The 46,299-nt window shown below is 67.6% G+C and carries 45 protein-coding genes and 2 tRNA genes (1 of these 47 running past the window's edge); 31 read left to right on the top strand and 16 right to left on the bottom strand.

Going from position 1 to position 46,299, the window contains the following annotated elements:
- Nucleotides 1–75 precede the first annotated feature (75 nt).
- Together A5758_RS22825 and gatB are read left to right on the top strand one after the other, a co-directional pair.
- Nucleotides 76–945 carry a MinD/ParA family protein gene (locus A5758_RS22825; RefSeq protein WP_231987377.1) on the top strand — a complete coding sequence of 290 codons (870 nt, stop codon included), beginning with the start codon at nt 76–78 and terminating at the stop codon, nt 943–945.
- Between the two features lie 205 nt (nt 946–1,150).
- Complete coding sequence (gene gatB / locus A5758_RS22820; protein ID WP_067744673.1) at nt 1,151–2,662, top strand: Asp-tRNA(Asn)/Glu-tRNA(Gln) amidotransferase subunit GatB; 1,512 nt, start codon at nt 1,151–1,153, stop codon at nt 2,660–2,662.
- A 20-nt stretch (nt 2,663–2,682) separates the two neighbouring features.
- Here the strand turns inward: gatB and A5758_RS22815 are convergent, their stop codons facing one another.
- On the bottom strand, nt 2,683–3,804 hold the full coding sequence (locus A5758_RS22815; RefSeq protein WP_067744670.1) for a sorbosone dehydrogenase family protein: 1,122 nt from the start codon (nt 3,802–3,804) through the stop codon (nt 2,683–2,685).
- A 260-nt stretch (nt 3,805–4,064) separates the two neighbouring features.
- On the opposite strand from A5758_RS22815, the gene A5758_RS22810 reads away from it, so the two are divergent.
- On the top strand, nt 4,065–4,925 hold the full coding sequence (locus A5758_RS22810; protein ID WP_067744667.1) for a DoxX family protein: 861 nt from the start codon (nt 4,065–4,067) through the stop codon (nt 4,923–4,925).
- A gap of 4 nt (nt 4,926–4,929) precedes the next feature.
- Here the strand turns inward: A5758_RS22810 and A5758_RS22805 are convergent, their stop codons facing one another.
- On the bottom strand, nt 4,930–5,289 hold the full coding sequence (locus A5758_RS22805; protein ID WP_197504028.1) for a PH domain-containing protein: 360 nt from the start codon (nt 5,287–5,289) through the stop codon (nt 4,930–4,932).
- Nucleotides 5,290–5,599: 310 nt separating this feature from the next.
- Between A5758_RS22805 and A5758_RS22800 the strand changes: the two genes are divergently transcribed.
- The 3 genes from A5758_RS22800 to ilvC are packed head-to-tail and all read left to right on the top strand — an operon-like array spanning nt 5,600 to nt 9,003.
- Nucleotides 5,600–7,468 (top strand): acetolactate synthase large subunit, encoded by a 1,869-nt coding sequence (locus A5758_RS22800; RefSeq protein ID WP_067199846.1) that lies wholly within the window; start codon nt 5,600–5,602, stop codon nt 7,466–7,468.
- The gene (gene ilvN, locus A5758_RS22795) at nt 7,468–7,968 is read left to right on the top strand and encodes an acetolactate synthase small subunit (protein WP_067199843.1); all 501 of its coding nucleotides are present in this window, start codon (nt 7,468–7,470) and stop codon (nt 7,966–7,968) included. Before A5758_RS22800 ends, ilvN begins: the two co-directional genes overlap by 1 nt.
- Before the next feature lie 33 nt (nt 7,969–8,001).
- Nucleotides 8,002–9,003 (top strand): ketol-acid reductoisomerase, encoded by a 1,002-nt coding sequence (gene ilvC, locus A5758_RS22790; protein ID WP_082939807.1) that lies wholly within the window; start codon nt 8,002–8,004, stop codon nt 9,001–9,003.
- 76 nt (nt 9,004–9,079) lie between these two features.
- On the opposite strand, the gene wrbA is transcribed toward ilvC, so the two are convergent.
- Entirely contained in the window at nt 9,080–9,679 is a 600-nt protein-coding gene (gene wrbA / locus A5758_RS22785) for an NAD(P)H:quinone oxidoreductase (protein WP_067744664.1), read from the bottom strand.
- 109 nt (nt 9,680–9,788) lie between these two features.
- On the opposite strand from wrbA, the gene serA reads away from it, so the two are divergent.
- Together serA and A5758_RS22775 are read left to right on the top strand one after the other, a co-directional pair.
- Complete coding sequence (gene serA / locus A5758_RS22780) at nt 9,789–11,375, top strand: phosphoglycerate dehydrogenase (RefSeq protein ID WP_067744659.1); 1,587 nt, start codon at nt 9,789–9,791, stop codon at nt 11,373–11,375.
- Between the two features lie 49 nt (nt 11,376–11,424).
- Entirely contained in the window at nt 11,425–12,435 is a 1,011-nt protein-coding gene (locus tag A5758_RS22775; protein WP_067744658.1) for a 3-isopropylmalate dehydrogenase, read from the top strand.
- Here the strand turns inward: A5758_RS22775 and A5758_RS22770 are convergent.
- Entirely contained in the window at nt 12,335–13,639 is a 1,305-nt protein-coding gene (locus A5758_RS22770) for an MFS transporter (protein WP_067199827.1), read from the bottom strand. The genes A5758_RS22775 and A5758_RS22770 overlap by 101 nt on opposite strands.
- 109 nt (nt 13,640–13,748) lie before the next feature.
- Here A5758_RS22770 and A5758_RS22765 point away from each other — a divergent pair, with 109 nt between their 5' ends.
- The 4 genes from A5758_RS22765 (at nt 13,749) to A5758_RS22750 (ending at nt 16,376) form a co-directional block, all read left to right on the top strand.
- A complete protein-coding gene (locus tag A5758_RS22765; protein WP_067744654.1) occupies nt 13,749–14,546 on the top strand; it encodes a fumarylacetoacetate hydrolase family protein in 798 nt (265 codons plus the stop codon).
- Nucleotides 14,543–16,012 (top strand): glutamate--tRNA ligase, encoded by a 1,470-nt coding sequence (gene gltX / locus A5758_RS22760; RefSeq protein ID WP_082939806.1) that lies wholly within the window; start codon nt 14,543–14,545, stop codon nt 16,010–16,012. Before A5758_RS22765 ends, gltX begins: the two co-directional genes overlap by 4 nt.
- 147 nt (nt 16,013–16,159) lie before the next feature.
- Nucleotides 16,160–16,231, top strand: a tRNA-Gln gene (locus tag A5758_RS22755).
- Nucleotides 16,232–16,303: 72 nt separating this feature from the next.
- Nucleotides 16,304–16,376: transfer RNA gene (locus A5758_RS22750), tRNA-Glu, on the top strand.
- A 7-nt stretch (nt 16,377–16,383) separates the two neighbouring features.
- Here A5758_RS22750 and A5758_RS22745 read toward each other — a convergent pair.
- Both A5758_RS22745 and A5758_RS22740 read right to left on the bottom strand, forming a co-directional pair.
- Nucleotides 16,384–16,896, bottom strand: a complete 513-nt coding sequence (locus A5758_RS22745; RefSeq protein ID WP_067199817.1) for a pyridoxamine 5'-phosphate oxidase family protein — start codon at nt 16,894–16,896, stop codon at nt 16,384–16,386.
- A 69-nt stretch (nt 16,897–16,965) separates the two neighbouring features.
- On the bottom strand, nt 16,966–17,667 hold the full coding sequence (locus tag A5758_RS22740; protein ID WP_067744648.1) for an IclR family transcriptional regulator: 702 nt from the start codon (nt 17,665–17,667) through the stop codon (nt 16,966–16,968).
- Nucleotides 17,668–17,754: 87 nt separating this feature from the next.
- Between A5758_RS22740 and leuC the strand changes: the two genes are divergently transcribed.
- From leuC to A5758_RS22725, 3 genes are all read left to right on the top strand, one after another.
- Nucleotides 17,755–19,170 (top strand): 3-isopropylmalate dehydratase large subunit, encoded by a 1,416-nt coding sequence (gene leuC, locus A5758_RS22735; RefSeq protein WP_067199862.1) that lies wholly within the window; start codon nt 17,755–17,757, stop codon nt 19,168–19,170.
- Nucleotides 19,171–19,194: 24 nt separating this feature from the next.
- Complete coding sequence (gene leuD, locus A5758_RS22730; RefSeq protein WP_067744645.1) at nt 19,195–19,791, top strand: 3-isopropylmalate dehydratase small subunit; 597 nt, start codon at nt 19,195–19,197, stop codon at nt 19,789–19,791.
- Between the two features lie 212 nt (nt 19,792–20,003).
- Nucleotides 20,004–20,639 (top strand): HU family DNA-binding protein, encoded by a 636-nt coding sequence (locus A5758_RS22725; protein ID WP_067199808.1) that lies wholly within the window; start codon nt 20,004–20,006, stop codon nt 20,637–20,639.
- 69 nt (nt 20,640–20,708) lie between these two features.
- Here the strand turns inward: A5758_RS22725 and A5758_RS22720 are convergent, their stop codons facing one another.
- The 3 genes from A5758_RS22720 to cofC form a co-directional block, all read right to left on the bottom strand.
- Nucleotides 20,709–21,650 (bottom strand): NUDIX hydrolase, encoded by a 942-nt coding sequence (locus tag A5758_RS22720; RefSeq protein WP_067199805.1) that lies wholly within the window; start codon nt 21,648–21,650, stop codon nt 20,709–20,711.
- 85 nt (nt 21,651–21,735) lie between these two features.
- Nucleotides 21,736–23,925: an RNA degradosome polyphosphate kinase gene (locus A5758_RS22715; RefSeq protein WP_067199803.1), complete on the bottom strand. Its 2,190-nt coding sequence runs from the start codon at nt 23,923–23,925 to the stop codon at nt 21,736–21,738.
- Between the two features lie 89 nt (nt 23,926–24,014).
- On the bottom strand, nt 24,015–24,668 hold the full coding sequence (gene cofC / locus A5758_RS22710; RefSeq protein ID WP_067744641.1) for a 2-phospho-L-lactate guanylyltransferase: 654 nt from the start codon (nt 24,666–24,668) through the stop codon (nt 24,015–24,017).
- A gap of 112 nt (nt 24,669–24,780) precedes the next feature.
- Between cofC and A5758_RS22705 the strand changes: the two genes are divergently transcribed.
- A complete protein-coding gene (locus A5758_RS22705) occupies nt 24,781–25,800 on the top strand; it encodes an NAD(P)H-dependent glycerol-3-phosphate dehydrogenase (protein ID WP_067199796.1) in 1,020 nt (339 codons plus the stop codon).
- An 80-nt stretch (nt 25,801–25,880) separates the two neighbouring features.
- Entirely contained in the window at nt 25,881–26,993 is a 1,113-nt protein-coding gene (locus tag A5758_RS22700; protein ID WP_067744638.1) for a D-alanine--D-alanine ligase family protein, read from the top strand.
- Here the strand turns inward: A5758_RS22700 and A5758_RS22695 are convergent.
- Nucleotides 26,990–27,565, bottom strand: a complete 576-nt coding sequence (locus A5758_RS22695) for a DUF3515 domain-containing protein (protein WP_067199788.1) — start codon at nt 27,563–27,565, stop codon at nt 26,990–26,992. The genes A5758_RS22700 and A5758_RS22695 overlap by 4 nt on opposite strands.
- A 143-nt stretch (nt 27,566–27,708) precedes the next feature.
- On the opposite strand from A5758_RS22695, the gene A5758_RS22690 reads away from it, so the two are divergent.
- Genes A5758_RS22690 through A5758_RS22675 form a run of 4 tightly spaced genes read left to right on the top strand, consistent with a single transcriptional unit; the run spans nt 27,709 to nt 30,993 of the window.
- The gene (locus A5758_RS22690; RefSeq protein WP_067744635.1) at nt 27,709–28,671 is read left to right on the top strand and encodes a thiamine-phosphate kinase; all 963 of its coding nucleotides are present in this window, start codon (nt 27,709–27,711) and stop codon (nt 28,669–28,671) included.
- A gap of 9 nt (nt 28,672–28,680) precedes the next feature.
- Entirely contained in the window at nt 28,681–29,394 is a 714-nt protein-coding gene (locus A5758_RS22685; RefSeq protein WP_067744633.1) for a uracil-DNA glycosylase, read from the top strand.
- A gap of 5 nt (nt 29,395–29,399) precedes the next feature.
- A complete protein-coding gene (locus A5758_RS22680) occupies nt 29,400–30,326 on the top strand; it encodes an NADP-dependent oxidoreductase (RefSeq protein WP_067744630.1) in 927 nt (308 codons plus the stop codon).
- 16 nt (nt 30,327–30,342) lie between these two features.
- Entirely contained in the window at nt 30,343–30,993 is a 651-nt protein-coding gene (locus A5758_RS22675) for a nitroreductase (RefSeq protein ID WP_067744627.1), read from the top strand.
- Between the two features lies 1 nt (nt 30,994).
- On the opposite strand, the gene A5758_RS22670 is transcribed toward A5758_RS22675, so the two are convergent.
- The 3 genes from A5758_RS22670 to A5758_RS22660 are packed head-to-tail and all read right to left on the bottom strand — an operon-like array spanning nt 30,995 to nt 33,564.
- A complete protein-coding gene (locus tag A5758_RS22670) occupies nt 30,995–31,825 on the bottom strand; it encodes an oxidoreductase (RefSeq protein ID WP_067744624.1) in 831 nt (276 codons plus the stop codon).
- A gap of 2 nt (nt 31,826–31,827) precedes the next feature.
- On the bottom strand, nt 31,828–33,072 hold the full coding sequence (locus A5758_RS22665; protein ID WP_067744621.1) for a hypothetical protein: 1,245 nt from the start codon (nt 33,070–33,072) through the stop codon (nt 31,828–31,830).
- A gap of 48 nt (nt 33,073–33,120) precedes the next feature.
- Complete coding sequence (locus A5758_RS22660) at nt 33,121–33,564, bottom strand: nuclear transport factor 2 family protein (RefSeq protein WP_067199768.1); 444 nt, start codon at nt 33,562–33,564, stop codon at nt 33,121–33,123.
- 96 nt (nt 33,565–33,660) lie between these two features.
- Here A5758_RS22660 and A5758_RS22655 point away from each other — a divergent pair, with 96 nt between their 5' ends.
- Both A5758_RS22655 and A5758_RS22650 read left to right on the top strand, forming a co-directional pair.
- Nucleotides 33,661–34,551, top strand: a complete 891-nt coding sequence (locus tag A5758_RS22655) for an SDR family NAD(P)-dependent oxidoreductase (protein ID WP_067744753.1) — start codon at nt 33,661–33,663, stop codon at nt 34,549–34,551.
- Between the two features lie 2 nt (nt 34,552–34,553).
- Entirely contained in the window at nt 34,554–35,375 is an 822-nt protein-coding gene (locus tag A5758_RS22650) for a mycofactocin-coupled SDR family oxidoreductase (protein ID WP_067744620.1), read from the top strand.
- A gap of 7 nt (nt 35,376–35,382) precedes the next feature.
- Here the strand turns inward: A5758_RS22650 and rpmB are convergent, their stop codons facing one another.
- Complete coding sequence (rpmB, locus tag A5758_RS22645; RefSeq protein ID WP_046185726.1) at nt 35,383–35,577, bottom strand: 50S ribosomal protein L28; 195 nt, start codon at nt 35,575–35,577, stop codon at nt 35,383–35,385.
- A gap of 259 nt (nt 35,578–35,836) precedes the next feature.
- Here rpmB and A5758_RS22640 point away from each other — a divergent pair, with 259 nt between their 5' ends.
- From A5758_RS22640 to A5758_RS22630, 3 genes are read left to right on the top strand one after another with little or no spacing between them, the layout of a single operon-like run.
- Nucleotides 35,837–37,522: a DAK2 domain-containing protein gene (locus tag A5758_RS22640; RefSeq protein ID WP_067199856.1), complete on the top strand. Its 1,686-nt coding sequence runs from the start codon at nt 35,837–35,839 to the stop codon at nt 37,520–37,522.
- A gap of 2 nt (nt 37,523–37,524) precedes the next feature.
- The gene (gene recG / locus A5758_RS22635) at nt 37,525–39,744 is read left to right on the top strand and encodes an ATP-dependent DNA helicase RecG (RefSeq protein WP_067744617.1); all 2,220 of its coding nucleotides are present in this window, start codon (nt 37,525–37,527) and stop codon (nt 39,742–39,744) included.
- Entirely contained in the window at nt 39,741–40,454 is a 714-nt protein-coding gene (locus A5758_RS22630; protein ID WP_067199759.1) for an HNH endonuclease family protein, read from the top strand. Before recG ends, A5758_RS22630 begins: the two co-directional genes overlap by 4 nt.
- Before the next feature lies 1 nt (nt 40,455).
- Here the strand turns inward: A5758_RS22630 and A5758_RS22625 are convergent, their stop codons facing one another.
- Nucleotides 40,456–41,301 (bottom strand): aldo/keto reductase, encoded by an 846-nt coding sequence (locus A5758_RS22625; RefSeq protein WP_156622753.1) that lies wholly within the window; start codon nt 41,299–41,301, stop codon nt 40,456–40,458.
- Nucleotides 41,302–41,647: 346 nt separating this feature from the next.
- Here A5758_RS22625 and A5758_RS22620 point away from each other — a divergent pair, with 346 nt between their 5' ends.
- The 5 genes from A5758_RS22620 to coaD all read left to right on the top strand — a co-directional run bounded on the left by A5758_RS22620 (nt 41,648) and on the right by coaD (nt 45,328).
- Entirely contained in the window at nt 41,648–42,763 is a 1,116-nt protein-coding gene (locus A5758_RS22620; RefSeq protein WP_067744611.1) for an alpha/beta hydrolase, read from the top strand.
- Nucleotides 42,764–42,859: 96 nt separating this feature from the next.
- Complete coding sequence (locus A5758_RS22615) at nt 42,860–43,624, top strand: DsbA family protein (RefSeq protein ID WP_067199749.1); 765 nt, start codon at nt 42,860–42,862, stop codon at nt 43,622–43,624.
- Between the two features lie 8 nt (nt 43,625–43,632).
- The gene (locus A5758_RS22610) at nt 43,633–44,256 is read left to right on the top strand and encodes a vitamin K epoxide reductase family protein (protein ID WP_197503642.1); all 624 of its coding nucleotides are present in this window, start codon (nt 43,633–43,635) and stop codon (nt 44,254–44,256) included.
- A 10-nt stretch (nt 44,257–44,266) separates the two neighbouring features.
- A complete protein-coding gene (rsmD, locus tag A5758_RS22605) occupies nt 44,267–44,821 on the top strand; it encodes a 16S rRNA (guanine(966)-N(2))-methyltransferase RsmD (RefSeq protein ID WP_067744608.1) in 555 nt (184 codons plus the stop codon).
- Between the two features lie 24 nt (nt 44,822–44,845).
- Complete coding sequence (coaD, locus tag A5758_RS22600) at nt 44,846–45,328, top strand: pantetheine-phosphate adenylyltransferase (RefSeq protein WP_066952547.1); 483 nt, start codon at nt 44,846–44,848, stop codon at nt 45,326–45,328.
- A gap of 48 nt (nt 45,329–45,376) precedes the next feature.
- On the opposite strand, the gene A5758_RS22595 is transcribed toward coaD, so the two are convergent.
- Nucleotides 45,377–46,299, bottom strand: the 3' portion of a protein-coding gene (locus tag A5758_RS22595) for a permease (RefSeq protein WP_067744605.1). Its footprint extends 295 nt past the window's final position; the window shows 923 of its 1,218 coding nt (coding positions 296–1,218); its start codon lies beyond the right edge, outside the window; the stop codon is at nt 45,377–45,379.

Genomic DNA, 46,299 nt, shown 5'->3' with positions numbered 1-46,299 from the left:
AGATGTGTATAAGACTCCGACCAGCAGGGGCGCGAGGGCTCCGCGAGGTTCAACTGGCGCGAAGTGGTCCATCGCGTGACCGGCATTGATCTGGGCCCCGGCAAGGACTCACAGTACAAAGAGGAACTGCGCAACCGCGTTCGCGCGGTCGTGGGCGGCGCATTTCCCATCGCCGTCCTCAACCTCAAAGGCGGCGTCGGCAAGACCGCGGTGGTGGAGGCGCTGGGATCCACGTTCGCCGATGTGCGCCACGACCGGATCGTCGCCGTCGACATCGACGCCGGGGATTTGGTGGACCGGCATGGCCGTCCTAACTCACTGAACATGACCGACCTGCTCGCCGACAGGGCGATCACGAATTATGCGGACGTCCGGGCGCATACCTACATGAACAATTTCGGCCTGGAAGTGCTCGGATTGCCGGACTATGCGCACACCGACTGGCGACTCGAGCGTCACGACGTGGTGAAAGCGTTTTCGCTGCTGCGAAATCACTATTCGGTGGTGCTGGTGGACTGCGCCAAGGCTCTCAATTCCGGTGTGATGGACGCGGTCCTGCCCGAGGCGCGGGCGCTGGTCGTGGTGACAAGCACCTCCATCGATGCGATACGAAAGACGGCCACCACGCTGGATTGGTTGGGCAACAACGGATATCAAGCGCTGGTGCGGTCGACGATACTGGCGATCAACCACGTCGAGCCGGCCAGGGTAGAGCTGCTGGCCGCCAAGGAACTCGAGCGATTGTCCGCACGCGTCGCCGCGACGGTGGTGCTGCCGTTCGATCGCCACATACACGAGGGCAAGCAGATCGAGCTGGATCGGCTGAGCAAGGAGAGTCGGCGCAGTTACCTCGAGATGGCCGCCGTGCTGGCCGACATGTTTCCCGGCAGAGGTGAGGAACGCAACCGATTCCCGGTGCCGCGCTCGCCGCACTGGCCCTCATAGCTCCTGAGTCCGCCTTCTACGCGGTCCCCACTACGGTGGTGACCCGCTTCGCCCGCCTCAGCCGCGCTCGCGGTCACCACTACGCGTGATGGTGGTGACCCGCTTCGCCCGGCTCAGCCGCGCTCGCGGTCACCACTACGCGTGATGGTGGTGACCCGCTTCGCCCGGCTCCGCCGCGCTCGCGGTCACCACTACGATCGACGGCATGAGTGTTGCTGCCAGCGCCGATCTCATGGACTACGACGACGTCATCGCGCGCTTCGACCCGGTACTCGGCCTCGAGGTGCACGTCGAGCTGTCGACCGTCACCAAGATGTTCTGCGGCTGCTCCACCGCCTTCGGCGCCGAACCCAACACCCAGGTGTGCCCCGTATGCCTCGGCCTGCCCGGATCGCTGCCGGTGCTCAACCGCACGGCAGTGGAATCGGCCATCCGGATCGGGCTGGCGCTGAACTGCGAGATCGTGCCATGGTGCCGCTTCGCCCGGAAGAACTACTTCTACCCGGACATGCCGAAGAACTACCAGATCTCCCAGTACGACGAGCCGATCGCCATCAACGGATACCTCGAAGCGCCGTTGGACGACGGCACCACCTGGCGGGTCGAGATCGAGCGCGCGCACATGGAGGAAGACACCGGCAAGCTGACCCACCTGGGTAGTGAGACTGGCCGTATCCACGGCGCCACCACGTCGCTGCTCGACTACAACCGCGCCGGCGTGCCGCTGATCGAGATCGTGACCAAGCCCATCGTCGGTGCCGGCGCCCGGGCGCCGCAGATCGCCCGCGCCTATGTCACGGCCTTGCGAGACCTGTTGCGCGCCTTGGACGTATCCGATGTTCGGATGGACCAGGGTTCGATGCGTTGCGATTCCAACGTGTCGCTGATGCCGACCGGAACTACCGAGTTCGGCACACGCACCGAGACCAAGAACGTCAACTCGCTGAAAAGCGTTGAGGTGGCGGTGCGTTACGAGATGCAACGGCAGGCCGCCGTCCTCGCATCCGGCGGCCAGATCATCCAGGAGACCAGGCACTTTCACGAGGCGGGGTACACCAGCCCGGGCCGCGCCAAGGAGACGGCCCAGGACTACCGCTATTTCCCCGAGCCCGACCTGGAACCGGTTGCGCCCAGCCGCGAGTTGGTCGAGCAGCTGCGCCAGACGATCCCGGAGCTTCCGTGGCTGACCCGCAATAGGATTCAGCAGGAGTGGGGCGTTTCCGACGAGGTGATGCGCGATCTGGTCAACGCCGGCGCCGTGGAACTGGTCATCGAGACCGTCAAGCACGGCGCGGCCAGCGAGCAGGCGCGCGCCTGGTGGGGAAACTTCCTGGTGCAGAAGGCCAACGAAGCGAACATCGGCCTGGACGAACTGGCCATCACCCCAGCCCAGGTCGCCGCGGTGATCGCACTCGTCGACGAGGGCAAGCTGTCCAACAAGCTGGCCCGCCAGGTCGTGGAGGGGGTCTTGGCCGGCGAAGGCGAACCCGAGCAGGTGATGACATCCCGCGGCCTCGAGCTGGTGCGCGACGATTCGGTGACCCAGGCCGCGGTCGACGAGGCGCTGGCCGCCAATCCCGATGTGGCGGAGAAGATCCGCGGCGGCAAGGTGGCGGCGGCGGGCGCGATCGTCGGGGCGGTGATGAAGGCCACGCGGGGGCAGGCCGACGCGGCCCGGGTGCGCGAACTGGTGCTGGCCGCCTGCGGGCAGAGCTGACGAGAACTCTCCAGCGTCCGCTAGGTCTTGTCGTCGTTGTTGCGGGGGAATCCGCCGCCCTGCGGGAACAACGGGAACACCACGTCGTCGAGCTTCTCGGCATCCCCGGCGGTCTTGTTGACCGTTGCGCCCCAGACGTTTCCGTCCGGTGACATCCGCAGCGCCCAAGCGTGGGCATGGGTGTCCTTGCGCACCACGTCGGGTTCCCCGGTGACCGCACCCGTCGCCGGTGCCAGCCGCACGGCCACCGTCAGTTTGGTGTTGATCAGGTTGACCAGCACGGTCCCGTCCATCGCCGCGCAGCCGGCCACGCCGGGTTTGTCCGGCCACGTCCACACCGTGGAGACCTCGGAAGCCTTGGTGATGCGCTGCAACCGATCCGCCGTCGGCGTGCGGTCGGCCACGTACAACGAGCCGTCCACTGGGTCGACGCACAGGCCGCCACCGGAGCCGACGCCCGACAGCGCCGTCGTGGGCGGCGCCTGACCGATGGTGGTCGGCTGCTCGATGCGAAGGACCTTGCCCGCCAGCGATTTGGGGTCAGATGCGGCGGCGGGGTTACCCGCGTCGCCCGTCAGCACCACCAACGTGGTGGGGCTGGTGAAGATCAGCGCTCCGGTATTGCCGTTGGCCCCCTTGGGGATTCCGGTGAGGATGTCCTTGGGGATGTCGCCATCGGCCACCCGGATCACCCGATTGTCCGTGGGCGTGCTGATGTAGGCGTACATCAGCCGGTCTTGCGCATAGGTCGGGGACAGCACGATGTCCATCAAGCCGCCGTCGCCGGACGGGTCGACCGGGATGACCATCTTCACCTTCGGCTCGGCGCTGACCGAGATCTCCTTGACGGCGCCGGTGGTCCGCTCGGCGACCAGCGCGGTTTTGCTGTCGGGCCCCATGATCAGTCCGCTGGTGCTCTCCAGGCAGCCCTGCATCACGCCGGGAGCCGGGCACGCCTTGGGGAATGGCGTGGGCGGCAGCGGCGGCGGTGGGGGAGGCGTCGAGCTGGGTTGCGGCTTGAGTTCCGGGTTGGTGGTGAAAGGCTGCGACTGGGCGTCGTTGAACCGCGCGCAGCCGCTCGCGACCAGCACCACCGCGCAAAGCGCGGCAAACCCGCACCGAACCGAGCGCCGTAGTCGCATGACCGACAGGCTACGGATAGTGCGCCCGCCGCCGCCACACCCATGGGCCTGCCCGCCCGGCGCCACACGATCACACCACTTTTGGCGCCGGCCAACGGCCGCCTCCGGGCCCCGAAATGTGCCGTCTGGCACCCGCTGGAGCCGCGAGCGGGCTAATTTCGGCCCAATCCGCGCCGCTTTGGCGGGCAAACCACCGATTGCCTGGCGAAAGCGCCGCTCAAATCCCCAATTCAGCGACAAATGCCCTTACCCTGTCACGCGTGACCAGTCAACCGAATGACGGACATTGGCAGCGGCCCGGCGAATCCCCGGAGCCAACACCGGGACGCCCCGCGACGGCGCGTGTGGTTGACCCCGAAGATGATTTGACGCCCGTCGGCTACCCCGGCGACTTCAACCCCTCCACCGGAACCACCACCGTCATCCCCTACATGGGCGACCACGCCGGCGTGGGCGGCCCCAAGGCGACGGGTTACAACGTGCTCGACCAGCAGGAACCCCTGCCCTACGTCCAGCCGCAGTCCGCCCGGCACGCTGCCGCCGAGCCCGCCGACATCGACGGGGACGAACACCACGACCGGCTGCACGACGTCGGTCGGCGCGGCACCCAGCATCTGGGTTTGCTGATACTGCGGGTCGGCCTCGGAGTCGTGCTGGCCGCCCACGGGTTGCAGAAGCTGTTCGGCTGGTGGGGCGGCTCCGGGGTGGGCGGGTTCAAGAACTCGCTGTCCGACGTCGGCTACCAGCACGCCGACATCCTCGCCTACGTCAGCGCGGGCGGTGAGCTGGTCGCCGGTGTACTGCTGGTGCTGGGGCTGTTCACCCCGCTGGCCGCGGCCGGTGCGCTGGCCTTCCTGATCAACGGCTTGCTGGCCACCATCACGGCGCGCCCGCATCCGCACACCTTCACGTACTTCCTGCCGGACGGGCACGAATACCAGATCACCCTGATCGTCCTGGCCGTCGCGGTCATCCTGTGCGGACCCGGCCGTTACGGGCTCGACGCGCGGCGGGGCTGGGCCCATCGCCCGTTCATCGGGTCGTTCGTCGCGCTGCTGGTGGGCATCGCGGCCGGCATCGCGGTGTGGGTGCTGCTCAACGGGGTCAACCCGATCGCCTGACCCCTTACTGATAGGGGTTGGGCACGCGCCCGGAGCTGGCCTCGGTCAGCTGAGGCAGGGTCGCGAACGTTACCGCGGGCAACCGCAAATCCGCGCCGCTCTTGAGGTGCGCGCGTGCCCAGGAGCCCCGATGGAACCGCAGCCCGTCGATGTCACCCCACTGCACCGTCTGGCTGCCCAGCAGCGTGCGGACCGTCACGCCTCGGTCGTCGGCGACGGTACGCAGCCGGACGATCATTGCCGACAGCAGCACGGGGATCGCGAGCAGCGGCACGGACAGCGGCCACAGCATCACCGGTATCAGCAACCCCAGGGTCAAGAATCCGACGGCCAGGTGCGCGATGGGGGAGACCTTGATCACCACGGGCGTGTGGGAAGACGAACCGGTAGCCACTCGACCATCATTTCACCCGGCAAGGGGCACCGGATCTCCGCGCGGGCCGACAGTAGCGGATTTGACGGCTGAGCTGTGCGAAGGCTACCGTCGGACGTTATGGATACCGCCGGACAGCCCGGGATGCTCGTAGTAATTAGTCGGCGCGTTGGTGCCTGACTAGCCTCTTCGGCATTTGAAGCTATCCAGACCAACGCGCAACCCTCGTGCAGCAGATGAGCTGTCGGGGGTTTTTTGTTGCTCCCAGCGAAACTCCCAGACTGAATAAGGACGAAAGACAGTGAGCGCACCCACCAGGCAGCACGCCACACAGCCAGAGCGTGCCGCCGACGTCGCCTCCGACGCGGCGGAAACCCCTGCCGCCGCCCCCACCAAAAAGCCGAAACGTGTTGGGCCCGAGAAACTTACCGGCGCCCAGTCGGTGATCCGGTCGCTGGAGGAGCTCGGCGTCGAGGTCATCTTCGGGATTCCCGGTGGCGCCGTATTGCCGGTTTACGACCCGCTGTTCGACTCGAAAAAGCTTCGGCACGTGCTGGTTCGCCACGAGCAGGGCGCCGGCCACGCCGCCAGCGGCTATGCGCACGCCACCGGCAAGGTCGGCGTCATGATGGCCACGTCGGGCCCCGGCGCCACCAATCTCGTCACGCCGCTGGCCGACGCCCAAATGGACTCGGTGCCCGTGGTCGCGATTACCGGCCAGGTCGGTCGCACCCTGATCGGCACCGACGCCTTCCAGGAAGCCGACATCTCGGGCATCACGATGCCGATCACCAAGCACAACTTCCTGGTCCGCTCGGGCGACGAGATCCCCCAGGTGATGGCCGAGGCCTTCCACATCGCGGCCTCGGGCCGTCCGGGCGCGGTGCTCGTCGACATCCCCAAAGACGTGCTGCAGGGGCAGTGCACCTTCAGCTGGCCGCCGCGCATGGACCTGCCCGGCTACAAGCCGAACACCAAGCCACACAACCGGCAGATTCGCGAGGCCGCCAAGCTGATCGCGGACGCCCGCAAGCCCGTGCTCTACGTCGGCGGTGGCGTCATCCGCGGCGAGGCGACCGAGCAGCTGCGCGAGCTGGCCGAGCTCACCGGCATCCCGGTGGTCACCACGCTGATGGCGCGGGGCGCGTTCCCCGACAGCCATCGCCAGCACATGGGCATGCCCGGCATGCACGGCAGCGTCGCCGCGGTGGCGGCCCTGCAGCGCAGCGACCTGCTGATCGCCCTGGGCACCCGCTTCGACGACCGGGTGACCGGCAAGCTCGACACCTTCGCGCCGGAGGCCAAGGTCATTCACGCCGACATCGACCCGGCCGAGATCGGCAAGAACCGCCATGCCGACGTTCCGATCGTCGGCGACGTCAAAGCGGTCATCACCGACCTGATCGCGATGCTGCGGCACTACGACATTCCGGGCAACGTCGACATGACCGACTGGTGGGCCTACCTGGACAGCGTTCAGTCCACCTACCCGCTGAGCTACGACCCGCAGAGCGACGGCAGTCTCGGTCCGGAATACGTCATCGAGAAGCTGGGTCAGATCGCCGGCCCGGACGCGGTGTACGTCGCCGGGGTGGGCCAGCACCAGATGTGGGCGGCGCAGTTCATCTCGTACGAGAACCCGCGCACCTGGATCAACTCCGGCGGACTGGGCACCATGGGGTTCGCCATCCCGGCGGCCATGGGGGCCAAGATGGCTCGCCCGGAGGCCGAGGTGTGGGCCATCGACGGCGACGGCTGCTTCCAGATGACTAATCAGGAGTTGGCCACCTGCGCGATCGAAGGCGTGCCCATCAAGGTGGCACTGATCAACAACGGCAACCTGGGCATGGTGCGCCAGTGGCAGACGCTGTTCTACCAGGAGCGGTATTCGCAGACGGACCTGGCCACGCATTCGCATCGCATCCCGGACTTCGTCAAGCTGGCGGAGGCGTTGGGTTGTGTCGGATTGCGTTGCGAGCGTGAGGAAGACGTCGAAGACGTGATCAAGGCGGCCCGGGCGATCACCGACCGTCCGGTGGTGATCGACTTCATCGTCGGCGCGGACGCGCAGGTGTGGCCGATGGTGGCCGCCGGCACCAGCAACGACGAGATTCAGGCCGCCCGCGGCATTCGCCCGCTGTTCGACGACGAGAGCGAAGGGCACGCCTGATGCACACGCACACGCTGTCGGTGTTGGTGGAGGACAAGCCCGGTGTGCTCGCGCGCGTGGCGGCGCTGTTCTCCCGGCGCGGTTTCAACATCGAGTCGCTGGCCGTCGGCGCCACCGAGCAAAAGGACATGTCGCGCATGACGATTGTGGTCAGCGCCGAGGAGACACCGCTCGAGCAGATCACCAAGCAGCTCAATAAGCTGATCAACGTCATCAAGATCGTCGAGCTCGACGAGGGTGGCGCGGTGTCGCGCGAGCTGGCGCTGATCAAGGTGCGCGCCGACGCGGGCACCCGCAGTCAGGTGATCGAAGCGGTGAACCTGTTCCGCGCCAAGGTGATTGACGTATCGACCGAGGCGCTGACCATCGAGGCGACCGGTGATCGCGGCAAGATCGAGGCGCTGCTGCGGGTGCTGGAACCGTTCGGTATACGCGAGATAGTCCAATCGGGAGTGGTGTCGTTGTCTCGCGGTCCGCGCGGCATCGCCACGGCCAAGTAACACACAAGGAGATATTCAACAGTGGCACTAGAAATGTTCTACGACGACGACGCAGACCTGTCGATCATCCAGGGCCGCAAGGTCGGTGTGATCGGGTACGGCAGCCAAGGGCACGCGCACTCGCTGAGCCTGCGCGACTCCGGTGTGCAGGTGCGCGTCGGGCTGAAGGAGGGTTCGAAGTCGCGGGCCAAGGTCGAGGAGCAGGGCCTGGACGTCGACACCCCCGCCGAGGTGGCCAAGTGGGCCGACGTCATCATGCTGTTGGCGCCCGACACCGCGCAGGCGGACATCTTCAAGAACGACATCGAGCCCAACCTCAAGCCCGGTGACGCGCTGTTCTTCGGGCACGGCCTCAACATCCACTTCGGTCTGATCAAGCCGCCCGCCGACGTCACCGTCGCGATGGTCGCCCCGAAGGGGCCCGGCCACCTGGTGCGCCGTCAGTTCGTCGACGGCAAGGGCGTGCCGTGCCTGATCGCGGTCGACCAGGACCCGACCGGCAACGGCGAGGCGCTCGCGCTGTCCTACGCCAAGGCCATCGGCGGCACTCGGGCCGGCGTCATCAAGACCACCTTCAAGGACGAAACCGAAACCGACCTGTTCGGTGAGCAGGCCGTGTTGTGCGGTGGCACAGAGGAATTGGTGAAGACCGGTTTCGACGTCATGGTGGAGGCCGGCTACCCGCCGGAGATGGCCTACTTCGAGGTGCTGCACGAGCTGAAGCTGATCGTCGACCTGATGTACGAGGGCGGCATCGCCCGGATGAATTACTCGGTGTCCGACACCGCCGAGTTCGGCGGGTACCTGTCGGGGCCGCGGGTCATCGACGCCGGCACCAAGGAGCGGATGCGAGAGATTTTGCGCGACATCCAGGACGGCACCTTCACCAAGAAGCTGGTCGCCAACGTCGAGGGCGGCAACAAGCAACTCGAGCAGCTGCGCAAGGAGAACGCCGAGCACCCCATCGAGGTGACCGGCAAGAAGCTGCGCGACCTGATGAGCTGGGTCGACCGGCCCATCACCGAGACGGCGTAGCCGCTCGCTGATCGTCGAGACTGAATCTACGCACACCCACCGCGGCGTGTCGTGTGCGTAGATTCAGTGTCGCGACTCAAGAACCCAGGCGCCCGGCGACTGCCACCACGCGCCGGGCCAGGTGATCCAGGGCGTTCTCGGTGGCCTCGTCGCATTCGTTGATGTTGTCGTGCGTCGAGACCAGGCTCACCCCATACGGATTGCCGTCGACGAACTTCAGCGGGTCGGTGTATCCCGGCGGGACGATGATGCCACCGAAATGCATCAGCGTGATGTAGAGCGACAGCAGCGTGGTCTCCTGACCGCCGTGCACGGTGTTGGAAGACGTGAACGCCGCGTACAGCTTGTCCGCGAGTTTGCCCTCGGCCCACAGCCCGCCCAGCGAGTCCAGGAAATTGCGCAATTGCGCAGCGGGAGAGCCGAAGCGGGTCGGCGAACCGAAGATCACCGCATCGGCCCAGACGATGTCCTCACCGGTCGCGGCCGGAAGATCCTTCGTCGCTTGGTAATTCGCCGTCCAGGCCGGGTTCTGGGCAAACGACTCGGGGTCGCGGGTTTCGGCGACGTGGCGCAGGCGGACTTCGGCGCCCGCCGACTCGGCCGCGGCGGCCACGCGCTGCGCCATCGCGGTGCCATGACCGGTGGCCGAGTAGTAGATGATCGCGAGTTTGGTCACGAGCGCATCCTAGGACCGCGATGACGCGCTCCCCAAGCGCGTGTCGGCGCAGGTGACGGCAGTGGTGAGCCCGTCGATGGCCGTCGAAGGCAGCCGTTAGGCTGGCCGGGTGAATCTGCCTGTTGTATTGATCGCCGACAAACTCGCCCAATCGACTGTCGCCGCCCTGGGAGACCAGGTAGAGGTGCGCTGGGTAGACGGGCCGGACCGGGAAAAGCTGCTGGCCGCGGTGGGCGAGGCCGACGCGCTGCTGGTGCGCTCGGCCACCACCGTCGACGCCGAGGTGCTGGCCGCCGCGCCCAAGCTGAGAATCGTCGCACGCGCCGGGGTCGGACTGGACAACGTCGACGTGGCCGCCGCGACCGAGCGCGGCGTGCTGGTGGTCAACGCCCCCACCTCCAATATCCACAGCGCCGCCGAGCACGCGTTGGCGCTGCTCTTGGCCGCTGCCCGGCAGATCCCGGCGGCCGACGCCTCGCTGCGCGAGCACGCCTGGAAGCGGTCGTCGTTCAACGGCACCGAGATTTTCGGCAAGACGGTCGGGGTGGTGGGGCTGGGCCGGATCGGGCAGTTGGTCGCCCAACGGTTGACGGCCTTCGGCACCCACCTCATCGCGTACGACCCATACGTCTCGCCGGCCCGGGCCGCTCAGCTGGGCATCGAACTGCTGCCCCTCGACGACCTCCTCGGCCGCGCCGACTTCATCTCGGTGCACCTGCCGAAGACGCCCGAGACGGCGGGCCTGATCGGTAAGGAGGCGCTGGCGAAGACCAAGCCGGGCGTCATCATCGTCAACGCCGCCCGCGGCGGCCTGGTGGACGAGGCCGCGCTGGCCGAAGCGGTGAGCAGCGGACACGTTCGCGGGGCCGGTATCGACGTCTTCGCCAAGGAGCCGTGCACCGACAGCCCGCTGTTCGAGCTGCCGCAGGTGGTGGTCACGCCGCACCTGGGCGCGTCCACCTCCGAGGCGCAGGACCGGGCGGGCACCGACGTCGCCGAAAGCGTGAAGCTCGCGCTGGCCGGTGAATTCGTCCCCGATGCCGTCAACGTCGGCGGCGGCGTGGTCAACGAAGAGGTGGCGCCCTGGCTGGACCTGGTGCGCAAGCTCGGGGTGCTGGCCGCCTCGCTGTCCGACGGGCCGCCGGTGTCGGTGTCGGTGCAGGTGCGCGGCGAGCTGGCCTCCGAAGACGTTGAGGTGCTGAAGCTTTCGGCTCTGCGCGGTCTGTTCTCGGCGGTGGTCGAGGGGCCGGTCACGTTCGTCAACGCACCGGCGCTGGCCGAAGAGCGCGGCGTCACCGCCGAACTCGCCAAGGCCTCGGAGAGCCCGAACCACCGCAGCGTCGTCGACGTGCGCGCAGTAGCCCCCGACGGCACCGCCGTCAACGTCGCCGGAACCCTGTCCGGGCCGCAGCTGGTGGAGAAGATCGTGCAGATCAACGGCCGCAACTTCGACCTGCGGGCGCGGGGCACCAACCTGGTGATCAACTACATCGACCAGCCCGGGGCGCTGGGCAAGATCGGCACTCTGCTCGGCTCGGCGGGCGTGAACATCCAAGCCGCGCAGCTTTCCGAGGATGCCGAGGGGCCGGGTGCGACGATCCTGCTGCGGCTCGACCGCGACGTGCCGAGCGAGGTGCGGTCGGCGATCGGCACGGCGGTGGGCGCCAACAAGCTTGAGGTGGTTGATCTGTCGTGAAGTGCGCCGGCGACGATGCAGAGCGAAGCGATGAGGAGGAGCGGCGCTCATGAAGTTGGCTGTTATCGGCGGCGACGGTATCGGACCGGAAGTGACAGCCGAGGCGCTCAAAGTCCTTGACGCGGTGTTGCCCGGTGTCGAGAAGACCGATTACGATCTGGGCGCCCGGCGTTTTCACGCCAGCGGTGAGTTGCTGCCGGAATCGGTGCTCGCCGAGCTGCGCCAGCACGACGCCATTCTGCTCGGGGCGATCGGCGACCCGTCGGTGCCCAGCGGTGTGCTGGAGCGGGGTCTGTTGCTGCGCCTGCGTTTTGAGCTGGATCATCACGTCAACCTGCGGCCGGGTCGGCTGTATCCCGGCGTGAGCAGCCCGCTCGCCGGAAATCCCCACATCGATTTCGTGGTGGTGCGCGAGGGGACCGAGGGTCCCTACACCGGCACCGGCGGCGCGATTCGCACCGGGACGCCGCACGAGGTGGCCACCGAGGTGAGCCTGAACACCGCCTTCGGCGTGCGCCGTGTGGTGGCCGACGCCTTCGAACGGGCCCAGCGCCGTCGCAAGCACTTGACGCTGGTGCACAAGACCAACGTGTTGACCTTCGCCGGGAAGCTGTGGTCGCGGATCGTGGCCGAGGTCGGGGAGGACTACCCCGACGTCGAGGTCGCCTACCAACACGTCGACGCCGCCACCATCTTCATGGTCACCGACCCCGGTCGCTTCGACGTGATCGTCACCGACAACCTGTTCGGTGACATCATCACCGACTTGGCGGCGGCGGTGTGCGGTGGAATTGGCTTGGCCGCCAGCGGAAATATCGACGCCACCCGGACCAACCCGTCGATGTTCGAGCCGGTGCACGGCAGCGCGCCGGACATCGCCGGTCAGGGCATCGCCGACCCGACCGCGGCGATCATGTCGGTGGCGTTGCTGCTCGCCCATCTCGGCGAGGACGATGCGGCTAGACGGGTGGATCGGGCTGTCGAGGCCTACCTGGCAACGCGTGGGAGCGAACGGCTCGCCACCACCGAAGTCGGCGAACGGATTGCCGCCGGGCTGTAGTTTCCAAGCCGGGCGGGAGCAACCGCGTCGGCACCAACGGCACCGCGGCCACCGGAAACAGTCCGCACAATATCCACGCGTTCGGGTATTTCGCGGCGGTGATCAACGCACCGAACAGCGGCGGCGCGGCCGCCGCCAGCACCCGCTGGGTGGTGTTCTGAATGCCGAGGGCGCGTCCGCTCCAGAACGGCCCGGCGAATTCGGTGATGGCCGTCGCCTCCAAACCGTTGTCCAGCACGGCGATCACCGAAATGGCGACCATCAGCGGCGCCTGCCAACTCGAATTCAGGAAGTCGGCCCAGGCCAGAAGGAAGAGGGTGACGGCGGCGGCGCCCGCGATGATGCGGACAGGTCGCATGCGCGAGCCGATGCGGTCGGACCAGCGGCCCACCATGACGCGGCCGATTGCACCCAGCAGCTGCGAAAGGGTCACCAGACTGCCGGCGGCCGCGACCGACCAGTGCAGATTCTTGATCAGCCATACCAGCATGAACGTGACGGTCACCGTCTGCGGGACCATCATCAGGCCCGCCACCGTGTGAATTCGCCACAGCACCAAGGACCCTCGGTACGGGCTGGCCAGTTCGGAATTGGTGGCCTTCTCCCGGGGCTTGCGCGGCGGATCGATGATGCCGACCGCACTCGCTACCGCCCCGAACGCGCACGCCAAGGCCGTGAATCTGAGCCCCGCAGCCGGCCCGTGTTCGGCCAGCTCGGGAATTACCAGCGCTCCCAAGGCGATTCCGAGGGGTTGCGCGGTTTGGCGGAAGCCCATGGCCAGGCCGCGTTGGTGCGGCGGGAACCACGCCGACACCAGCCGCCCGCCGGCGGTATTGCAACTGGCCGCGGCCATGCCGCCGAGGAACAGATAGACGGCGATCAACACCATCGAATGCGCCGACGCCGCGGCGTAGGCCGCCACCGCGGTGAGCGCCGAACCCGCGGCCATCACCATCCGCTCGCCCACGCGGTCGAGCACGTAGCCCCACAGCACCAGTGTCACCACCATGCCCCAGCTCGGCATGGAGGACAGCAGACCGGCTTCGTCGAGCGGGATTCCGCGCGCCGTCTGTAGCGAGGGAATCAAGAACGCGACGCCATTGATGAAGAGGAAGGAACTCGCCGTGGCCACCAGCGATACGACCATGATGGACCAGCGCCCGCGCGCGCCCAGCTCCCGCGTCGTGGCCGTCCCCGTTTGCATCCTTAATGCTTGCACACGCAGGGAAAACCGCTGGTAATACTCGTGTGCCCGCCGTCATTGCGGTGACCGGCTATGCCGGGCGCCACCGGCCATCACTAGGCTCAACGAAATGCGCCTTGGTCGAATCGCCAGCCCGGACGGTGTCGCCTTCGTCGGCATCGAGGGCGAACTCGCCGATCCCGCCGCCATGACCGCCCGCGAGATCGCCGAGCATCCCTTTGGCACGCCGAACTTCACCGGCCGGTCATGGCCGCTGGCCGATGTGCGGCTGCTGGCTCCGATACTGGCCAGCAAGGTGGTCTGCATCGGCAAGAACTACGCCGATCACATCGCCGAAATGACCGAGCTCACCGGGCCCGCGGCGCCCGATCCCATCATCTTCCTCAAGCCCAATACGGCCATCGTCGGCCCGAACGTGCCGATCCGGTTGCCCGCCAACGCATCACCCGTGCATTTCGAGGGCGAGCTGGCCGCGGTCATCGGGCGGCCCTGCAAGGACGTCTCGGCAGCCGAGGCCGCCGACAGCATCCTGGGCTACACCATCGGGAACGACGTGTCGGCCCGCGACCAACAGAAAGCCGACGGCCAGTGGACCCGGGCCAAGGGGCACGACACCTTCTGTCCGGTGGGTCCGTGGATCGTCACCGATGTCGATCCGGCCGATCTCGAAATCCGAACCGACGTCAACGGCGAGGTGAAGCAACACAGCCGTACCTCGCTGATGATCCACGACGTCGGCGCCATCATCGAGTGGATCTCGGCCGTGATGACCCTGCTGCCCGGCGACCTGATCCTCACCGGAACGCCGGCCGGGGTCGGTCCGATCGAGGACGGCGACACCGTCTCCATCACCGTCGAGGGCATCGGTACCCTCACCAATCCCGTGGTCCGTAAGGGAAAGTCGTGACTACCGAAACGAAAGTCCGCGTCAGGTTCTGCCCGTCGCCCACCGGTACCCCGCACGTCGGAATGGTCCGCACCGCGCTGTTCAACTGGGCCTACGCGCGGCACACGGGTGGCACCTTCGTCTTCCGCATCGAGGACACCGACGCTGAACGTGACAGCGAGGAAAGCTATCTGGCGCTGCTCGACGCGCTGCGCTGGCTGGGCCTCGACTGGGATGAGGGGCCCGAGGTCGGCGGGCCATACGGCCCATACCGGCAGTCGCAGCGCAAAGAGATCTACCGCGACGTGGTGGCCAAGCTGCTGGAAGCGGGCGAGGCCTATTACGCCTTCTCGACACCGGAAGAGGTTGAGGCGCGCCACATCGCGGCGGGCCGCAACCCCAAACTGGGGTACGACAATTTCGACCGGCAGCTGACGGATGCTCAGCGCGCCGCGTTCCTGGCGGAGGGCCGCAAGCCGGTGGTGCGGCTGCGCATGCCCGACGAAGACCTCGGCTGGCACGATCTCGTGCGCGGACCCACCAATTTCGCCGCGGGCACCGTGCCGGACTTCGCGTTGACCCGCGCCAACGGAGATCCGTTGTACACCTTGGTCAACCCGTGCGACGACGCGCTGATGAAGATCACCCACGTGCTGCGGGGCGAGGACCTACTGCCCTCGACGCCGCGCCAGCTTGCGCTTTACGAGTCGCTGATCCGGATCGGTGTCGCAGATCGCATCCCGGAGTTCGCGCACCTGCCAACGGTATTGGGGGAGGGGACCAAGAAACTCTCCAAGCGCGACCCGCAGTCGAATCTGTTCGCCCACCGCAACCGGGGCTTCATCCCCGAGGGGCTGCTGAACTATCTCGCGTTGCTCGGCTGGGCGATCGCCGACGACCATGACCTGTTCAGTCTCGACGAAATGGTCGCCGCGTTCGACGTCGTCGACGTCAATTCCAATCCGGCCCGCTTCGATCAGAAGAAGGCCGACGCGCTCAACGGTGAGCATATCCGCATGCTTGAGCCGGCGGATTTCGCGGGCCGGCTGCGCGACTACTTCGACGTTCACGGCCACCGCCTCGGATTAGACGCCGCGGCCTTTGACACCGCCGCCGACCTGGTCCAGACACGCATCGTCGTGCTCGCCGACGCGTGGGAACTGCTCAGGTTCCTCAACGACGACGAATACGCCATCGACCCCAAGGCCGCCGCCAAGGAGCTCGGTCCGGACGCGGCCGCGGTGCTGGACGCCGCGCTGGCGGCGCTGGGCGGCGTGACGGACTGGACCACGGCGCAGATCGAGGCCGCCCTCAAGGGCGCGCTCATCGAAAGCCTGGGCCTCAAACCACGCAAGGCGTTCGGTCCGATCAGGGTGGCCGCCACGGGAACGACGGTCAGCCCGCCATTGTTCGAATCGCTGGAGCTGCTCGGCCGTGACCGCAGCTTGCAGCGGCTGGGCGCCGCACGCGGAACGGTCGCCGGATAGGCGAAGACCTCGCTTGCGGATTGTGCCGAGAGTCTTTGGTAGTCTGCACTGCGGCTCACAAAGGCCGACAACGGTTGGCAGCAGCGGTCTTCCGAGCAGCTCGATACGGCTCCAAATGACCGCTGACCAGCGGTTTTAGGCAGCCAATGGGGTATGGTGTAATTGGCAACACAGCTGATTCTGGTTCAGCCATTCTAGGTTCGAGTCCTGGTACCCCAGCAAAATCTCGCCGCCTCAAGCGATTAGGTGGGCCTCTGAGTGTGAGCTATGCTGACTCTCCGGATCGTGTCCGGCCCCGTCGTCTAGCGGCCTAGGACGCCGCCCTCTCACGGCGGTAGCGTGGGTTCGAATCCCATCGGGGCTACAAAAAATTATTGGCCAGTGCCCAGCACTGCCGGTGCCGTGGATCCACCCACCGGCATGGCCGGCAGGCCAAGTTTGCGGTGATCCCAGGAGCGGGCGCGTTGGGCGACGATGCGCACGCAGACGCGCTTGTTCATCATCTGCTCGACGAACGGTTTCATCTCTTCGGTGTAGGGCCCGGTGTAACGCTCGAACACGCTGACCCCGACCCGGTGTGAGACGCCGGGGTCGTCGACGATCTCGGCGACGCCCTCAAAGGACACTCCACGCAAGGTGTCATAGGTGTCGCCGTCCTCGATCAGGAAGCTCACCCGGGGATCGCGTTTGAGGTTGACGGCCTTCTGCGACTTGGCCTTGGTCTCCAGCCAGATTTCGCCGTCCACGACGGCGTACCACATTGCGGTCAGGTGCGGCTGGCCGTCGGGGCCGATGGTAGCCAGCGTCCCGGTGCGGCTCTTGACGACGAAGTCGGCGATTTCGTCCTCGGACATGACGATGCTCGCGCGCTGATTGGTTCCCATGGCGGTCAGTCTGTCAGGCCGTACGCGGCCGAGTGTGCGCTGGTGGCAGAGAAAGCGCCCCCGCGACGTTCAGAGCCGGCGGGTGAGCGCTTCGGCCGCGGACAGCAGATCGGCGGCCCAGCGCGCGCCGGGGCGCCGGCCGATGCGGTCGACGGGTCCCGACACCGAGATGGCGGCGATGACGGCTCCGCGGCTGTCGCGCACGGGAACCGACACGCTCGCCACCCCGGGCTCGCGCTCGGCCACGCTTTGTGCCCAGCCGCGCCGCCGCACTTCGGCCAGGGTGCGCTCGGTGAATTTCGCTGCCGGTAGCACCGCTTTTTGCGTCGCCGCGTCGCTGTGGGCCAGCAGCACCTTGGCGCCCGAGCCCGCCGTCATCGGCAATCGCGCCCCGACCGGGACCGTATCGCGAAGGCCCGCAGCGGGTTCCAGGGCGGCCACACAGACCCGTTCGGTGCCCTCGCGGCGGTACAGCTGCACGCTTTCCCCGGTGGTCTCGCGCAACAGGGGAAGCACCCCCGCACTGGCGGCCAGCAGCGGATCGTTGACGTGGGCGGCGAGCTCGGTGACGGCCGGACCGAGTCCCCAGCGCCCTTCGTCGTCGCGGGCGAGCAGGCGATGGATCTCCAGCGCTGCGGCCAGCCGATACGCGGTGGCCCTGGGCAATCCGGTTCGTTCGCACAGTTCGGCCAATCCGCACGGGGATTGGGCGATGGTGTGCAGGACATCCACGGCTTTGTCGAGGACGCCGATGCCGCTATGCTGTCTCACAAGGAGATACTAGCGTCTCGCATTCTGAGATCACAGCCCATGATCGATCGGCGAGCCGCAGATGAGGGAATCGAGGCGAATTTACAGATGGGATCCGGCAAGCCGCGCACTCTGGCCGAAAAGGTCTGGGCCGACCACGTTGTGGATAAAGGGAGCGGCGACGCACCCGACCTGATCTACATCGATCTGCATCTGGTGCACGAGGTCACCAGCCCGCAGGCCTTCGACGGGCTGCGGCTGGCCGGCCGGCCGGTGCGACGGCCCGATCTGACGCTGGCCACGGAGGATCACAACGTGCCCACCGTTGACATCGACAAGCCGATCGCCGACCCGGTGTCGCGCACCCAGGTCGAGACGTTGCGCCGCAACTGCGCCGAATTCGGCATTCGTCTTTATCCGATGGGCAATATCGAGCAGGGCATCGTGCATGTCGTCGGGCCGCAATTGGGTCTGACCCAACCGGGAATGACGGTTGTCTGTGGTGATAGTCACACGTCGACGCACGGCGCATTCGGCGCACTGGCAATGGGCATTGGCACCTCGGAGGTCGAGCACGTGCTCGCCACCCAGACTTTGCCGCTGCGGCCGTTCAAAACGATGGCGGTCAATGTCGACGGCGAATTGCCCGCCGGTGTGTCGGCCAAGGACATCATTCTCGCCTTGATCGCCAAGATCGGTACCGGCGGCGGGCAGGGGCACGTCATCGAATACCGCGGCAGTGCCATCGAATCGCTGTCGATGGAAGGCCGGATGACGATCTGCAACATGAGCATCGAGGCCGGTGCCCGAGCGGGCATGGTGGCCCCGGACGCCACCACCTTCGAATTCCTGCGCGACAAACCGCACGCGCCGCAGGGGGCGCAATGGGACGCAGCGATGCGCTCTTGGCAGGAGCTACACACCGACCCCGGTGCCGTCTTCGACACCGAGGTGCACCTCGACGCAACATCGTTGAGCCCGTTCGTGACGTGGGGAACCAATCCTGGGCAGGGCGTGCCGCTGGCCGCGGCCGTGCCCGACCCGGAGCTGATGACCGGTGACGCCGAGCGGCAGGCCGCCGAGAAAGCCTTGGCCTACATGGACCTTCGGCCGGGCACTCCGATGCGCGATATCGCGGTCGACACGGTCTTCGTGGGCTCTTGTACCAACGGTCGTATCGAAGACCTGCGGGTGGTCGCCGACGTGCTGCGCGGCCGCAAGCTGGCCCCCGGGGTGCGGATGCTCGTGGTGCCCGGGTCCATGCGAGTACGCGCGCAGGCCGAAGCCGAAGGGCTGGGCGAGGTTTTCACCGCAGCGGGCGCCGAGTGGCGACAGGCGGGCTGCTCGATGTGCCTGGGAATGAACCCGGACCAGCTGGCGCCGGGGGAGCGGTGCGCGGCGACGTCCAACCGCAACTTCGAAGGGCGCCAGGGGAAAGGCGGCCGCACGCATCTGGTGTCACCGGCCGTGGCCGCCGCGACAGCGGTTCGCGGCACATTGTCTGCCCCGGCCGATTTGAACTGACCCAACCGAGAAGAAGAGACGAGCATGGAAGCATTTCACTCCCACACCGGTATCGGTGTGCCGTTGCGGCGGTCCAATGTCGACACCGATCAGATCATTCCGGCGGCGTATTTGAAGCGGGTCACCCGAACCGGTTTCGAGGACGGGTTGTTCGCCAGCTGGCGCTCGGATCCCTCATTCGTCCTCAACCTCAGCCCCTTTGACCGTGGGACAGTCCTGGTCGCCGGCCCCGATTTCGGGACGGGCTCGTCGCGCGAACACGCGGTGTGGGCGCTCATGGACTACGGGTTCCGGGTGGTCATCTCGTCTCGATTCGGTGACATCTTCCGGGGCAACGCCGGCAAGGCGGGCCTCTTGGCGGCCGAAGTTTCTCAGGACGGCGTGGAACTCCTTTGGAAGCTCATCGAGCAGAGTCCGGGACTGGAAATCACTGCCAATCTTCAAGATCGAAATATCACCGCGGGAACGACGGTGTTGCCGTTCAAGATTGACGACCACACCGCCTGGCGATTGCTCGAAGGCCTCGACGATATAGCCCTTACGCTGCGGAAACTCGACAAAATCGAATCTTATGAGGCCACCTATCCGCAGTGGAAACCGCGCACTCTGCCCGCCTCCTGAACGGTCGGGAACGCCGGAATTTCTTCTCGCTCACCTAACTAAACCGGGCCGATTTCCAAGGCCCGCCACCGGTCAAGGGCGGCAACCGGATTGCGAAACCTCGGATTGTCCGACCCTGAAATTGCGCGTGGCTCTTGGAAATTTGCTGGGTGAGGGTTTACCGTGTGCACTAGTCGGTTCAAATCGAGGACCACTAGCGTCGGAGGGATTGGATGAATAAGGCAGAGCTCATAGATGTGCTCACTCAAAAATTGAACACCGACCGTCGGCAGGCAACCGCCGCCGTCGAGAACGTCGTCGACACCATTGTGCGTGCCGTGCACAAGGGCGACAGCGTCACCATTACCGGGTTCGGTGTTTTCGAGCAACGGCGCCGCGCGGCCCGGGTGGCCCGCAACCCGCGTACCGGCGAGACGGTGAAGGTAAAGCCGACCTCCGTCCCGGCGTTCCGTCCCGGTGCTCAATTCAAAGCGGTTGTCTCTGGCGCACAGCGTCTCCCGTCGGAAGGACCTGCAGTGAAGCGTGGTGTAGTGGCAAGCGGCGCGGCCAAGAAGACCGCCGCCAAGAAGGCTCCCGCCAAGAAGGCCGCGGCGAAGAAGGCCCCCGCCAAGAAGGCTCCGGCCAAGAGGGCTCCCGCCGCCAAGAAGGCTCCGGCCAAGAAGGCCGCCACCAAGGCCCCGGCCAAGAAGGTCGTGGCGAAGAAGGCTCCGGCCAAGAAGACGGCGGCGAAGAAGGTCGTGGCGAAGAAGGCTCCGGCCAAGAAGGCCGCGACCAAGGCTCCGGCCAAGAAGACCGCGGCGAAGAAGGCTCCCGCCAAGAAGGCCACCGCGCGTCGCGGTCGCCGTTAAGGCAACAGCCGAGTTCTCAACGCGAATACCCTTCGGGTCGCAGCGGTGCGCCCGAAGGGTATTCGCGTGTCAGGCTCGCACGTTGGCGGCCAGCGCGCCGCCGATGTGGTCGGCCGCCACCAGCCGGCCACCTGAGAGTGAGAGCACCCAGGTGCTGCCCTTGTGGTTGCGCGACTTGTCGGGACGTATCCCGTCTCGTTCGCACCACCACGCGATCAAGTCCGGGATCACCTTGCCCTGAGTGCAAATGACCGGTGTGCCTTCCTGCTGGGCGATCTCGAGCATTCGTTGCCGGCCCCGTTTGGGGCTTTTGCCGTAGGACTCCTCGGTGAGGGTCGGCTCGTTGTGCACCGTCACGCCCAATTCCTCGGCCAGCGGTTCCACCGTCTGGTGGCAGCGCAGGCGGTCGGCCGCGTACACGTCGGTGGCGCCGAACGCCAGCAGCTGCGGAACCAGTGCCTCGGCCTGCGCGCGTCCCCGTTTGTCCAGCGGTCGCTGGGTGTCGTCGCCCTTGAACCGTGATTTCCGTCCCGCCGTGCCATGCCGCACCACCACCACCGAATGCGTGTCTGCAGGGTGTTTCATGAAGTGGCGCAACATCTTTCGGTCATGTGAATAACTGAGCTTCTTGAGTGCCTCGGGTATCGGCATCCAGACCAATTCGTCGACCTCGTTGCCGGGGATGAAGTCCCCGCCGGTGCTGCGCGCCGCCCAGTAGTAGACCTTCTTGACGCCCGCCTCGATCGGGTAACTCACCATGTCGAGCCGCCGGCCCAGGACCGCATGCTGTCCCGTCTCCTCGCACACCTCCCGCACCGCGGCGACGGGCGCCGTCTCGCCCGGGTCCACCTTCCCCTTCGGCAGCGACCAGTCGTCGTAGCGGGGGCGGTGGATCACCGCGAGTTCGAGGCCGGGGTTGGAGGAATCGGTCGGCCGCCACAAGACCGCGCCGGCGGCGTACACGATCCGGCTTCCCGGACGCCGAGCGGTGGACGAGCTCTTGGTCGGCAACTCAACTCCTGCAGGTCAATTCGGTCGGGGCCGCGCACACGTTTGCGGTGCGGCCGGAGAACAACCGTAAATCACCACGCAGGGGCTACGGACTGCGGTGTCGCTCCATCAACGACACTTGGTGGTCGCGCACGGTGTGGCCGTCCTGCGGTGACGCGATCCACTGTCCGTCGGGCCCCAGTTCCCAGCACCGGGTGGACGGGTCCAGCGCGGACTCGAACAGGTCGTCCAGGTATGAGGTCAGCCTGGGATCCTTCACCTGAACCAGCGCCTCGACGCGCCGGTCGAGGTTGCGGTGCATCATGTCCGCGCTGCCGATCCAAAACTCGTTGATGCGATTGAAATGCATGATGCGGGAATGCTCCAGGAAGCGACCGAGAATCGAACGGACCGCGATGTTCTCCGAGAATCCTTCGGCGCCGGGGCGCAGCGCGCAGATGCCGCGCACCACCACCTCCACCCGCACGTCCGCCATCGACGCACGGTACAGCGCGTCGATGACCTGCTCGTCGACGAGCGCATTCATCTTGAGCCGGATCCGGCCGCCGCCGTGCTCGCGGTGGGCGGCGATCTCACGCTCGACGCGATCGATGATGCCGGTGCGAATGCTGTGCGGGGCGACCAGAAGGTTGCGGTAGGAGACCTTGCGGGAGTAGCCGGTCAGCGAATTGAACAGGTCCGTCAGGTCGGCCCCGATCTCGGGAGACGCGGTCAGCAGACCGACGTCCTCGTACAGTCGCGCCGTCTTTCCGTTGTAGTTGCCGGTTCCGATGTGGCAGTAGCGCCGGATCGTCGAACCCTCGCGGCGGACCACCAGGCAGGTCTTGCAATGCGTCTTGAGCCCGACGTATCCGTAGACGACGTGCACGCCTGCCTGCTCCAGCTCGCGCGCCCAGCGGATGTTGGCCTGCTCGTCGAAGCGCGCCTTGATCTCCACAAGCGCCACCACTTGCTTGCCGGCCTCGGCGGCGTTGATGAGCGCCCGAACGATCGGCGAGTCACCGGATGTGCGGTACAGCGTCTGCTTGATCGCCAGCACGTTCGGGTCCGCGGCGGCCTGCTCGATGAATCGCTGCACGCTGGTGGAGAACGACTCGTACGGATGATGCAGCAGCACATCGCCTTCGCGCAGCGTGGCGAAGATGCTCCTGGGCGTCTCGCGGTCGACGAATGCGGGACTGGTGGCCGGAACGAACGCCGGGTCCTTGAGCGCCGGCCGGTCGAGGCTGTAGACCTGCCACAACGACGACAGATCGAGCAGGCCGGGCACCTCGATGACGTCACCCGGGTTCACGTCGAGTTCGCGCAGCAGCAGTTCCAGCATGCTCTCGGTCATGTCGTTGGCGACCTCTAGTCGCACCGGCGACCCGAACCGCCTGCGCGCCAATTCCCGTTCCAGCGCTTGCAGCAGGTCTTCGTCACGGTCCTCTTCGACCTCGTAGTCCGCGTTGCGGGTGATGCGGAAAGCGTGATGCTGGACGATCTCCATGCCGGGGAACAGCACCGGCAGGAAGGCCGCGATCAGCTCTTCCATAGGCAGGTAGCGAATTATGGTGGGGCCTTCGCTGTCATCCGTATCGCGTGCGCCCAGCTCCACGAAGCGATTGACGTTGTTGGGCACCTTGACTCGCGCGAAGTGCTGGCCGCCGTCCTCGGGCTGGCGCACCATGACCGCCAGGTTCAGGCTCAGCCCGCTGACGAACGGGAAGGGGTGAGCGGGATCGACGGCGAGCGGCGTGAGAACGGGAAAGACTTGTTCGTGGAAATAGGTGGACAGTTCGTCGCGCTCACCCTGCTCCAAATCCGCCCACGTGACTATATGTATGCCTTCCTCGGCGAGCGCCGGTCGCACCGAATCGAGGAACACCCGCGCGTGCCGGGTGGCGATCCGCTGCGTCTGTTCGCCGATCAGCGCGAGTTGCTCGCGCGGCGTCAGGCCGTCGGCGGAGCGCACCGACAGCCCCATCTCGTCGCGACGCTTGAGGCCGGCGACCCGGACCATGTAGAACTCGTCGAGGTTGGAGGCGAAGATCGCCAGGAACTTGGCCCGCTCCAACAATGGCAACGAGTTGTCCGCGGCCAGCGCCAGCACGCGGGCGTTGAAGTCCAGCCAGCTCAGCTCCCGGTTGAGATAGCGGTCCTCCGGCAGGTCGGTGAGCGCGGCCGGCGTCGCGGCGGGCGGCGCTGCCACGGCCGAGTCGCCTTGGTGCCACAAGTTCTCTTCGGGGCGCGCCTCAGCTTCGATTTCGGTCACCCTGCGATCATTGCTCATCACTCGCCGATGCTGCTAGCGCTCGACGGACATCCATTCGCCGTTGGGCCGACGTTCACCGCGCGGACAGGTGCGCCGCGCGACCGGTTGAGTCACTGGTGGGCGAGGGCGCGGGCGGTCGCCGCGCCCACCCCGAGCCGGCGCGCGGTGGCGAGGTCGTCGGGAGTGTCGACGTCACAGCGCAGGCCAGGCCACGCACCGGTCAGCTCGATCGCGCCCGAACGTCGGTGTCTCGCCGAGGAATCGGCACCGAACTGCGGATCCAGCGGGGCGCCGAAGGCGAAGAGGGCGGCGGTTCCCGTCGCCAGCCGGTCGGCGACGAAGCTGCGCCGGTGATGACGCGCGGCGGCGATCGCCTCGGCCAGCTCCTGCGTCTGAAGCGCCGGTAAATCCCCCTGCAGCACAACGACATTCGGGAAAAAGCCGCCCACCGCCAGTTCGGCGGTGGCGATGGCGTTGTTGAGCGGGTCGCCGTGCCCCTCCGGTGTCGGGTCGGCGAGCACCTCGGCGCCCAGCTCGGTCGCCGCGGCCGCCGCGGCCTCGTCGGGCGTAATGACGGTGATCGAGCCCAGTGAACCGACGCGGCCCGCGGCGGTCAGGGTGTCGATCAACATGGCCAGCACCACGTTCTCCCGGGTGCGTGCCGAGAACACCGGGGCCAGCCTCGTCTTGGCCGCGGCCAACCGTTTGACGGCGACGATCAAGGCGACGTCTCTACCCGTTTCGTCGGCTCGTGTGCCGCTCATGAGATCTCATCCTGCCAGCGACCGCTGAAGGCGGACGCGCTAGCTCGCGTAACGGCCGCTGATCTAGGGTGTATCGGCTGCAACACGCTGAGACGACAGACGGGGGTGGTGGATGACCGGTTCGAAGGGCGCCGTCGCGGTCATGGGTGCCGGGGCGTGGGGCACCGCGCTGGCCAAGGTGCTCGTCGAGGCCGGCGAGCCCGACGCGGAGGTCATGCTGTGGGCCCGTCGATCCGACGTGGCCGACCGGATCAACGCCACCCGCTCCAACCCCGACTATCTGCCCGGCGCGATACTGCCGGCGAACGTCCGCGCGACCACCGACGCCGCGGAGGCGCTGGGCTTTGCCTCGACGGTGCTGCTGGCGGTTCCCGCGCAGACGATGCGCGCCAACCTCGAAGGGTGGGCGCCGTTGATACCCGACGGCGCCACCCTGGTCAGCCTGGCCAAGGGCATCGAGCTGGGCACGCTGATGCGGATGAGTCAGGTCATCGTTTCGGTGACGGGTGTCGATCCCTCTCAGGTCGCGGTCGTCTCGGGGCCCAACCTGGCCAGCGAGATCGCCGAATGTCAGCCCGCCGCCACCGTCGTCGCATGCAGCGACTCCGGGCGCGCGGTCGCCCTGCAGCGCATGCTGAACACCGGGTATTTCCGCCCATACACCAACAGCGATGTTGTCGGCACCGAGGTCGGCGGGGCGTGCAAGAACGTCATCGCGCTCGCGTGCGGCATGGCGGCCGGCGTCGGGCTTGGCGAAAACACCGCGGCGGCGATCATCACCCGGGGCCTGGCGGAGATCATCCGGCTGGGTATCGCGCTCGGCGCCAAGGGCGCCACGCTGGCCGGCCTGGCCGGGGTGGGCGACCTGGTGGCGACGTGCACGTCGCCGCAGTCGCGCAACCGGTCCTTCGGTGAACGCCTGGGTCGCGGCGGGACGATGGAATCGGCGATGCAGGCCAGGGAAGGGCACGTCGTCGAGGGCGTGACGTCGAGCGAGTCGGTGCTGGCGCTCGCGTCCAGTTACGACGTCGAGATGCCGCTCACCGACGCCGTGCATCGGGTCTGTCACAAGGGGTTGTCGGTGGACGAGGCGATGGCCCTGCTGCTGGGCCGCAGGACCAAGCCCGAGTGACTGCCGCGCGGCGACCGAAACCCCAGCTAGCGGCCCGCCGCCCGGCCCGCGTGCCGCACAACCGGTAGCCTCTTTAGGTTGTGAGTGCCAGCGGAAGCCGCGTGCGCGTCGCCGTCGTCTTCGGCGGGCGCAGCAACGAGCACGCCATCTCGTGCGTGTCCGCGGGCAGCATCCTGCGCAATCTCGACCCCGAGCGGTTCGAGGTGGTCGCGATCGGCATCACCCCGCAAGGGTCGTGGGTGCTCACCGACGGCGACCCGGAGGCGCTGGCCATCAGCGACCGGCGGCTGCCGGAGGTGACCGCGCAGTCGGGCACCGAACTGGCCCTGCCGGCGGATCCGCGGCGCAGCGGCCAACTGGTCTCCCTCTCGTCCGGGGCCGGCGAGGTCCTGACGTCCGTCGACGTGGTGTTCCCGGTGCTGCACGGTCCGTACGGAGAGGACGGCACGATCCAGGGTCTGCTGGAGTTGGCCGGCGTGCCCTATGTCGGCGCCGGCGTGCTGGCCAGCGCGGCGGGCATGGACAAGGAGTTCACCAAGAAGCTGTTCGTCGCCGAAGGGCTGCCGGTCGGCCCGTACGCGGTGCTGCGCCCGTCGCGGTCGACCCTGCGACCCGATGAGTGCGAGCGGCTGGGTCTGCCGGTGTTCGTCAAACCCGCCCGGGGCGGCTCCTCGATCGGCGTCACCCGGGTGGCGCGCTGGGAGGACCTCGCCGCCGCGGTCGCGGTCGCGCGCCGGCACGACCCGAAAGTGATCGTGGAGGCGGCGATCACCGGTCGCGAGCTGGAGTGCGGCGTGCTCGAAATGCCCGATGGCACAATAGAAGCCAGCACGTTGGGCGAGATCCGGGTGGCCGGGGTGCGGGGACGCGAGGATTCGTTCTACGACTTCGCCACCAAATATCTGGACGACGCAGCGGAATTGGACGTGCCGGCCAAGGTTGACGACGACATCGCCGACACCATCCGGCATTTGGCGGTCCGGGCGTTCAACGCCATCGACTGTCAGGGGTTGGCCCGGGTCGACTTCTTCCTCACCGACGACGGGCCGGTGCTCAACGAAATCAACACGATGCCCGGGTTCACCACGATTTCGATGTACCCGAGGATGTGGGCGGCCAGCGGCGTGGACTACCCGACCCTGCTGGCGACCATGGTCGAAACGGCGTTGGCCCGGGGCGTGGGCCTGCGTTAACCAGCCGCCGGTCCCGGGTTGATGGGCACCGCCGCGATGGTGCGGTCGACCACCTCGGAGAGTTGCTGAATCGGGGTCGGGCCCGATCCCGACGGCAGCGTGAGCGCCACATACACCGGCCGATCCACCGTGTACCAGGTCGACCTGCCCGCGTCACCGGCGGATTGCTGTTCTGGGCGCACGGCGAACCACTGCACGCGGTCGACGACCTGAATCGGAGATCCCACGACGAACTCGGCGGGACGGTCGAGTCCGCAGCGCAGCACGACGGGCTCGCCCTCCGGACCGGCCCGCCACGCGGCGGCGCCGTGCGGCGTCGGTTGGGCGACGGGCGCGCGCTGATAGTCGCCGAGCCGCTGCGGCAGCGCCCCGGCCAGTGCCCGGCATGCGGGGCTGTCGGCCTGCGGCGCCGGGGCGGCGGGCACGGCGACCGGTTGCGGCGGCGCCTCACGATTCGCCGCGATCACCAGGATCACGCCGATCGCCACGACGGCCACCGCGATGGCCGCGATGATCACCGCGGGCGGTGGCCCCGTGTCGACGGCGGGGCCGGTATCGGGGTCGGTCGTCACCGCCGCGCACCTCCTATCTCTGGCACAGCGGTGCAGGGTTCTACACTGGCGCGGGCCGCTCGCGCGGGCAGTAAACCAACTTACCGCAGGTCGGCGACCCGTCAGAGGCCCACACAGGGGACGAAGGCGCCGGAGGAGGTGGCGTGCGCGACGACGCATCGGAACCCACACTGCAGCAGCTCGGGGAGTTCGCCGTCATTGATCGTTTGGTGCGCGGCCGCCGGCAGCCGGCCGCGGTGGCGGTCGGGCCGGGCGACGATGCGGCGGTGGTGCAAGCCAGGGACGGCCGCATCGCGGTGTCGACCGACATGCTCGTGCAGGATCGTCATTTTCGGCTGGACTGGTCGACCCCCCGCGACGTCGGCCGCAAGGCCATCGCTCAGAACGCCGCGGACATCGAGGCGATGGGGGCGCGCCCGACGGCCTTCGTGGTCGCGTTCGGCGCGCCCGGTGACACTCCGGCGGCCGACGTCGACGGACTGGTCGGCGGCATGTGGGACGAGGCGCAGCGCATCGGCGCGGGCATCGCCGGCGGCGATCTCGTCAGCTGCCCGCAATGGGTGATCTCCGTGACGGTGCTGGGTGACCTCGACGGCCGCGCGCCGGTGCTGCGGTCCGGGGCGAAAGCGGGCTCAGTGATCGCGGTCGCCGGTGAACTCGGCCGCTCGGCGGCCGGACTTTCGTTGTTCGGCAAGGGGATTGAGGGATTCGATGGACTGCGCCGCCGGCATCTGGTTCCCCAGCCGCCCTACGGGCAGGGCGTGGCGGCGGCCGCCGGGGGAGCGCAAGCGATGATCGATGTCTCCGACGGCCTGGTCGCCGACCTGCGGCACGTCGCCGAGGCATCGGCGGTGGCGATGGACCTGTCCACGGCGGCGCTGACCGCGGACCACGACGCGCTGACCGCTGCGGCCGCCGCCGCGGGCGCCGACCCATGGTCGTGGGTGCTCGGCGGCGGCGAAGATCACGCCCTGGTGGCCTGTTTCGCCGGCCCCGCGCCCGCCGGATGGCGGATCATCGGGCGGGTTCTCGAGGGAAACGCCGAAGTCCTTGTCGACGGACAACAGTGGACCGGCTACGCCGGCTGGCAGTCATACGACCGTTAGGGTGGCGCGATGAGCCTTGATGCTTCGAAAGGACCGGTGACGGCGGCGCGGCCGTTGAGCGAACTCGTCGAGCAGGGTTGGGCGACCGCGCTGCAGCCGGTGGCCGATCGGGTCGCCGCGATGGGCCAGTTCTTGCGGGCCGAGATCGCGGCTGGGCGCAGGTACTTGCCGGCGGGTCCGAATGTGTTGCGCGCGTTCACGTTTCCCTTCGACAGCGTCCGGGTGCTGATCGTCGGGCAGGACCCGTACCCGACGCCGGGGCACGCCGTGGGCCTGAGCTTTTCGGTGGCCCCGGACGTGCTCCCGTTACCGCGCAGCCTGGCCAACATCTTCGACGAGTACGCCGCCGACCTCGGGCATCCGCAGCCCACGTCCGGCGACCTGACGCCGTGGGCCGAGCGCGGGGTGATGCTGCTGAACAGGGTGCTCACCGTGCGCCCGAGCAACCCCGCCTCGCACCGGGGGAAGGGCTGGGAGGCGGTGACCGAGTGCGCGATCCGTGCGCTGGCGGCGCGCTCGCAGCCGATGGTGGCGATCCTCTGGGGCCGCGACGCCTCGACGCTCAAACCGATTCTGGCCGAGGGCAATTGTGTGGCGATCGAGTCGCCACACCCGTCGCCGTTGTCGGCGTCTCGGGGATTCTTCGGGTCGCGTCCGTTCAGCCGCGCCAACGAACTGCTCACGGGCATGGGCGCCGATCCCATCGATTGGCGACTGCCTTGACCGAGATGAGGGCCTTGCGGGCGCACCACCGGGGCGGCCCGGAGCAGCTGGTGGTCGAGCGGACGCCCGTGCCGGCCCCGGCCGCGGGCGAAGTCTTGCTGGCCGTCCACGCCGCCGCTATCACGTTCGACGAGTTGACGTGGGAGGAGACCTGGACCCGAGACGGGGTGAGCCGGACGCCGGTGATCCCGTCGCATGAAGTATCGGGCGTGGTCTCCGACGTGGCCCCGGGCGTGACGGACTTCGCGCCCGGCGACGAGGTGTACGGGCTGATCCCGTTCGACCGGGACGGTGCGGCGGCGGAATTCGTCTGCGCCCCCGCGGGGGACCTGGCCGCCAAGCCTTCGACGGTCTCGCACGCCGTCGCCGCCGCGCTGCCGCTGGCCGGCCTCACCGCCCTGCAGGCCCTGACCGACCACGCCGGCGTGCGCCCGGGTGAGGCCGTGCTGGTGCACGGCGGCGCGGGCGGGGTGGGCGCCTTGACGGTTCAGCTGGCCGCGATGCTCGGCACGCGCGTCACCGCCACGGTGCGCAGCGATGCCGGTGACCTCGTCCGGGGATTCGGTGCCGTCCGGGTGATCGACGTCCGCACCGAGACATTCGAAGACGCCGTCTACGACGCCGTGATCGACACCGTCGGCGGTGAGACGCTGGACCGATCGTTTCCGGTGCTCCGCCCGGGCGGGCGGCTGGTCACCCTGTCGGCGCCGCCGCCGGCGGGTGTGGCCGACGAATACGGCGTCACGGCAACCTTTTTCATCGTCACGGCGAATCGGGATCAGCTGGTCGAGCTTGCGGCGCTGGTTGACCGGGGACAGTTGCGGGTGGAGATCGCCGACACGTTCCCACTCGAGCAGGGCCGCGAGGCTTTCGAAAGCGGCGGCCGCCCGGGCCGGCGGCCCGGCAAGACGGTCATCGTGGTTCGGGATTGACGGCGGGGCACCGGCTGTGTACGACCTGGAAGACACCATTCGGCAACGGAATTCGACGCGGCTCTTCCTGCCCGACCCGGTACCGCGCCACCTGGTGGAGGAATCGCTGGAGCTGGCGATTCGCGCGCCGTCGAATTCGAACGTGCAGCCATGGCACATGGTGTTCGTCTCCGGTGCGGCGCGGGACCGGTTGGTCGCCGCCATGCTGGAAAGGGCGCGCGCCGAACCGCCTAACGTCCCGCAACTGCCCGCCGCGTTCGCTCATTTCCGGAGCGACACCGGCGCACACGTCTACGGCGCGATGGGCATTGCCCGCCATGACAGCGAGGCCCGGCGCATCGCCGTGTTGCGCAACTGGGAGTTTTTCCGCGCACCGCTGGGCGGCATCGTGTGCATGCACCGCGACCTCGGTTACGCCGACAGCATGGGTGTCGGCATGTTCCTGCAGACGCTGCTGCTGGCGTTGACCGCACGCGGATTGGGCACCTGCGTGCAGGTGGCCATCGCCGGTTATCCCGACGTCGTTCGCGAGCAGCTCGATATCCCCTCGGAGCTGAACATCCTGTGCGGCCTGTCGATCGGTTACCCCGATCCCGATTTTCCCGCCAACAACCTGCACATCGGTCGAGACCCCGTGGACCGGCACGCCGTGTTCCTCGACGAGTGACTTACGAACTCTCGAAGTTGACGTCCTTGGTGACGGCTTTCCACTGTTCGATCGACGACGACAGCGCGGCGATCTTGTCGCGCATGGCCTTGAGTACGTCGCGGCCCAGCAGCAGCCGCAGCGGTGGCTCGTCGAGCGTGGTCACCATCAGCACCGCCTCGGCGACCTTCTTGGGATCACCGGGGAGATGATCGGCGAACTGCTTGATCAGGTCCTTGCGCGCCGCCACGTCGACGTAATCGGCTATCGGGGTTCCCGACTCCTTCATCGACCGCGTCGCCCAGTCGGTGCGGAAGGCGCCGGGCTCGATGGCGGTCACCTTGATCCCGAGCGGCCGCACCTCGGTGGCCAGCGCCTCGGTGATCGCTTCCAGCGCGAATTTCGTCGATGAGTAATACGCGTTGGGCGGGTTGGCGACCAGACCGGTCATCGACGACATGTTGATGATGTGCCCGGAGCCGCGTGCACGCATGGCCGGCAGCACCGCCTTGATCATGTTGACCGCACCGAAGTAGTTGACCTCGAACAGCTTTCGAACCTCGGCGTCCTCGCCCTCCTCCACTGCGGACAGGTAGCCGTGGCCGGCGTTGTTGACCAGTACGTCGATGCCGCCGAACGCTGCATCGGCCGCCGACACCGCCGCCGCGATCTGATCGGCGTCCGTCACGTCGAGCGCAACGGCCAGCGCCCGGTCGCCGAACTCGTCGATGAAGTCGCGCACCGAGTCGGCCCGCCGCGCGGTCACCACCGCGCTGTGGCCCGCTTCCAGTGCGGCGCGCGCGATTTCGCGCCCGAAGCCGGTGGAGCATCCGGTGATCAGCCAGCGCGACATCGCTAGATCGCCCCTTCCGGCAGGCGCCGCAGATACGCGGTTCGCCGAGCCGCGAGTTGGGCGGCCCGTTCCTGCGGGCTCATCCGCGGCAGGTGCGGCACCTCGGCGTCGAGCCGGTCCAGCTTTACCACCCGCCCACGGGCGCCGAGGTCTTCGCGGGGACCCGCCTCGCCGAATTCCGCCATGCGCAAAGTCAAGATCCCCTCGCGCAGGCCCTCGGAGTCGATCCAGTTGGTCACGCCGGGATCGGCCGGCGCGATCACGTAGGTGTAGCCGCCGTCCTCGTTGGCGACCGATTGCGCCTTGTTGAGGCTGCCGGTGCGGTAGAGGATGTCCAGCGTGGTGCCCCAGATGTTGCTCAGCGGCACCGTGAAGTACTCGGCGCCACCGTCGTTGAGGTCCACCACGAACGCCTCGTCGGGTGCGAGATCGAAACGGCCCATGACGTAGACCTGGTTGCGCATCGCGCCGACCTTGTCGGCCGACCACGCCAGGTTGAAATGGTTGGCGGGCATCTTGTACACGCCGTGGCTGAGTTTGCCGGTGAAGTCGGCGAAGTACTCCATCATCGCCGCGGTGGCCTCGGCCTGCTCGTCGAGCGTGCGTGCTGGTGTCGCGGGCGGCCCACCGAGCCGTTGCACCTCAAGGTAATTGGGGTCGTCGCGGCCCCAGTCCAGCAGCACGTCTCGGATGTAGAACTCGTGCGCCGCGGGGGAGGTCTGCACGTGGTTGGGCCGCCCGCCGGCGGGGTCGGCGTCCACGGTGATGGTGAAGCTGCCGTCGGAGTCGACCCGCATGGTGCGTCCGTTCAGCACGTCGACGGTGCCCATGTGGGCATCCCAGAGCGTGAAGTAGTTTTCGGTCATGCGGTGTTCGCCCACCCGGCCGTGGATTTCGTAGCGTTCGTCACCGGAGATCGGGATCACCCGGTACACGCTGTCCGGATTGTCGATGCCCCAACGTGACCCGGGAATGCGCCGACCGTCGACGGGATGCGCCAGCCGGGTGATGCAGCTGACCTTCGGCCTCAGCTTGTCCTGGTTGGACGACCACACCGCCGCCGAGAACATCACCTCGGCGAACGCGTCGTCGAACCGCTCCCGCATCGCGTCCGACGCCTGGGCGCGGCCCAGCCAGGTCTCGGCCACCGTCCGATAGGCGGCCTTGACGGTCGGGTGCTCGATCAGGTCCAGGGCGGCTAGTTCCTGCTCGTGCTGGGATTTCGTCGCGACGGGGTCATCACGCATGCGCTGTTCCTCCGATGTATTGCTCAAAACGATTGGCACACAACGCGATCAGAACTTCAAATGCTGGCTGACGTCGCCGACCTGATCGATGAACATGGTGCGGCTGTCGAACCGCCAGGCGCCGTCCACCCGCGCAAACGTGTCCTTGTAGTGTCCGGTCACGATCACCTGCAAGGGCAGGTCGGGGGTGGCCTGCGTGACGCAGTAGTAGGACGTGCTGCGGGCGGTCCCTTCGGCCTCGTCGATGTGCAATTGCACGTTGGTGGTGTTGTGTTTGGTCTTGGGGGTGCCGTCGGAGTAGATGCGTGTGGCCATCTCATACATCTCGCGCACCCGGGCGGCCCCGGCGAACACCGTCTCCGGTGGGCCGTCCTCCACGCCGCAGATGCGGCCGTGCTCGAAGAGCCGGGCGACCCCGTCCAAATCGCCCCCGTCGAGAAGCTCGGCGTAGGTGTAGATGAGGTTGGTGATTTCGGTTGCGCTGTCACTCATGTGGAACCACCTCTGAACCCATCTCCTCCGCTTCCGCGAACAATGGTGGCAGAACCGGTCCAATTAACATAGAACCGACCATTACTCTTGATCGCCGTGACGTTACCTTGGACGCCGAGCCGGCTCGGCAACCTGACCGGCAAGCGAATCGTCGTGACCGGAGCGACCAACGGGGTCGGCCTGGGCACCGCCCGTGCCCTGGCCGAGGCCGGCGCGCACGTGATCCTGGCGGTGCGCAACACCGAGCTGGGCGAGCAACGCGCTGCCGAGATGGGCGGCTCGACGTCGGTGGCCAGGGTCGACCTCGCCGACCAATCGTCGGTGCGCGCCTTCGCGAAATCGATCGACGACGACATCGACATCCTGATCAACAACGCCGGCGCGCTGACCGACCGCCGCACCGACACGGTCGACGGATTCGAGATGACGCTGGGCACCAACCTGCTCGGACCGTTCGCCCTGACCAACCTGCTGCTGCCCAAGGTGCGCACGCAGATCATCAACGTCGGCTCCGACGCACACCGGTCGGCGACGCTGCGCATGGACGACCTGCACCTACGCCGTCATAAGTGGACCCGGCTGGGCGCCTACGCGCAGTCGAAGCTCGCGGTCATGCTGTGGGGACTCGAGCTGGACCGCCGGTTGCGCGCCGCCGGCTCGCCGATCGTCACCCAGCTCACCCACCCGGGCTGGGTCGCCTCGAACCTGTCGCAGCTCGGCGACTCGCCAGTGATGGCGGCGGCCCACAAAGTGGTCAAGCTGGTAGCCGACCGGCTGGCCAACGACATCGACGAGGGGGCGGCACCCACGCTGTACTGCATCAGCGAGCCGGTGCCCCCGGGCAGCTACGTCGGGGTCAGCGGCAGGTTCGGCCTGCGCGGCGGGCCGGTGCTGATCGGCCGGTCACCGGTCGCCTGCGACTATGACACGGCCGCTCGCCTGGTGGCCTTCGCCGAAGAACAGACCGGCACGAAGCTGGAGGTATAGCCATGGGTGAACTCGACAACAAGGTCGCCGTCATCACCGGTGCGGCGCGCGGCCAGGGCCGCAGTCACGCCGTCGCCCTGGCCGAACAGGGCGCCGACATCATCGCGGTGGACATCTGCGCCGATATCGACGCGATTCCCTACCCGCTGGGGACCAAATCGGATCTCGACGAGACCACGCGGCTGGTCGAAGCCACGGGCCGCAAGGTGGTGCGCGTCGTCGCCGACGTCCGCGACCTGGCGCAACTGGAGGCCGCGGTGCAGAGCGGAATCGACGATCTAGGGGAGGTGGACATCGTCATCGCCAACGCCGGGGTGGTGGCGATCGGTGATCCGGAATCCCATTCCGAACCGGTGTTCAACTCGATCGTGGATACCAACCTCAAGGGGGTGTGGCACACGTTGTTGGCGACGGTCCCGTCGATCATCCGCAAGGGCCAGGGCGGGTCGATCGTCCTGGTCAGCTCGTCGCAGGGGCTGACCGGCCGGGGCGGCGACGGCAGTGCGGCGATGTTCGCCTATGCCGCGTCCAAGCATGGGGTGGTGGGGTTGATGCGGTCAGCGGCCAATGCCTATGCGCAACACAAGATTCGGGTCAACTCAGTGCATCCGAGCGGCGTCATGACGCCGATGATCCTCAACGACTTCGTCGTCAACCGGATGCTGGAGAACCCGAACCCGGCCGTCTCCCAGATGCTGCTGCCCGACGTGCCGTTGGTCGAGGCGCAGGACGTGACGGAGGCGGTGCTGTGGCTGGTCGGTCCCCGTGCCCGCTACGTGACGGGCGTGTCGATACCCGTCGACGCCGGGCACGTCGTGATGTAGCGGCGGGCTAGCCCCGGACGACCTTGCCGGCCTTGATGCAGGACGTGCAGACGTTCAGGCGCTGCTTGTTGCCGCCCGGTCGGGTGACAACGTGCACGGTCTGGACGTTGGGGTCCCACCGGCGGCTGGTGCGGCGGTGGGAGTGCGACACCGACTTACCGAAGCCGGGGCCTTTCCCGCAGATGTCGCACACAGCGGCCATGGTTCAAGCTCCTCAAATCTCGGGGGTCCGGCTCGGCGGTCTGACACGTGGCCGGGACAGCCCGGGCTGACCGGGCCCAACCAGGATACCGATTGTCCTGGCAACCACCAAAACGATCGCCGCCGCTGTCGCCCTGTCTGGCTAGGCTCAATGGGTCGGATCGCCCCGCCGGCGGGTGGTGGTCACGGGCAGCCGTTGCCCGGGCCGCCGAGCTACGCTGGCGCCCACCGGGAGCAGGGTGTGGAGGAGGTGGGTAAAACTGGGAGCGTCGGAGCGTCTGCTGGACGCGATCACCTTGCGGGACTGGGCGCACACCGCCGTCAGCGACCTGATCACCCACATCGATGAGATCAACCGGCTCAATGTCTTTCCGGTTGCCGATTCCGACACCGGCGCGAACATGCTGTTCACCATGCGCTCGGCGCTGGCCGAGGCCAACGCGGGCGTCAATTCCGAGGGCGGCTCGGCCTGCGTCGCCCGGACCGCCGCGGCGATGTCGGCCGGTGCGCTGAACGGCGCCCGCGGGAATTCCGGCGTGATCTTGTCCCAAATCCTGCGGGGCATCGCCGACGTCACCGCCCTCGCGGCCACCGATTCCGGCGGTGAGCTGCCCCACATGGACGCGGCCATCCTCGAGGCGTCGTTGCGCCGCGGCGTGGACCTGGTCATCACCTCGATGGGCGGGGACGAGATCCCGGGGACCATCGTCTCGGTGCTGCGGGCCGCGGCCGACGCCGTCCGGGAGTGCGCCCAGGCCGGGGAAGGGCTCGCCGCAGCGATCATCGCCGCCGGCGATGCGGCGGTCGTCGCGCTGGAGAAGACGCCCGAACAGCTCGACGTGCTCGCCGACGCCGGTGCCGTGGACGCCGGCGGGCGGGGCCTGCTGGTCCTGCTGGACGCCCTGCGGACCACCGTCACCGGCCAGGCGCCCGCCCGAACCGTGTACGAGCTCTCGCCGCGGGCAGCGCAACCGGAAGGCGCCGCCGAGCGGCCGGCACCGCAGTTCGAGGTGATGTACCGGCTGGACGGATGCGATCCGGCCGCGGCGGACGTGCTGCGCGACCGGCTCGGGGAGCTGGGCGACTCCGTGGGCATCGCCGCCGCGCCGTCGTCGGCCGATTGCACGTACTCGGTGCACGTGCACACCGACGACGCCGGCGCCGCGGTCGAGGCGGGGCTGGCGGCGGGGCGGCTGAGCCGCATCGTGATTTCTGCGTTGAGCTCCGGCGGTACCGGGCTGCCGGCCGGCGGCTGGATACGGGAACGCGCCGTGCTGGCCGTGGTCGACGGCGACGGTGCCGCCGAGCTGTTCGGCGGGGAGGGTGCCTGTGTGCTGCAGCGCGATCCGGCCGCCAACGAACCCAACATCAGCGCCCACCAGCTGATGCGGGCGGTGGTCGACACCGGTGCCGCGCAGGTGATGGTGCTGCCCAACGGCTACGTGCCCGCCGAGGAGCTGGTGGCCGGGTGCACCGCGGCCATCGGGTGGGGTATCGACGTGGTGCCGATCCCGACCGGGTCGATGGTGCAGGGGCTGGCCGCGCTGGCCGTGCACGAAACCGACCGGCAGGCGGTGGACGACGGCTACACGATGGCCCGCGCCGCCGGTGCGGCCCGGCACGCATCGGTGCGCATCGCGACCGAGAGCGCGTTGACGTGGGCGGGCCGCTGCCAGCCGGGCGACGGCCTGGGGATCGCCGGGGACGAGGTGCTGATCGTGGCCGCCGACGCGGTCGCGGCGGCCATCGGCCTGCTCGATCTGTTGCTGGCCTCGGGCGGCGACCTGGTGACGGTGCTGGTCGGCGCCGACATCGACACCGAAGAGAACGCCGCGGCCGTGGGCGACATCCTGGAAAAACACATGCACGACCACCACCCGGGAACCGAACTCGTCACCTACCGCACCGGCCATCGCGGGGATGCGCTCTTGATCGGGGTCGAGTAGCCGTGGCGTCGCTGGGCGACCGGCTGGACTTCGTGGTGGGTGCCAAGGCCGCCGACCAGCTCGACGAGGAGTTGGGCATCCGGACCGTCGACGATCTGCTGCGCCACTATCCGCGCAGCTACACCGAGGGCGCGACCCGGTGGGACGCCGACGATCAACGACCGCCGGCCGGCGAGCACATCACGATCGTCGACACGATCACCGAAACCAAGACGTGGCCGATGAAGAAGACCCCGAAGAAGCTGTGCCACCGCATCACCCTCGGCGCCGGACGCAACAAGGTGACCGCGACGTTCTTCAACGCGAATTATTTGAAGAAGGACCTGACCGAGGGCACCAAGGTGATGCTCTCCGGGGAGGTCGGATTCTTCAACAACGTCATGCAGCTGACGCACCCGGCGTTCCTCATCCTCGACTCACCGGACGGCAAGAACCGGGGCACCAGCTCCCTGAAGAACATCGCCATCGCGTCGCAAGCCACCACCGGCGAGGTGCAGATGGCGGCCTTCGAGCGAGCCTTCTTTCCGATTTATCCGGCGACCACGAAGTTGCAGAGCTGGGACATTTTCAGGTGCGTGCGCCAGGTGCTCGACGTCCTGGATCCGGTGGATGACCCGCTGCCCGCCGACCTGCGCGGCCGTTACGGCCTGGTCTCCGAAGACCAGGCGTTGCGCGACATTCATTTGGCGGAAGACGAGGCGGCGCGGAGGCGGGCGCGGGAGCGCCTGACCTTCGACGAAGCCGTCGGGCTGCAGTGGGCGCTGGTCGCCCGGCGGCACAGCGAGCTGTCTGAATCTGGCCCCCCGGCGCCGCCGCGCCCCGACGGTCTGGCCGCGGAACTGTTGCGGCGGTTGCCGTTTGAGCTGACCGCCGGGCAGGGTGAGGTGCTCGACGTGTTCGCACAGGAGCTGTCGGCAACCCGGCCGATGAACCGCCTGCTCCAAGGTGAGGTCGGTTCAGGCAAGACCATCATCGCGGTGCTGGCGATGCTGCAGCTGGTGGACGCCGGTTATCAGTGTGCGCTGCTTGCCCCCACGGAAGTCCTTGCCGCCCAACACTTGCGGTCGATCAATGACGTGCTCGGCCCGTTGGCGATGGCGGGCCAGCTCGGCGGTGCGGACAACGCGACCCGGGTCGCCCTGCTCACCGGTTCGATGACGGCGGCGCAGAAGAAGCAAGTCCGTGACGAAGTGGCAAGCGGTCAGGTCGGGATCGTCGTCGGCACGCATGCGCTGTTACAGGACGCGGTGGAATTCCACAACCTGGGCATGGTGGTGGTCGACGAGCAACACCGGTTTGGTGTCGAACAGCGAGACCAGTTGCGCGCCAAGGCTCGTCCCGGCGTCACCCCCCACCTGCTGGTGATGACGGCGACGCCGATACCGCGCACGGTCGCGTTGACCGTCTACGGCGATCTGGAAACCTCGACGCTGCGCGAGCTTCCGCGCGGACGCCAGCCGATCACCAGCAACGTCATCTTCGTCAAGGACAAGCCCGCGTGGCTCGAGCGCGCCTGGCGGCGCATCATCGAAGAGGTCGCCGCCGGGCACCAGGCCTACGTGGTGGCGCCGCGGATCGACGAGACCGACGACCCGGAGAAGCAGGAGCAGAACGTCAGACCGTCGGAAACCGCCGAGGGCCTCTATGCCCGGCTGCGTTCCGGCGAGCTGGCCAATGTGCGTCTGGGGCTGATGCACGGGCGGTTGTCCGCCGACGAGAAGGACGCTGCGATGGCGGCGTTTCGGGCCGGTGAGATCGATGTGCTGGTGTGCACCACCGTCATCGAGGTGGGTGTCGATGTTCCCAACGCCACGGTGATGCTGGTGATGGACGCAGACCGCTTCGGCATCAGCCAGCTGCATCAACTGCGCGGCCGCATCGGCCGCGGCCAGCATCCCAGCCTGTGTCTGCTCGCCAGCTGGGTTTCGCCGGAGTCGCCGGCGGGCCGGCGGCTCTCCGCCGTCGCCGCCACCTTGGACGGGTTCGCGCTCGCCGACCTGGACCTCAAGGAGCGCCGGGAGGGAGACGTCTTGGGCCGCAACCAGTCCGGTCGAGCGATCAATCTGCGCTTGCTCTCGTTGGCCGACCACCGCGAGGTCATCGAGGCCGCGCGCGACTTCTGCGTGCGAGCCTACGCCGATGACCCGGCCAACCCCGAATTGGCTTTGCTGGCAGCGCCTTTCGTGGACACTGACCGAATCGAATACCTGGACAAGTCGTGAATCGCAAGGCGCTGCTGTGGTTGTCCGCGGTCGCGGCGCTCGCGCTGCTGGTGGCCTACCAGACGGTCGGATCCTCGACCGCCAGGCACGCCGCCGAATACGCGGCGCGCGCCGACGTCCCCACGGTGCAACCCGGCACCGACGTGCTCGCGGGCATCGCGGTGCTGCCGCTGCGCGCGCACCGGTACGACTACCGCAGGGCGGCATTCGGCGACGCGTGGGACGACGGCAACGACGCACCGCTGGGGCACAACGGCTGCGACACCCGCGACGACATCCTCAACCGCGACCTCGTCGACAAGACGTATGTGTCGACCAAACGGTGTCCGGACGCGGTGGCCAGCGGCACCCTGCACGACCCGTATACCAACACAACGATCGCGTTCCAGCGCGGCGCCAAGGTCGGCGAGGCCGTGCAGATCGACCACATCGTCCCGCTCGCCTACGCGTGGGACATGGGCGCCTATGCCTGGCCGGCGGGCGAGCGGCTGCGGTTCGCCAACGATCCGGCCAACCTCCTGGCCGTCCAGGGGCAGGCCAATCAGGACAAGGGCGACGCGCCGCCGGCGCTGTGGATGCCGCCGAATGCCGCGTTCGCCTGTCAGTACGCCATGCAGTTCATCGCCGTGCTGCGCGGCTATTCGTTACCGGTGGACCAGCCGTCGACTCCGATATTGCGTCAGGCGGCCGCCACCTGCCCGGCGGGCTAGGTCAGGTGCCGTCGTAGGTGTTGGGATCCGGGCGCAGCCGGGTGCCGTCGTTGAGCCCGTTGATGGCGTCCATGTGCTCGGCGGCCAACTCGAAGTCGAAGACGTCGAGGTTCCCGGCGATGTGCTCGGGATTGGCGGACCGGAAGACGACCGCGTTGCCCAGCTGCAGGTTCCACCGCAACAGCACCTGCGCCGGCGTCTTGCCGTATTCGCCGGCAACGGAAGTCACCGTCGGGTTGTCGTTCAACTTGCCGAGCGCCAGCGGCGTGTAGGCCTGGGTAACCACGTTGTGTTCGGCGTTGGTCTTGCGCAGCGCTTCCTGGTTGAGCAGCGGGTGCAACTCGACCTGGTTGACTACCGGGGTCACAAAGCTCAGGTCGATGACGTCCGTCACGTGTATGTCGGTGAAGTTCGAGACGCCGATCGACCGCGCGAGCCCGTCCCCGCGGCACTGGATCAGCCCGCCGAAGGAATTCACGTATTCGCCTCGTGCCGGGACCGGCCAGTGGATCAGGTACAGGTCGAGATAATCCAGGCCCAGCCGCTCCAGGCTCTCCTTGCAGGCCTCCATCGATCGCAGGAACCCGTGGTCGGTGGTGGCGAGTTTGGTGGTGACGAACAGTTCGGCACGCGGAATCCCGGAGGACGCAATCGCTCGGCCGACGGCCGCTTCGTTGCCGTAGGCCGAGGCGGTGTCGATCAGCCGGCAGCCCATCTCCAGCGCCGCGGAGACCGCGCGCTCGGTCTCGTCCTCCGACAAATCCGCGACGCCGAGGCCAAGGACGGGCATCGTGTTTTCGTCATTAAGAGCTATCGAGGGCACGGCAACGCCCGACTCGCCAGCCAATGTATTCACCTGCCTATGAAATTGAACGTTCGTGGACCAAACCGGATGTCGTCATCGAGCGAGGAGATCGACGCCATTCCATCGGCGCGATATTACCGGGCTGCAAAATACCACCTCGTCAAACGCCGGGGCGGGGCGCGCAGTGTTATCAGACCCTGGTCTGCATTTCGCATAATCGTGACCACGTAGTGTTGGTCACACGGCGCACCGGAACCGGCAATTGCCCTGTCGGTCGCGCAGCGCGCCCAGCGCCAAGGGCACTGACCGGTGGCCGCCGGGGCCGGAAGGCTTCGAGACGACGGCGGGCAGCGTCGAGCGTTACGACGTTTTATTCGAGGGAGTACCCATGACCAAGAGCGTGCCCGCGCCGGACCTGCACCTCGGCGTGAAGCACACGCCCATGCGCCTGGCCAGTCGCATGCAGGGCGCGGTCTCCACGATCGGCGTCAAGGTCATTCCGTGGATCCCGACCCCCGCCAAGCGAGCGCTGTTCGGTGGCCGCTCGGTGACCATCGACGGCAACACACTGGACCCCACGCTGCAGCTGATGCTCTCCGGTCTGCGCGCCGTCGGCATCGACGGCCTGGTCGTCGACGACGACCCGGGCGCGTCCCGCGCCCAGCTGCGCCAGCTGTTGCTGGAGCTTCCCGGGCCGCAGATCCACGTCGACGTCCAGGAGCTATCGCTGCCGGGGCCCGCCGGCGAAATCCCGGCGCGGCACTACCGCCCCGCCGACGGCGCGTCCGCGCCCGTGCTGGTCTTCTACCACGGCGGCGGATGGTCGATCGGCGACTTGGACTCCTACGACGCGTTGTGCCGGTTGACGTGCCGTGACGCCGGCATACACGTGCTGTCGATCGACTACCGGCTGGCTCCCGAGCATCCGGCGCCGGCCGCGGTCGAGGACGCGTACGCCGCCTTCAGGTGGGCATACGACCACGCCGGGGAACTCGGCGCCGCGCCAGGCCGGGTCGCGGTCGGCGGCGACAGTGCGGGCGGCAACCTGGCCGCCGTCGTCTGCCAACGGGCGCGCGACGAGGGTGACCCCGCCCCCGTGCTGCAGTGGCTGATCTACCCGCGGACCGACTTCACCGCGCAGACCCGTTCGATCGGCCTGTTCGCCCGCGGGTTCCTGCTGACCAAGCGCGACATCGATTGGTTCGAGTCGCAATACCTCAGGCGTTCGGGCATCGACCGGGCGGACCCGCGGGTATCGCCGCTGCTGGCCGAGTCGTTGGCCGGGCTGGCGCCCGCGCTGATCGCGGTCGCCGGTTTCGACCCATTGCGCGACGAAGGCGAGAGCTACGCGGCGGCCCTGCAGGCCGCCGGGACTGCGGTCGATCTGCGGTGCATGGGGTCGCTGACGCACGGCTTCGCCAATCTGTTCCAGCTCGGCGGCGGCAGCGCCGCCGCGACCACCGAGTTGATTTCGGCGCTGCGTGCCCACCTGAGCCGGGTCTGACCTGTTGCGCGGTCGCCGCCGGTAATCTAGAGGCGCCCACGAACGAGTTACGTCCACCAACGAACGACACCCGAGCACCGAAGGATCACGGAAACTGTGGCCGACAAATCCAAACGCCCCCCGCGCTTTGACATGAAGGCCGCCGACGGTAAATCGGGCCGACTCGTCCAGATCGGCGGGACCGCCGTCGTCGTCATCTTCCTCGTCGCGCTGGTCTCCTACATCGTGGTCACGCACCACAAGAAGACCGCCGCCATCGGCGCGGGCGACACGGTGCGGGTGACGTCGAGCAAGCTGGTCACCCAGCCCGGGACGAGCAACCCCAAGGCCGTGGTCACGTTCTACGAGGACTTCCTCTGCCCGGCCTGCGGCAACTTCGAGCGCACCTTCGGCCCGACGGTGTCCAGGCTCATCGACGTCGGCGCCATTGCGGCCGACTACTCCATGGTGTCGATTCTCGATAACTCCAGGAACCAGAACTACTCGTCGCGGGCGGGCGCCGCGGCCCTGTGCGTGGCCGACGAGTCCCTCGACGCGTTCCGCCGATTCCACACCGCGCTGTTCACCACCGACCTGCAGCCCAGCGAACGCGGCACCAGCTTTCCCGACAATGCCCGGTTGATCGAGCTCGCGCGCGAAGCCGGCGTCGTGGGCAAGGTGCCCGACTGCATCAACAGCGGCAAGTACATCGCCAAGGTCACGGGTGAGGCGGCGGCCGCGAAGATCAGTGCCACGCCGACCATCAAGATCAACGGCGACGATTACGACCCGTCCACGCCCGATGCGCTGGTCGCCAAGATCAAGAGCATCGTGGGCGACGTGCCGGGCATCGACGGCGCCGCGACCCCCGCGGCCACGTGACCACTCCGGTGTCAGCCCAAACCGCCGGCCTGACACCGGAATCGGGTCCCGAAGCGCGCGTGCCGGTGCCGAGCGCGTGGTGGGTGCTGATCGCCGGTGTGATCGGCTTGGTGGCCTCCGCGACGCTGACCGTGGAGAAGATCGACCTCCTGCTCAACCCGGCGTACGTGCCGTCGTGCAACTTCAACCCGATCCTGTCGTGCGGTTCGGTGATGGTCACGCCGCAGGCGTCGGTGCTGGGATTCCCCAATCCGCTGCTCGGCCTGGGGGCGTTCACCGTGGTGGTCGTCACCGGCCTGCTGGCGGTGACCAAAGTGGCTTTGCCGCAATGGTATTGGATCGGCCTGATGATCGGGCTGGTGATCGGGGCGGTGTTCGTGCACTGGCTGATCTACGAGAGCCTGTACAGCATCGGCGCGTTGTGTCCGTACTGCATGGTGGTCTGGGCGGCCACCATGACGCTGCTCGTTGTCGTCGCCTCGATCGTGTTCCGGCCGGCGCTGCAACGCCGGGGACGCGGTGTGGCGTGGGTGCTGTACCAATGGCGGTGGTCCATCGCCGCGCTGTGGTTCACCGCGGTGTTTCTGCTGATCATGGCGCGGTTCTGGGACTATTGGTCGACGCTGCTGTAAGTGTTGGCAGGTGACGCGGATCATCGGCGGCGTGGCAGGCGGCCGGCGCATCGCCGTCCCGCCGCGAGGGACCAGGCCGACCACCGACCGGGTGCGTGAGTCGCTCTTCAACATCTTGACTGTGCGGCGTGACCTGAACGGTATCGCGGTGCTCGACCTTTATGCCGGTTCCGGCGCACTGGGATTGGAGGCGCTGTCGCGTGGGGCCGCCTCGGCGCTGTTTGTGGAATCGGATCAGCGCAGCGCTTCGGTCATCGCACGCAACATCGACGCGCTCGGTTTGCCCGGCGCGGCGGTGCGCCGCGGCGCGGTCGCGACGGCCTTGGCGACCGGGACCCAGCGCCCGGTCGACCTCGTTCTGGCCGACCCGCCCTACGACGTCGAGGCCGCCGAGGTGGAAGCCGCGCTGGCCGCTTTGAACACGCACGGCTGGACGAAGGCCGGAACAGTGGCGGTGGTGGAGCGGGCGGCGTTCGGCGCGGAGCTGACCTGGCCGGCCGGCTGGTCCGTCTGGCCGCCGCGCGTGTATGGCGACACCCGTTTGGAGATGGCCGAACGACTGTGAGGCGGGCGTGTACCGTCTTTCGTCATGAGTGGCGCGGTATGCCCGGGGTCGTTTGATCCAGTGACGTTGGGCCACATCGACGTCTTCGAACGGGCGGCGGCTCAGTTCGACGAGGTGGTGGTGGCGATCCTGACCAATCCCGCCAAGAAGGGCATGTTCGAGCTCGACGAGCGGATCGCGATGATCAACGAGTCGACGACACATCTGCCCAACCTGCGCGTCGAGGCCGGCCAGGGCCTGGTGGTGGACTTCGTCAGGTCACAGGGGATGACCGCGATCGTGAAGGGCCTGCGCACCGGCACCGACTTCGAATACGAGCTGCAGATGGCGCAGATGAACAAGCACATCGCCGGCGTCGACACGTTTTTCGTCGCGACGACGCCGCGGTATTCGTTCGTGTCGTCGTCCTTGGCCAAAGAGGTTGCGCTGTTAGGCGGCGACGTCTCGGAACTACTGCCCGAACCGGTCAATCGCCGCCTGCGCGAAAAGCTTGCCGGCCGCTCCTGAAGCGCTGCACCGCAAACGCGCACTCGCGCAGAGGATTTGCGCCGCCAGCTAGTGGCACTCGTGATCGTGGTCGTGGCCACCTTCGGGGGAGCCGCCCATCATCCGCGCCATCGGAACTCCGCCCGTCGCGACAAACCGGACCACCAGTATGGCCGCGACGGCAAGGAAGGCGATGTTGAGCCAGGTCGTGTAGTTCCACGAAATCGTCGCTTCCATGACCGTGGCGTTGCGCTGCTTCGGAATGAGACTCGCTGCGCCGAAGAACAATTCGACCAGATAGCCGGCGGCGACCATGGCGGCGTAGAACGTGCCCAGCAGCGTCAGCATCATCCTGGTGCCGTAGTACTTGCGGTAGATGTTGAGGATCGGCAGGATCAGCAGGTCGGCGTAAATGAACGCGATGACACCGCCGAAACTGATGCCCCCGTTCCACAGCACCGCGGCCAACGGCACATTGCCGATCGAGCACACGAAGGACACGATCGCCACGATTGGTCCGACGATCGGACCCCATATCGTCGACCAGCCCGGGTGGTCGGCCAAAAAGAAGACCTGCCAAAACTTTTCGGGCACCCACGCCGCGATGGCCCCCGCGATCAACAAGCCCAGGACGAGGTCACGCAGGATCGCCAGCCACTCCATCACGAACACATGGGCAACGGAAGTGAAGCCCTCCGCGGAGAAGAGGCGCTGAGCGAACGAGCCCTGCTTCTTGATGGACATGTCCATGGCCGCATGGCCTTCCATCGAGCCGGCGATTCCGCGGTCGGCCTGCTCACGGGCGGCATCGATAAGCCGAGATCGCACGAACAACCGGAACAACACGGCGAGCACCACGATCATCAGCGGGCCGCCGACGAATTCCGCGGCGGTGAACTGCCAGCCCATCAGCAGGGCCAGGATGATGCCCAGTTCCACCACCAGGTTGGTAGAGCCGATCTCGAATGCCATGGCGGCGGTGAAGCTGGCGC

It is taken from the genome of Mycobacterium sp. 852014-50255_SCH5639931 (genome assembly GCF_001665605.1).
In the GTDB taxonomy this organism is placed as follows: Bacteria; Actinomycetota; Actinomycetes; order Mycobacteriales; family Mycobacteriaceae; genus Mycobacterium; species Mycobacterium paraffinicum.
The sequence above is the reverse complement of the archived record's forward strand: the minus strand, read 5'-3'. Positions and strand labels throughout refer to the sequence as shown.

Coding starts and splice junctions, on each gene's coding strand:
- gatB (WP_067744673.1), top strand. CDS start 1,151: ATGAGTGTTGCTGCCAGCGCCGATCTCATGGACTACGACGACGTCATC.
- A5758_RS22815 (WP_067744670.1), bottom strand. CDS start 3,804: ATGCGACTACGGCGCTCGGTTCGGTGCGGGTTTGCCGCGCTTTGCGCG.
- ilvN (WP_067199843.1), top strand. CDS start 7,468: ATGCACACGCACACGCTGTCGGTGTTGGTGGAGGACAAGCCCGGTGTG.
- ilvC (WP_082939807.1), top strand. CDS start 8,002: ATGTTCTACGACGACGACGCAGACCTGTCGATCATCCAGGGCCGCAAG.
- A5758_RS22775 (WP_067744658.1), top strand. CDS start 11,425: ATGAAGTTGGCTGTTATCGGCGGCGACGGTATCGGACCGGAAGTGACA.
- A5758_RS22770 (WP_067199827.1), bottom strand. CDS start 13,639: ATGCAAACGGGGACGGCCACGACGCGGGAGCTGGGCGCGCGCGGGCGC.
- A5758_RS22765 (WP_067744654.1), top strand. CDS start 13,749: ATGCGCCTTGGTCGAATCGCCAGCCCGGACGGTGTCGCCTTCGTCGGC.
- A5758_RS22745 (WP_067199817.1), bottom strand. CDS start 16,896: ATGGGAACCAATCAGCGCGCGAGCATCGTCATGTCCGAGGACGAAATC.
- leuC (WP_067199862.1), top strand. CDS start 17,755: ATGGGATCCGGCAAGCCGCGCACTCTGGCCGAAAAGGTCTGGGCCGAC.
- leuD (WP_067744645.1), top strand. CDS start 19,195: ATGGAAGCATTTCACTCCCACACCGGTATCGGTGTGCCGTTGCGGCGG.
- A5758_RS22725 (WP_067199808.1), top strand. CDS start 20,004: ATGAATAAGGCAGAGCTCATAGATGTGCTCACTCAAAAATTGAACACC.
- cofC (WP_067744641.1), bottom strand. CDS start 24,668: ATGAGCGGCACACGAGCCGACGAAACGGGTAGAGACGTCGCCTTGATC.
- A5758_RS22705 (WP_067199796.1), top strand. CDS start 24,781: ATGACCGGTTCGAAGGGCGCCGTCGCGGTCATGGGTGCCGGGGCGTGG.
- A5758_RS22685 (WP_067744633.1), top strand. CDS start 28,681: ATGAGCCTTGATGCTTCGAAAGGACCGGTGACGGCGGCGCGGCCGTTG.
- A5758_RS22680 (WP_067744630.1), top strand. CDS start 29,400: ATGAGGGCCTTGCGGGCGCACCACCGGGGCGGCCCGGAGCAGCTGGTG.
- A5758_RS22670 (WP_067744624.1), bottom strand. CDS start 31,825: ATGTCGCGCTGGCTGATCACCGGATGCTCCACCGGCTTCGGGCGCGAA.
- A5758_RS22665 (WP_067744621.1), bottom strand. CDS start 33,072: ATGCGTGATGACCCCGTCGCGACGAAATCCCAGCACGAGCAGGAACTA.
- A5758_RS22660 (WP_067199768.1), bottom strand. CDS start 33,564: ATGAGTGACAGCGCAACCGAAATCACCAACCTCATCTACACCTACGCC.
- A5758_RS22650 (WP_067744620.1), top strand. CDS start 34,554: ATGGGTGAACTCGACAACAAGGTCGCCGTCATCACCGGTGCGGCGCGC.
- rpmB (WP_046185726.1), bottom strand. CDS start 35,577: ATGGCCGCTGTGTGCGACATCTGCGGGAAAGGCCCCGGCTTCGGTAAG.
- A5758_RS22620 (WP_067744611.1), top strand. CDS start 41,648: ATGACCAAGAGCGTGCCCGCGCCGGACCTGCACCTCGGCGTGAAGCAC.
- coaD (WP_066952547.1), top strand. CDS start 44,846: ATGAGTGGCGCGGTATGCCCGGGGTCGTTTGATCCAGTGACGTTGGGC.